Below are 55,121 nucleotides of genomic sequence, written 5' to 3'. Positions count from 1 at the left end.
GCAGGCGCCGGGTCTTCTCGAGTAGGTCCTGCGCTTCGGCCTCGGAGAAGGGGGCACTGGACCGGGTGAATCCCGAAATCGAGCGAGAGCCATTCTCCAGCACTGCGCAGGTCAGGCCATTGTAAAGTCCATGGGATTTCGCGCCTTTCAGGACGCCCTTGGGGTCGTCGAGATCTTCCCAGCGGACGATACCCTCATGCTGCATGCCCCAAAGGACGACCGGGTCATCCATCATCATGCCCTTTTCGCTATATTCATCGATCCACGGCTCGGGATATGTGCGATAAAGGATGTTCGGACGGGTGAAGCGGATATGCAGGGCAAACGCGAAACCTGTGTCGCAGGTTTGACCGAGTTGCTCGAGCAGGCTGGCGATTTCCTTGCGGTTTGCTGTTTCCATCACGGGAATTCGTCTTTAGGTTGTTGGTACAAGGCTGCAGCGTCGCGGGCGACGGTAGGCTGCGACCGCAGTGAGTGCAAGTGAATTGACCATCAGAATATGGAACTGAGGGATTGCGAAACGCGATTGAATGAAATCGCCCCGGCCGGGTTTTACCTCGCGCTCAGGGTTGGATATGCATTTCCCGAAGCCGAACTCAACCGTCTGAACAGCGACTGGGTCGACATGTACACCCAGCATGGACTGGTCGTGCAGGACCCTTCGATGCACTGGGTCTATCACAATGTCGGTTACGTGCGCTGGGTCGACCTGAAGGACGATCCCCGAGACGTCGTCGGCATGGCCCGCCGGATGGGGCTGACCTACGCCGCCACGATCTCTTACAACACGCCAAGCGATGCCGGGCGCCGCAGCCACGCGGTCCTGTTCCGGTCGGATCGCGATTTCACCGATGCCGAGCTTCATGAAGCTTTCGATATGCTCAAGGCCTTGCATGTCGACGCCTCGCAACGCTCGCTCACGGATGCCGAACTCGAGGCGATCCGCTTCCGCGCCGACGGGCTCTTGATCAAACAGATCGCCGCGGAACTCGCAATTTCCGAAAGCGGCGTTAAAGCGCGGCTGTCTTCTGCGAGCCGAAAACTGGGGGCGCGAAATGCGATTGAAATGCTCGCAATCGCGACTTCAAGGCGACTGATCTAGGTTTATACAACCTAAAAGAGTGAATTTTTCACAAATTCGTGGTTTCGATGGAGCTATCCAGAAGGAGGCTCCAATGCAAAACTGCACTTTCGAATTCTCGCAACTTCACCGCTTCGGCACCGCTTTTTACGACTTCCTGCGCCTGCGCAAGGAGGTCTTCGTCGACACGCTCGGTTGGGACGTGCCGCATAATGACGAAGTAGAAATGGATCAATACGATACGCCCTTGGCGCATTACTCGCTCGTGCTGAAGGACGGGCAGGTGGTGGGCGGGGCAAGGGTCATGTCGACCGTGGCGATCTGGGGCGGCAACACCTACATGCTGCGCGACGCGCATCTGGGGAAGCTGCCCCATATCCCGCCGGAAATCCTGCCGACCGAAATCGCGAGCGAGAGGGTCTGGGAATGCACGCGGCTGGTGATTTCCGACGCGCTCACCACGCAGGCGGAACGCTCGACCTGTCTGCGGCTCATCGTCGACGGGCTGGTGGAGCGCGCCAGGGAACGCGGTGCGGACGAGTTGATCTGCCTCTCCTCGCTCGCCCTGATGCGCGCGCTGCGCCAGCTTGGCTACGATGTGAGCCGGATGGGCCCGACCTATCGCAACGACGAGGATGGGCGCCAATACGCGGCGCTGCGGATGCCTGCGGAATACTCCACGCAGCGGCGTCGTGAAATGGCCGAAGCCTGTGTGATCGCAGCTCAGTCGGCCCCGCGCCAGTTGCACACCGCCGCCTGATCTAGGGCAGCCTGTTCCGGGGCCGCCTGATCCGGGCTCCGATAGAAAAAGGGCGCGCCCATCGTCCGGGCGCGCCCTTAGCTTTCGGCGTCGGTCGCGCGCTCAGCGCACGACAAAGACGCAGCAATTCGAGTGTCGCACGACCCGCGCGGCGTTCGGCCCGAGCAGGTAATCGCTGAGATCGGGGCGGTGCGCCCCGAGCACGATCATGTCCGCGCCGTCCTTTTCGGCCAGCGACAGGATCTCGTGATAGGCGGTGCCGACGCCCACGATGTGGCGCACCTTCGCGTTTACCTCCGGGCCGACCACCTCGGCGACGAAGTCATGCAGCAGCTCGCGCGCATGCTCCTTCGCCTTCGCGGTGTGATCGTCCGAGAAGAAGGCCCCGACCACCGCCGAGCCGTAATCGGGCACCACCGTGATCACGTCGAGCTGGGCGTCTTCCATCTTGGCCAGCCGCGCCGCCCATTCGAGCACTTTGCGCTCGGTCTTGGGGCGGTTCATGTCGATCGCGCAGAGAATGGTATTGGTCATGCCGGTTCTCCTTCAGCAAAGGCCGCGTCATCGTCTTCCTTGCGCCGATTTTGCAGGAAAGCGATGAGCGCGAGAAGGGCGAAGGCGGGGATGAACATCAGCTCTTTGGGAAGCTGATCGTTCGGCACCTTCACGTTGGACAGGGTGACGGGATTGTCGCCGTAGAAGTCGAAGCCCTGCAGTTTGGTCTGCAGCTCCGTGCCGAACATCGGCTCGTCCGCGACCATCTTGCCGTCCGTCTCGGTGAAGCTCAGGCCGAGCTTGTCGAGCCGGTCCTGACCCGTCGCGCCCTCGGGCACCTTGACCAGCACGGTCATATCCTTCGGATCGCCCGTTGTGTAATCGGGCCCCGAGAAGACCAGCCGCAATTCGCGACCGACCGGCGCCTTGTCGAGACGCTGCGTGATATTGGCAGGCGGCACCTCGTTATAGGGCGGCTCGATCATGTTCATGAAATAGCCGGGACGGAACAGGGTGAACGCGATCAGAAGCAGCGCCACCGTCTCCCAGATCTTCGAACGGGTGATGAACCAGCCCATCGTGCCTGCGGTGAAGACGAGGATACCGATCGTCGCCACGATGAAGACGAAGATCGCCTGATACCAGGTCACGTCGATCAGCAGCAGGTCCGTGTTGAAGATGAACACGAAGGGCAGGGCGACTGTGCGCAGCGAATAGAAGAAGGCGGTGAAGCCCGTCTTGATCGCATCGCCGCCAGAGACCGCCGCCGCCGCGAAACTCGCTAGCCCCACCGGTGGTGTCACATCTGCCATGATCCCGAAGTAGAACACGAACAGGTGCACCGCGATCAGCGGCACCACGAGGCCCGACTGCGCGCCCAGATGGACGACCACGCCCACCATCAGCGAGCTGACGACGATGTAGTTCGCCGTGGTCGGCAGGCCCATCCCGAGGATCAGCGACAGGATCGCCACGAAGATCAGCATCAGGATCAGGTTGCCGCCCGAGAGGAACTCGACGAAATCGGCCATCACCTGACCGATCCCGGTCAGCGAGACGGTGCCCACGATGATCCCGGCAGTGGCCGTGGCCAGACCGATCCCGATCATGTTGCGCGCGCCGTCGATCATGCCGCCGATCAGGTCGAGAACGCCTTCCCGGAAGCGGCTCATGGGCGCATTCTCGCCGCGGAACATCGCCTTGAGCGGTTTCTGCGTGAGCAGGATGAAGAACAGCAGGAACGAGGCCCAGAAGGCCGACAGGCCGGGCGATTTGCGCTCGATCATCAGGAAGTAGACCAGCACGACGATCGGCAGCAGGTAGTAGAGACCCGCCTTGTAGATGTCCTTGATCTCGGGAAGCTTCACGATCTCCGAATTCGGGTCGTCCGGCTCCAGATCGGGGGCTTTCGCGGCGACCCAGACGAGGCCGAGATAGACCACGACGACGAGCAGAGCGAGAACCCAGGCCGCGCCTTCGGGCACCATCGAGGTGATGAGGCGTACCGGGAATTGCGTTGCGTAGCACAGGGCCGCGAAGCCCGCGAAGAAGGCGAACATGCCAAAGGCCGTACGCCAGACCGAGACCACGCGGTCGCCGATCGTCGGCATCCGGTTTTTCACCGCCTCCAGATGCACGATGTAGAACAGTGCGATGTAGGAGATGATCGCCGGGATGAAGGCGTGTTTGATGACCTCCAGATAGGAGATGCCGACATATTCCACCATCAGGAAGGCGGCAGCGCCCATCACCGGGGGCATGATCTGGCCGTTGACCGAAGAGGCCACCTCGACCGAACCCGCCTTCTCAGCCGAGAAGCCCACGCGCTTCATCAGCGGAATGGTGAAGGTGCCGGTGGTGACCACGTTCGCGATCGACGAGCCCGAGATCAGGCCGGTCGCGGCAGAGCCCACGACGGCGGCTTTTGCCGGGCCACCGCGCAGGTGGCCGAGCGCGCCGAAGGCCATCTGGATGAAGTAGTTGCCCGCGCCGGCTTTCTCGAGAAGCGCGCCGAACAGCACGAAGAGGAAGACGAACTTGGTCGAGACGCCAAGCGCGATGCCGAACACCCCCTCGGAGGTGATCCACATATGCGACATGGCCTTGCGCAGGCTCGCGCCGGCCCAGCGGATCTGTTCGGGGAAGAACTCCGACGAGCCGAAGAAGACGTAGCACAGGAACACGATCGCCAGCAGGACCATGATCGGCCCGAGCGTGCGATAGGCTGCGATGAAGAGGAAGATGATGCCGAGGACGGAGATATAGGCGTCCTGCATATCGGCGAGCCCGCCATTGTCGACGATCTTCTGGTAGAAGAAATAGCCGTACATCGAGAGCAGCGCACCGCCGACCGCGAGGATCCAGTCATACCACGGCACATGGTCCTTGGGTGAGGATTTGAACAGCGGATACGCCATCGCCGAGAGGAAGATGGCATAGGCCAGATGGATCTGGCGGGCGTTGTTGATCAGGTCGCCCGGCAGCACATACGGCCCGATGGGCGAGGCCAGAAGCACCTGAAAGATCGACCAGCTCAGCGCCACCACGGCGACCATGAGCCCGACCCAACCCTTGGGGCTGCGCGCCCCGCTGTCAGAAGCCTGGACGAGCTCCTGTAATTCCTGTTCGTTCAAGGCGCGATTTTCCGCCATCGTTCCCCCTAGCGGCCCACAGGGCCGTCCGCCTGTTCCGGCATGATCTTAAAGCTGAAACTAAAAAAGGCGGGCACGCAAGCGCGCCCGCCCAGTTATACGCAGGGCTTATTTAATCCAGCCCTGCTCCTTATAGTACTTCAGAGCGCCCGGATGGATCGGAGCCGAGATGCCCTTGGTGACCATTTCTTCCGGCGTCAGATGCGCGAAAGCGGGGTGCAGCTTCTTGAACTCGTCGAAGTTGTCGAAGACCGACTTCACCAGAGCGTAGACGACATCATCGGGCTCATCGGCCGAGGTCACGAGGGTCGCGCGCACACCGAAGGTCTGGGTGTCGTCGGGGTTGCCGCGATACATGCCGCCCGGAATGGTGGCTTTCGCGTAGTAGGGGTTGTCGGCGACCAGCTTGTCGACCGCGTCACCCGTGACGTTCACGAGGGTCGCGTCGCACGAGGTGGTGGCTTCCTGGATCGAACCCGAGGGGTGACCCACGGTGTAGACCATCGCGTCGATCTGGTTGTCGCAGAGCGCTTTCGACTGCTCGGCGGCCTTCAGCTCGGTGGCGAGCGCGAAGTCCGAGGTTTTCCAGCCCATCGCGTCCATCAGCACTTCCATCGTGCCGCGCTGACCCGAACCGGGGTTGCCGATGTTCACGCGCTTGCCCTTGAGGTCGGCGAAGTTCTTGATGCCGCTATCGGCACGCGCAACGACGGTGAAGGGCTCGGGGTGGATCGAGAACACGGCGCGCAGCTTCTCGAACGGACCCTGATCGGAGAACTTCGAGTCGCCCTTGTAGGCGTGGTACTGCCAGTCCGACTGGGCGATGCCGAAGTCCAGCTCGCCCGAACGGATCGTGTTGATGTTGTAGACCGAACCGCCGGTGGATTCGACCGAGCAACGCACGCCGGTTTCCTTGTGGCTCTTGTTCATCAGGCGGCAGATTGCGCCACCGGTCGGGTAGTAAACGCCGGTCACACCGCCGGTCCCGATCGTGATGAAGGTCTCGTCGGCTGCGTTCGCCGCGGGCGCGAACAGCGCACCGGCGACGGCCGCGATGGCCCCGAGTTTGAAGAACTTTTTCATTGAGTAACTCCCGTTGGTCGTTTTTGGGTCTCGGTTCAAAGATACGGTCCGCGTCGGTCAGCGCGCATAGACTTCGTCGAGAAGCCTGTTGCGCCGTTCGACCTCGGCGATCCGTTCGGTTGCGCGGGGTCCCGCGCGCTTCGCCACCAGCGCCAGAATTGCTTCGAGCAAGAACAGCGTGGCAACGTAACTCGTGTAGAAATGCGGGCTGTCGGTGGGCACGATGAAGGTCTCATCGGCCGCGTGCAGCGCCGGACAGCTGCGGCTGTCGGTAATCAGCGCGACATAGGCGCCCTGTTCATGGGCATGGATCGCACTGCGGATGGTGGAGCGGGCGAAGGGCGGCTTGGTGATCACCAGAACCGCGTCGCGCTCATCGAGCCCCGCGAGCGTGGCGCCCAGCGACGAGCCCGCCCGTGCACCCAGCTCCCAGTTATCGCCGAGGAAATTGGCGATATAGGCGGTGTATTCCGCGATCCCCGTCGAACCGAGCGCGCCAAGCAGCACCACCCGGCGTGCAGCGGCGAGCTTGTCGGCCACGGCTTCGAGCCGTCCCGGCTCGATCGCGGCGGTCAGGGCTGCGATATTGTCCTGCGTGGCCGCAGCATAACGGTTGAGGAAGCTGTCCTGCGGATCGGCGGCATCTTTCTGCAGCCGATCGGCGCGGTCCGCGAAGGGGGACACACGGCGACCGATCTGGTCGCGCATGGTCTCGCGCAGCTCTTCGAAATTCTCGTATTCGAGCGCATGGGCGAGGCGGGTGAAGGTCGCGGGCGCAAGGTTCGATTCGCTCGCCAGCGTGCGCAGCGAACGGGTGGCGATGCTCACCGGGTTGTCTGCGATATAGTCTCCCGCCTCACGCAAGCGCGTGGAAAGGTTGCCATATTGCGCAGCCAATCGCTGTTCGAAACTGCCGGACAATGCTCCTCCCCAGGTTCCATCACCAGTTATCGCGTTGAGGTGACCGTTTCAATTGTTTCATATATTGTCAATGCGTAAAACATATGTTTCATGGGGTAATCAGCGATCCTCACGCATTCTTGTCCCGAAGGAGGGACCGATATGAGTCACGTATTCCCCCGCCACACGAAGTCCAATCCGCCCTTGGCGGTAAAGGGCGACGGTATCTACATCCTCGATGCCAACGGGAAGCGATATCTCGATGGGTCCGGGGGCGCGGCGGTGTCCTGCCTCGGTCACTCTGACGCAGACGTGACTGCCGCGATCAAGGCTCAGATCGACAATATCGCCTTCGCGCACACGAGTTTCTTCACCTCCGAACCCGCCGAACGGCTGGCCGATCGTCTCATCGCTCACGCGCCGGGGAGCTTGGATCGCGTCTATTTCACGTCCGGGGGATCGGAGGCGGTGGAGAGCGCGCTGAAGATGGCACGGCAGTATTTCGTCGAGAAGGGCGAGCCGAGCCGGTCGCATTTCATCGCGCGCCGCCAGTCCTATCACGGCAACACGCTGGGCGCGCTGGCGGCTGGTGGCAATGCGTGGCGCCGGGAGAAGTTCAACCCGCTGCTGATCGATGTGAGCCACATCGCACCCGTGCATGAATACCGCTGGCGCGAGGAAGGCGAGACCGCCGAGGAATACGGTCTGCGCGTCGCAAACGAGCTGGAGGCCGAGATTCAGCGCCTCGGGGCAGAGAACGTGATCGGCTTCATCGCCGAGCCGGTCGTCGGCGCCACGATGGGCGCGGTGCCGCCGGTGAAGGGCTATTTCAAGCGCATCCGCGAGATCTGCGACCAATACGGCATCCTGCTGATCCTCGACGAGGTGATGTGCGGGATGGGCCGGACCGGCACGCTTTTCGCCTGCGAGCAGGACGGGATCGCGCCCGATATCGTCACCATCGCGAAGGGGCTCGGTGCGGGCTACCAGCCCATCGGGGCGGCGCTCTGCACCTCCGAGATTTACGACGCCTTCGTCAACGGCTCGGGCTTCTTCCAGCACGGCCACACCTATATCGGCCACCCGACCGCGACCGCTGCGGGCGATGCGGTGGTCAAGAAGCTGACCGAGGGCGGACTGGTCGCGCGGGCGGCGCAGCAGGGCGAAGTGCTCGACGCGGCGCTGCGCGAGGCCTTCGGCCAGCATCCGCATATCGGCGATATTCGCGGGCGCGGCATGTTCCGCGGGCTGGAAATCGTGGCCGACCGTGCCACGAAAGAGCCGATGGACCCGGCCAAGGCAATCAACAAGAAGCTCAAGGCGGCGGCTTTCGAGGCCGGGCTCGTCTGCTATCCGATGGGGGGCACGATCGACGGCCAGCGCGGCGATCACATCCTGCTCGCGCCGCCCTTCATCATCACCGACGACCAGATCGGGGAATTGGTGGACAAGCTCGGCACCGCGATCCGCGAGGTTCTCGGGTGAGCCTGCCGCATATCATGGTCGCGCCGAACGGGGCGACCAAGACGAAGACCGATCACCCGGCGCTGCCGATCACCTTGGACGAGATTGCGCAGACCGCGCTGGCCTGCCGCGACGCCGGGGCAGGGGCGCTGCATCTGCATCTGCGCGACGACGCGGGCGGGCATCTGCTCGATAGTGGCGCCTATGCCGAGGCGCTGGCTCATCTGCGCCCGCTTCTGGGCCAGATGGCGATCCAGATCACCACCGAGGCCGCAGGGCGCTACGAACCGGGGCATCAGCGCTATGTCGCGTTGAACTCGGGCGCGCAGATGGTCTCGGTCTCGGCGCGCGAGATGCTGCGCGACCACGAATTGCAGGCAATACGGTTTTACGAAGAGGCAGCGGAACGTGGGATCGCGATCCAACATATCCTCTATTCCCGCGAGGATGCCGAGGCGCTGGTGCATGTACTGCCGGATCGCCTGCTGCGCGATCCCGGGCTGCAACTGATCTTCGTGATGGGTCGCTATGTTGCGGGGCAGGTCTCGACGCCCGCGATGCTCGATCCGTTCCTCGACTGGATGCAGGCCGAGGCGATCACCCCTGACTGGGCGATCTGCGCCTTCGGCTCGGGCGAGACCGACTGCCTGCGCAATGCGCTCGCCAAGGGCGGCAAGGCGCGGGTCGGGTTCGAGAACTCGCTGGTGATGGCGGACGGCACCACCGCGCACGACAACGCCGCGCGCGTGGCCGAGATCGCAGCCCTTTAGTCGAGTGCCGGATGCCCTTTCTCGGGGCAATCGGAGAGGTCCGACCGGTCTTCCTCGGGAAGCTGCTTGGAAATTTCGCGCAGCGCGCTCCGCAGGCCTTCCTCCATCACCGGGTGATAGAAGGGCATCGCCAGCATGTCGAAAACGCTCATGCCCGACTGGATCGCGAGGCCGAAGAGATGCGCGAAATGCTCGCCCTCGGGCAGCGCCATCTCGCAGCCCAGCAGCTTGCCGCTCTCGGGCTCGGCATAGACGCGGAGCATGCCATACGCCTCTTCGGCCAGCCGGGCACGCGATTGCGTCGCGAAATCCGCGCTGCCGATCAGGATGTTCTGCCCCTCGAGGTCCTTGAAGCTTTGCCCCACGCGCACCGCATTGGGCGCGCTGAAGGCGATGGCCATCGACGTCCGGCGGCTATAGCAGCGCGGGGCATCGGCTACGGCGTTGCGCCCCGCGATATGCCCCTCGTCCGAGGCCTCGTGCAAAATCGGACGAATGGCATTCGCGTCGCCTGTCAGAAAGACCGACAGACCGCCGATCCGGGTCGTGGTGGCGTCGACCTCCGGCATCCCGTGATCGTCGAGCGGCACGCCCAGCGTCTCCAGCCCGAGCCCCGCGATATTGGGGCGGCGGCCCATCGCGGCGAGCACGGCGTCGGCCTCGAATTCCGCGCCGCCTGCGCCTTTCACGATCAGGCTGCCCGCATTGCCTTCGGAAATCTCCGCTGGGGCGCCCAGATGCAGCGGCAGCTCCGCCGCGATGGCGTCGCGCAAGACCGCTGCGACCTCCGGGTCGGTCATGCCGGCAACGCTTTCCAGCGCGTCGAAACCCGCGACCTCGATCCCCATCCGGGCCATCGCCTGTGCCAGCTCCACGCCGATCGCGCCCATGCCGATCACCGCGATCCGCTTCGGCAGATCGTCGAGGGTGAACAGCGTGTCGGTGGTCAGGATACGCTCGCCGAAGGTCTTCCAAGGCCCCGGCAGCACCGGCGACGAACCCGTCGCGAGGATAATCGCATCGGCGGTCACTTCGCCATGGCCCTCGATCTCGATCCGGTTCGGGCCGAGGAGCGTCGCACGGCCCGAAATCGCTTTGTCGCCAAGGGCTTTGGGAACCTTGCGCGGGGATTTCGTGAACCCGTCGCGCATCCGTTTCATCCGCGCCATCACCGCGGGCACATCGATGCGCAGCGCCTCGGTACCGGAAATCCCGAAGGCCTCGAAGTCGTGGCGGCGGTGGAAGGCGTTGGCGGCTTCGATCAGCGCCTTGGAGGGCATGCAGCCGCTTTCGGCACAGGTCGTGCCCCAATGGCCGTCATTGACGATCAGGAAGTCATCGGTCGCATGGCGCACTTCGCGCAGGGCAGACAGTCCGGCCGAGCCAGAGCCGATGATAACGACGCGCGCGTGTTGTGACATGAAACCTCCGCTGATCTGTCGTGAACCGAACCGTTCAGCGAGGTATACGTTCCAACCACTTGCGCGGTAAAGCCTGCGCCTCGCCGCGAACCCGCAGGCTGCGCATCGCCACAATCTGGCCGAGCGCGCGATGCGGCGCGATGGTGCGGAAGATATCGCGGATCATGCGTGCGTCGGCGGCGACGCCCGCGCGCCAGTTGCCGAGCTTCGCGGATTTCATCGGACTGTCGACGCCGGGCCAGGAGACGACGGCGATCCGGGCGCGCTCTGCGATCCACAGCCGGTTCATGAAGACTTCCAGCCCGAAGCGGGGCAGGGCGTTGAGCGCGTCCAGCCGTTCGCCCAGCATCTCGCGCGGGATCACCCGCTCGCCCGAGATGTAATCGAGCCCGATCACCCGCCAGATGCGCGGCGCATTGCGGCGCAGGCTGATCGTGACATCGGCCTCCCCGCTCGCCACCGGCGCGATCAGCGCGCCCAGATCGGCATGGGTCAGCCCCAGCAGATCGCTGTCGAGCAGCAGCAGGTGGCTGCCTGCGGCCTCCGCGATCCCGGCAGCCACGGCGGCCGTCTTGCCGCCGTTCTGCGTCTGGCGCAGCACGCGCAGATGCGGATGGGCGTCGCGATAGCCTTCGGCGATCTCGGCGGTGCCATCGCTCGAGCCATCGTCGATCACGATCACCTCGGCGATCTGGCGATGGTCCAGCACACGCTCCAGCACCGCGCCGATCCGCGGGGCCTCGTTATAGGCGGGCAGAATGCAGGTGATCGTCGTCATGTGTGCGACCTCTTGCGGCGAAAGAACCAGATCGTGCCACCAAGAATGATCACGACCAGCAGGATCAGCGAGCCTTTCGACAGCCAGCTGTCGATCTTCCCGATATGCGAACCGAGCCAATAGCCGAGCGCCACGAAGGCCAGCGATTTCGGGATCGTGGCGATCAGGTTCGTGAGCAGGAAGACCCAGACATTCATCCGCGCGACCCCGGCTGCGACCAGCACCGGCGCGCCTGCCGAATGGGTCAGCTTGCCGAAGACCAGCGTCTTGATCCCCTTGTTCTGGAAGTGCCGCGCCGCACTCACGAGCCGCGCGCGGCTGAGGCCCAGCTTGTCGCGCCACTTCTTGGGCATCCGGTTCAGCCCCCAGCGACCGAGCGCATAGAGCCCCAGATCGCCGACGAGATCGGCAAGGATCACGATGATCGCCACCGACCAGACCGAGAACATGTTCTGGCTAGCGAGCCACGCCGCGATCACCGTCACGATCGGACCTTCGAGCACCGCAATCGGCGCCAGCACGGCGAGGCCGTGTTTCGCCATCAATACGGAGATCGTCTCAAGGCCGATCATCAGGTTACTCCGTGACGGGGGCATCGCTGCGGGCGACGTCCCGGTGGGTCATGTCATTGCCGCGCCAGGTGAAATCGCGCCCGAACCATGTCATCAGCCACAGCGCGGGCAGCATCGCGTCGCGGATCGCAAAACCCGCAATGTCGCGCGCCGAGGCGGGCCAGCCCGCGATCCGGGCGAGCAGCACCTCGGCACCGTACCACAGCGCCACCAGAAGCGGCAGGGCGATCCAAGGCATCGCGCCCAACGCGGCTAGGGCAAGCGCTGCGAGGAAGGGCAGGAACGGGCCCTGCGCGATTTCGGCGGCGAAAATCATCACGAACCCGTCGCGGCGTACCTTGGACCAGCGCAGCTGGCGGTCCCAGACCTCCCGGGCCGCGCGCGTCCCGATCGGTTGCGCGAAAAGGTGCCGCGTCAGCCGCACCTTCAGGCCCTGACGGCGCACCAATTTGGTCGAGGCCACGTCCTCGGCCATGTTGCGCCCAAGGGCTGCGAAACCGCCGCCCGCCATCAGGATGTCGCGCCGCCAGAACAGCGATTTGCCCTGCGCGAACCCCATCCCGATCATGTCGGCCGCCACCTGCCAGCGCGCCTGATTGGTGTTGAGGAAAGCGGCCTCCACCGCGCCCCAGAGATTGCCCGGGCGCTCGGCCACCGGCGGGGCGGAGACGAGCCCGGTGCCGGGCCGCCATTCCGCCACCAGCCGTTGCAGGTAGTCGCGCGGCAAGAGCAGATTGCTGTCGGCCATCGCGAACCACTCCGCCTCGGTCGCGGATAGACCCTTGTGCAGATTGTTCAGCTTCGGATTGCCCGACACTGCGTCGAGCCCGGTCAGAAGCCGGGCGCGCACCTGCGGGTTCTCTTCGATCAGGCGACGCACCAGCGCGCAGGCCGGATCGCGCTCGGAGGGTGCGCAGAAGATCACCTCGTAATTCGGATAGTCGAGGTTGAAGGAGGAGCCCAGCGTCTCCGCGTCGAACGGATCGACCCCGCAGACCGGGCGCATCAGCGCGATGAAGGGCAACTCGTCGGGCACCGGCTTCGGCGGGCGGGATTCGCGCCACGCGGTCATCGCAGCGCTGAGAAGATGCGCCGTGAGGGTGAGGCCCAGAAGGGCGGCAAGGGACAGCAGAACGATCGTCATGCGCGAACCTTTGCGACGGCGGGGCGGGTGCCGGTCTCCGGGACCGCTGCGGGCTCCGCGCCCCATTGAAGAAGTTGCAATGCGCCGGAACTATCCTCGGCCAAGGCGGTCAGGCTGTCCACCCAGTCGCCGCAATTGGCGTAGGTCATCCCGTCGACATCGCGCAACGCGGGCTTGTGCGAGTGGCCGCAGATGATCCCGTCAACCCCGGCCTCGGAGGCCATCGCTATCAGACGATGCTCGTACCCCGAGCCGCGCGCGATCAGGTGATTGATCCCTTCGATCGCGAGCTGGATCAAGGTGCGCTCGGTCTCGGAGACGTCGCGGCGGCGGCGCAGCCAGGCATCGATGCCGCGAAACAGCGCGTCCATCCGGCTTCCGAAACGGGTCATCGCGTGCCAGCGCAGGATGCGCGCATCGCATTGATCGCCATGCACGATGAGGTAGCGTTGCCCGTCCGCGCCGACATGCAGCGCGGTCTCGGTAAGCTCGAAGCTCAGGAAATTCATCCCCGGCGAGCGCAAAGCCGCGTCATGGTTGCCGGGCAGATAGACGATGCGCGTCCCGGCCTCGGCATGGGCTTCGAGGGTCTCGATGATCTCGGCATGGATGTCGCCCCATTGCACGGGCCCGCCATGCCAGAGATCGAGTATGTCGCCGACGAGGTAGATCGCGTCGGCCTGCACGCTTTGCAGGAAGTCGAGGATCGGGCCGGGGCTGCACCCCCGCGATCCGAGGTGGAAATCCGACAAGAAAAGGCTGCGGTAGCGTTGTTTGTTGTGATGGCGCGATCGGCTCATGTCACATCTCCGGTGGATCTGCAGGGAGGGGCAGGCACCCGGCGCCTGCGCGGAGAAGCGGAGCGGAAACAGTCGGGAAAATCACAGGCTGTATGTTGTTGCCCATAGGGTCCTTCCGCTCGTTGCTGCGCTGCCCATCGCCTTTCGACGTGACATGGATGTGACGGCTACGTGAACCTGTAATGTCACCTAGAGGCAGCTGTGCGGTGATCAACCATAAGCATGTGAAATGCTAAGCAACTTCCGGTGAGCGCACGATATCTTGCGGTTTGTTTCACCCGAAAGCATAGTGATCGCGGTCTCGACGATTGGCGAAGGAGAACGCGATGGCAGGATATCTGACCACCCATGTGCTCGACACGGCACGGGGATGCCCGGCGGAAGGGCTCAAGATCACGCTCTTCGCGCTCAACGGGGGCGACCGTGAGGTGCTGGCCGAAATGGTGACGAATGCCGATGGGCGCACCGACTCGCCGATCCTGCCGGTGGAGCGGTTTCGCACCGGCCAGTTCGAGCTGGTCTTCTCCGCAGGCGACTATCTGCGGGCGAGCGGGCAGGGGGCGCCAGAGCCGCTGTTCCTCGATGATATCCCGATCCGCTTCGGCATGAATGACGCCGGGGCGCATTACCACGTGCCGCTTCTGCTCTCGCCTTACGGTTATTCGACCTATCGCGGCAGCTGACCGCAGGCCCTCCATCTGCTTGCGATTTGAGCATCCGGACAAAAATCGGGCGGTTCCGCCGCGCCATCGCTTGCGCTCGGGCGTGGCTTGGGAAACTCTGAGCGCAAAACGAGGGATGACGGATGGATTACACGTTTTTTCTGGAATGGGTGCAGTTCGCGGTGCGCTGGCTGCATGTGATCACCGCGATCGCGTGGATCGGGTCGTCCTTCTATTTCATCGCGCTTGATCTGGGGCTGGTGCCCGAGCCCGGTTCCCCCAAGGGGGTGCATGGCGCGGCGTGGCAGGTCCATGGCGGCGGCTTTTACCATATTCAGAAATACCTCGTCGCACCCGCGCAGATGCCCGACCGGCTGACATGGTTCAAATGGGAAAGCTACATGACGTGGCTTTCGGGCTTTGCGATGATGGTGGTTCTGTATTGGACACAGGCGCAGTTCTACCTGATCGATCCGCGAGTGATGGAGCTGCCGGTCTGGGGGGCGATCCTGATCTCGATCGGCTCGCTTGCGCTGGGTTGGCTCCTCTACGATTTGATCTGCAAATCGAGCTTTGGCGAGAACAACACGCGGCTGATGCTCGGGCTCTACGTCATTCTCGTCGCGATGGCCTGGGGCTACACACAGGTCTTCTCGGGCCGCGCGGCGCTGCTGCATCTGGGCGCCTTCACCGCAACGATCATGACCGCGAATGTGTTCCTGATCATTATTCCGAACCAGAAGATCGTGGTCGCCGATCTCATGGCGGGGCGCACGCCCGATCCGAAATACGGCAAGATCGCCAAGCAGCGCTCGACGCATAACAACTACCTGACGCTGCCGGTCATCTTCCTGATGCTGTCGAACCATTATCCGCTGGCCTTTGCCAGCGCGTATAACTGGCTGATCGCCTCTCTGGTGTTCCTGATGGGCGTGACGATCCGGCATTTCTTCAACACCCATCACGCCCATAAGGGCAAGCCGTGGTGGACCTGGGGCGCGACCGCGGCGCTGTTCGTCGCGATCGTTTGGCTATCCTCGATTCCGAAAGCGGATGCCGGCGAGGATATGGAGGACAGCGCGATGCTTACTCCCTTCGAACAACGCTTCGCTGCGGCGCCTGGCTTCGACGAGGTGAGCGGGATCGTCATGGGGCGCTGTTCGATGTGCCATGCGAATGAGCCCGGCTATGAAGGGATCGGTCACGCGCCGAAGGGCATCAAGCTGGAGACGCCGCGCGAAATCGCCGCCGCCGCACGGCAGATCTATGTGCAAGCCGGGCTGACCGATGCGATGCCCCCCGCGAATTTGAGCTACATGGAGCCGCAGGAGCGCGCCGCCATCCGGGCTTGGTTCCGTGCGGGCGAGGCCGGGACGCAAGGAGCAAGCGAGACGGATCGGGCGGAGGCCGCGATTGCGGTGCCCCATCCCAACGCGTCCTGATTGGCGTCCCGCGTCAATGCGTTCTGCAAGTTCCTTCGTCGGTTAAAAATCCTCCCAATCGTCATCTGTGGGCGGAGGTGGCACCGCCAACGCGGTGTTGCCCGACACGCTGACCTGCTGAGGCGATTTGGGTCGGGCTGATTGCTGCGGCGCGGATGCTGTGGGCCCGGATGTTTCGGGGGAGGTTTCTGCCGCAGCCACTTTTTCTGCTGGCGACGTGCTATCGGCCCCCTCATCCGGAGCGGCCTCGCCAAGTTTGAATTGCCCCATTGCCGCGCCGAGTTCCATCGCTTCGCGTTCGAGAACCTGGCTCGCGGCGAGCGCTTCTTCGAACATGGCGGCGTTGTGCTGGGTGACCTGATCGAGCTGGGTCACGGCGGAGTTGATTTCGGTCAGGCCCGCGCTTTGCTCCTGCGTCGCATTTGCACTGTCCGCGACATAGGCGAGCAGATCGGAGACGGAGGACTGGATGCCACCAAGTGCATCTCCCGCTTGTCCGACGAGGCCGACGCCGCGCTTCACCTGCGCCGAGGAGTTCGCGATCAGTTCGGCGATTTCGCGTGCGGCATCCGAGGAGCGTTGCGCGAGTGCGCGCACTTCCGAGGCGACGACGGCGAAGCCGCGCCCGGCCTCGCCAGCGCGAGCGGCTTCCACCCCGGCATTCAGGGCGAGCAGGTTCGTCTGGAAGGCGATCTCGTCGATGACGCTGGTGATCCGGCTGATCTGCTCCGAGCTTTGCTCGATTTCCGACATGGCTTGCACGGCCTCTGACACGACATGGCCGCTTTGTTCGGCGCTGCGCCGGGCGGTCTCGACGAGGTCGTTGGCGCGACCGGCGGCGTGGGCGGCGGCCTCCACCGAGGCGGTGATCTCGTTGAGCGCAGCAGCTGTCTCTTCCAGCGTGGCGGCCTGCCGTTCGGTGCGTCGCGCCATATCGTCGGAGCTCGACGAGATCTGCCGCGCCTCGGTGCGGATCGATCCTGCATTGTCGAGCACTTTGCGCATCGCGCCCCGCAAATCACCGATCGCGCTGTTGAAATCGCTACGCAATGTCTTGTAATCGCCTTCGAATTCGGTGGTGATCTCGGCCATGAGATCCCCGGCAGAGAGCCCGGCCAAGGCCGATTTAAGCGTCTCCACGATGTTCTGTTGGGCGGCCATCATCGCGCTGCGCTCGGCCCGCCGGGCTTCGGCTTCCAGATGTTGTTGCGTTCGGTCGCTCGCAAGAACGCTGAACATGACCATCTTGCCGTCCGTGTCGAGGATCGGATTGACCGAGCCTTCGAGCCAGGCCTGACGGCCATCGGCGCAGCGCAGCACGAGCATGCCCGCAAAGGGCTGGGGGTCGCGCTGGAGGATTTCGCAGACTGGCTGCCCTTCGAAGGTGATCTGACCGGCGACGGACATTCCCTCCATCTTTGCGCGGGGCGCGCCAAAGACCTCGGCAAATGCGTCGTTGACCGTGTCGATCGTCACGTCAGGGCGCAGGTCGACCCGCAGCAGGTTGGCGCCGATCGCGGAAATCAGAGAGGCGTTTCGCTGTTCTTCGGTGATATTGCGCCATTGCGAGACATGGCCGATCTTCTCCCCCGCCTCGTCGATGACGGGGCTGACGAGGGCGAGAATCGCCCCGGTACGCATCCGTCCTTCGAGCGTGAGTGTGTCGCGCGCGCCATCGTCGAGGGCGGCGGCGGTCGTCGTGCCGGCCGGCAAGATGCGATCCGCGCGCGTCCCCAAGAGCTTGTCGGGATCGAAATCCGGGTTGTGGGAGCGGATTTCCGCGGCGAAGGGGCGCAGCAATTCCGCGGCCGCCTCATTGGCGAAGGTGATGACGTGGTCGTTGTTGGTAAGAATGATCGCGACCGTGGCGCTTTCGAGCGCGGCGCTATGCATCCGTGCGGCACGGTTATGCGATTCGGCGGTCGCGAGTTCGGACTGGAAGGTCCCCAGAGTGCGGGCGATCGCACCGATTTCGTCGCGGCGACCGATAGCCGGGATGTCCGTATCGAGTTGCCCCCGGGCCACGGAGCGCATCGCCTGCGTCACGCGGGTGAGGGGGCGGGTGATCAGCCAGCGCGCGCCCAGCATCACACCGCCGAGAATGCCCGCGAAAATCAAAGCGGTGAAAGCGAGGTTGCGGACCATGTCTTTGGCCGCTCGAGCGATGGCGGGGGCCGGACTCCAGCGCAGGGCGATCGCGGCGATCGGCGGATCCTCCGGAGAGATGCGCAGTGGAATTGCCTCGCTCAGCCCATCTGCCGAGATCGCCCTGTCGTTGGCCTCAAGCGCGCTTTGCGCCAGAGTGATAAGCGCGGGATCGGGCGCGCCCGCCTCGGTCATAACGGTGCCGCGTCTGTTGAGCGCGATTGCGGATTGGCCTGCACCGTCCGAGCCCGCGAGCACGTTTTCTAACTCATGCGTCGCATCCGCGATCCGCCCCGTGATCAGCGCATCCGTCACCGAATCGCCGAGCATCGGCAGGATCTGGTCGAGATGTGCCCGCGCCGCCTCATTGGCGCGACGATGGTTCGAATTGATCGTGAGCAGCGTCATCAGCGTCGCGAACACGAACCCCGCGATTGCGATCAGGATCAGCAATTTGAGCATCACGGTGTGCCAGGCGCTTGCACCAGCCTCGGATTTGGACATGTCCGCCTCATTTTTCCACACGGGCGCATTCCCGCAAAATCGCCGACACGCTACGTCCAGACCCTTTCCGTGCGATTAACACGCACCCGCCGAGGGCCAATATTTGCGCCGCGGCAGCACTTCGCGCAGGGTCAGCGCCCTTGAAGGTCCCCGATGCGGTCACTAAGACTTCTGTAAAGATCACACGCTATGAACAGCGTCGAACGACCAGGAAGGGCCGAGATGAAAGATCCCCACGAGTTTTACATGAACACGCTGGTGCCGATGGTGGTCGAGCAGACCTCGCGCGGCGAGCGTGCCTACGACATCTACTCGCGCCTGCTGAAAGAGCGCATCATCTTCCTGTCGGGGCCAGTCCATGACGGCATGTCGACCCTGATCTGCGCGCAGCTTCTCTTCCTCGAGGCCGAGAACCCGAAGAAAGAGATCGCGATGTATATCAACTCGCCGGGCGGCGTGGTGACGAGCGGTCTCTCGATCTACGACACGATGCAATACATCAAGCCGAAGGTCTCGACCCTGGTGATTGGGCAGGCGGCGTCGATGGGCTCGCTGCTGCTGACCGCGGGCGAAAAGGGAATGCGCTTCTCGCTGCCGAACTCCCGCGTCATGGTGCACCAGCCCTCGGGCGGTTATCAGGGGCAGGCGACCGATATCATGATCCACGCCCGCGAGACCGAGAAACTCAAGCGTCGCTTGAACGAAATCTACGTCAAGCACACCGGCAACGACTACGACACGATCGAGGCCGGTCTCGAGCGCGACAACTTCATGTCCGCTGAAGAAGCGAAGTCCTGGGGTCTGATCGACGAGATCCTCGAGAGCCGCGTCAGCGACGACGGAGAAAAGTGATCCTCCCGCTTAACTTCGGGGCGATTTTGACATTGAGGTGACGGTTGGCCTGTCCTAGTCTTGATGGGACAGGCCAATTCACGAAGCCCGGGGGCAGCCCGGGCAGCAGAGGTAAGAGATGGCGAACTCGAACGGCTCCGACAGCAAGAACACGCTCTACTGCTCGTTCTGCGGCAAAAGCCAGCATGAGGTCCGCAAGCTGATCGCGGGCCCGACCGTGTTCATCTGTGACGAATGCGTCGAGCTGTGCATGGACATCATCCGCGAGGAGACGAAATCGGCCGGGCTGAAATCCACCGATGGCGTGCCGACCCCGCGCGATATCTGCCAGGTGCTCGACGATTACGTGATCGGTCAGGAACATGCCAAGCGCGTGCTCTCGGTTGCGGTGCACAACCACTACAAGCGCCTCAATCACGGCACGAAGACCGACATCGAACTGGCGAAGTCGAACATCCTGCTGATCGGTCCGACGGGCTGCGGCAAGACGCTTCTCGCCCAGACGCTGGCGCGCATCCTCGATGTGCCCTTCACGATGGCGGATGCGACCACGCTGACCGAAGCCGGTTACGTGGGCGAGGATGTCGAGAATATCATCCTCAAGCTGCTTCAGGCCTCGGAATACAACGTCGAGCGGGCGCAGCGCGGCATCGTTTATATCGACGAGGTCGACAAGATCACCCGTAAGTCGGACAACCCGTCTATCACGCGCGACGTGTCGGGCGAGGGTGTGCAGCAGGCGCTGCTGAAGATCATGGAGGGCACCGTGGCCTCCGTGCCGCCGCAGGGCGGGCGCAAGCATCCGCAGCAGGAATTCCTGCAGGTCGACACGACGAATATCCTGTTCATCTGTGGCGGCGCCTTTGCCGGCCTCGACCGGATCATCGCGCAGCGCGGCAAGGGCTCGGCGATGGGCTTCGGCGCGGATGTTAAGGATAGCGAAGAGCGTAATATCGGCGAGCTGTTCAAGGAGCTCGAGCCCGAAGATCTGCTGAAATTCGGCCTGATCCCGGAATTCGTCGGTCGTCTGCCCGTCATCGCGACCCTCACCGATCTCGACGCCGAGGCGCTGGTGACCATCCTGACCGAGCCGAAGAACGCGCTGGTGAAACAGTATCAGCGTCTCTTCGAGATCGAGGGCGTGTCGCTGACCTTCACCGACGATGCGCTGACCGCGATCGCCAAGAAGGCGATCGAGCGGAAGACCGGTGCACGTGGCCTGCGTTCGATCATGGAAGACATCCTGCTCGACACGATGTTCGAACTGCCGGGCATGGAAGAGGTCGAAGAGGTCGTGGTCAACGAAGAGGCCGTGACCCAGAGCGACGCCAAGCCGCTGCTGATCTATGCTGAAGCCAAGAAAGAAGGCAAATCGGCGAGCTGATCGCGGTGCTGCCAAGGATTAGACAAGGGGCGAGCTTCGGCTCGCCCTTTTGTTTTTGTCATGTGCCTCACGTAGGCCGTGTTGCTGCGAAGAGACTTCGCTAAACCTCCCCTAGACAGGCGTGCGGGGGGCGAATGGCTCGTTGCGGACGGCCGCTCGACGATACGATTTCTGCACCGTGCTGTGCTGGAGGTACCAAATTCCGCCTCGTAGGCGCCCTGATCCCCGCACGGGCACTGGACCTCGACGCCCCAACGGATATAACAGGCGAGACGCATTGCGGAGGTTGCCCCATGAAGTTTCTGCTTCGAATTCTCACCTGGTGGAACGGCTCGACCGTCGGCACGCAACTTTTCACCGCGCGCAAGGGCGTGAAAGTTGGCGAGGACGAGCAAGGCAACATCTATTACCGCACCAAGGACGCCAAGCGCCGCTGGGTGATCTATAACGGTGAAAGCGAAGCGAGCCGCATCCCGCCGGACTGGCATGGCTGGATGCACTTCACCTATGACGAGCCGCCGACCGACAAGCCGCTGGCCCATAAGCCTTGGGAAAAGCCGCATGAGGCAAACCACACCGGCACCGAAGCGGCCTATGTGCCGCCGGGGTCGATTCGCCTCGCGCATCCGATCGAGCGCCGCGATTACGAGGCTTGGCAGCCCGAGTAAGGCCACCCCGCTATGAGCGAAAACCGCACCGAGATCATCACCGGCGCGATCGTGCTGGTCGTGGCCCTGGGCTTTCTGGTCTGGGCAGGGCGCGGCATGGGCATTGGCGCCGATGGCGGCTCTTACCCGCTGCACGCGTCGTTCCGGTCGATCGGGGGCGTCGTGCCCGGCACGGACGTGCGGCTTGCGGGCGTGAAGGTCGGGACGGTGACGAACGTCGCGCTCAACCCGAAGACTTTCTTCGCCGATACCACGATTTCGGTGAAAAACGGCGTCGCGCTGCCCGAGGATACGGTTATCGCGGTGACGCAAGACGGGCTCCTGGGCTCGAATTATATCGACTTGATCCCGGGCGGGGCGATCGACGACCTCAAGCCCGGCGATGAAATTCTCGACACGCAAAGCGCGGTCTCGATGCTGAACCTGATGCTGAAATTCGCAGGTGGCGGCAGTGGCGACGGCGCAGGGGAGGGGGCGCAATGATCCGCGCTTTGGTTTTGATCGCGGCGCTCGTTCCCGGGCTCGCTGCGGCGCAGGACTTCACGCAAACGACGCCGGATGACCAGATCCCGCAGGACGAGCCTGCGAAAGGGCTGGCCGACGGTACGGGCGCGATGCTCCGCGGGCTCGACAAGGTGTCGGGCATCGCCTCGGACATCAATCTGAATGTCGGTCAGAGCGTGAAATACGGGTTCATCAAGGTGACGCTGCGCGAATGCCGTTACCCGGCCGACGATCCGTCCTCGGATGCCTATGCCTATGTGACGGTGACCGAAGAGGACAAGCCGCAGCCTGATTTCTCAGGTTGGATGATCGCGTCCAGCCCCGCGCTCTCGGCGCTCGATCACCCGCGTTACGACGTCTGGGTCATCCGCTGTAAAAGCGACTGAGGCGCGGGGATCGCGCCTTTCGTGAAATCGCATTCCCGCGTCAGCGCCTGAGCCAGACGCGCGCGATATTCGATCCGGGTCACTTCGATCGCGCCCATCGAGGCCAGATGCGGCGTGATGTATTGCGTGTCGAGCAAGGTGAACCCCGTCTGGCGCAGCCGGTCCACCAGATAGGTCAGCGCCACTTTCGAGGCATTGGGCCGCCGCGAGAACATGCTCTCGCCGAAGAACGCGCCGCCCAATGTGATCCCGAAAATGCCGCCCGCGAGCTCGCCATCTTGCCAGACCTCCAGACTATGCGCGAAGCCCGCCGCATGGAGCTGATCGTAGAGCGTAAACAGCGGGCCGTTGATCCATGTCTCGTCCCGATCCGCGCAGCCTTCGACCACGCCCCGAAATGCGGCATTTGTTGAAATGCTGTAATCCCCGCGTCGGATCACCTTCGCCAGAGAGCGCGAAATGTGGAATTTGTCCAAGGGCACGATCCCGCGCAGAGCCGGGTCGAACCAATGCAATTGCGGATTGTCGCGGCTTTCGGCCATCGGAAAGATGCCCTGCGCATAGCCCGCCAAAAGTAGTTCCGCGCTCAACCTGTCCGTCATTATCTTGCCCGGTTTTCCCGTTACGCCTAGGCTCGCCAACAAGATGAACCAGAGCGGGGCCGAGCGCAAATATGGGTTTCTACGATTTCCTCCCCGAGATCGACCGATACGCCGAAGATCCCGGCACGGTGGAGCGGATGAACCTGCGCCACAAGATGATCATCAAGCCGCTGGAACAGGAGATCGCGGGCAAGCGCGTGCTCGATCTGGCGGCGCATGATGGCCGCTGGGCCTATGCTTTCGCGGCGGCAGGCGCCTCGGAAGTGGTGGGAATCGAAGGGCGGCAGGAGCTGATCGACCGCTTCGACCAATTTCCCCGCGCGCATCTGCGCGAGAAGGTGAAGCTGATCTGCGACGACATCTTCGACGGGATGCAGAAACTGATCGACGCGGGCGAGCGTTTCGACGTCGTGGGCGTCCTCGGTATTCTCTACCACGTCATGGACCATTTCCGGCTGTTCCAGCTGGTGCGCCAGCTCGGGCCGGAACTGGTGATCGTGGACAGCGAATTCGCGCAGCGCCCCGGCCCGGTGATCCTGTTGATGCGCGAGCGCACCGACAACGAACTGAACTCGATTCCGCAGATCGAGGGCCAGGAAAAGGCGTTGATCGGAATCCCGTCTTTCCCGGCGATGAGTGCGATGGCCGACGTGCTCGATTACGACTGCCACTGGCTGGACTGGGACCAGATCGGGCAGGGGCAACGCAGCCATATTGGCGACTACTATCGCCCTAAAGACAAAGAGAAAAAGCGCGGCACCTGCCTGCTGACCCCGAAATGAAAAACGCCCCCGAAACCGGGGGCGTTTTCGTAGATCTCGAACCGATCAGAGGTTCTTTTCGAGCCACCGTTCGAGCCAGTGGATCGAGTAGTTGCCGCTCTGGATGTCGGGCTCTTGCAGGAGCGCGTTGAACAGCGGCACGGTGGTGTCCACCCCGTCCACGATCAGCTCGCCAAGCGCGCGATGCAGACGCTGCAACGCCTCGTGGCGGTCGCGACCATGCACGATCAGCTTGCCGATCAGGCTGTCGTAATAGGGCGGGATCGAATAGCCGTCATAGAGCGCGCTATCCATCCGCACGCCAAGCCCGCCGGGTGCGTGGTAATGGGTGATCCGACCGGGGCAGGGCGCGAAGTTCGGCAGTTTCTCGGCATTGATCCGCACCTCGATCGCGTGGCCGCGGATCGAGAGCTTGTCCTGCTCGAATTCCATCGGCTCGCCGGCGGCGACCTTGATCTGCTGACGCACAAGATCGACGCCGAAGATCGCTTCGGTCACCGGATGTTCGACCTGAAGACGGGTGTTCATCTCGATGAAATAGAACTCGCCATCCTCGTAGAGGAACTCGATCGTGCCCGCACCGGAATAGCCCATCTCACCGATCGCGTCGGCGCAGATGCCGCCGATGCGCGCGCGCTCTTCGGGCGTGATCGAGGGGCCGGGGGCCTCTTCGAGCACCTTCTGGTGGCGGCGCTGGAGCGAGCAGTCGCGCTCGCCCAAATGGACGCCGCGGCCCTTGCCGTCGCCGAAGACCTGCACCTCGATATGGCGCGGCTTCTGCAGGTATTTCTCGATATAGACTTCGTCATTGCCGAAGGCGGCTTTTGCCTCGGAGCGCGCGGTGCGGAACGCGACCTCGAGCTCTTCTTCGGATTTCGCGACCTTCATCCCGCGGCCGCCGCCGCCGGCGGTGGCCTTGATGATGACGGGGTAGCCCATGTCACCGGCGATCTGCTTCGCGGCCTCGGTATCGGGCACGCCACCCGCAGAGCCCGGAACGACCGGAATGCCGAGGTTCTTCGCGGTTTCCTTCGCGGTGATCTTGTCGCCCATGATGCGGATATGGGCGGCCGACGGGCCGATGAAGGTGATGCCGTGATCCTCGAGCACCTGCACGAAGGCGGCATTCTCGGACAGGAACCCGTAGCCCGGGTGAATCGCCTGCGCGCCCGTGATCTCGCAGGCCGCGACGATGGCGGGCACCGAGAGATAGGATTGCGTCGAGGAATTCGGGCCGATGCAGACCGATTCATCAGCCATGCGCACATGCATCGCGTCCGAATCCGCCGTCGAATGGACCGCGACCGAGGCGATCCCCATCTCGCGGCAGGCACGGATCACGCGCAGCGCGATCTCGCCCCGGTTGGCGATCAGGATCTTGTCGAACATACCGGCCCCCTTATTCGACGATCATCAGGGTCGAACCGTATTCGACCGGCTGACCGTCATCGACGAGGATGCGCTTCACGGTGCCCGATTTCGGGGCGGGGATGTGGTTCATGGTTTTCATCGCTTCGACGATCATCAGCGTCTGGCCTTCCTTGACCTGATCGCCGACCTTCACGAAGGCCGATGCGCCCGGCTCGGGCGAGAGATAGGCGGTGCCCACCATGGGCGAGGCCACGGCGCCGGGATGATCGGCGGGGTCTTCGACGGGTGCAGCTTGCTCGGAGGCTGCGGATTGTGCCGCCGGGGCCGCTGCGGGCGCCGGAGCAGGGGCCGCTGCGGGCGCAGGCGCTGCAGCCTGTACGATGTTGGTCTGTTTCGACACCCGCACTTTCAGGCTGTCATCTTGCGCGTAATCGCGCGTCACGGCGATTTCCGTCAGCTCGTTCGAATTGAGCAGTTCGGCAAGGGCCTGAATGAAGGCCACGTCGTTGTCACGGGTATTTTTGGTCATGCGGTCCTCGAAGGGTGCTTTGAAATGGAGCCCATTCTGCGGGGCTCTTTGGTGCTGGAGGCGGTTATACGCGAGGTAACGCGCGGTGAAAAGCCGCATCGGCCGTCCTCGTGTCAGGGTTTCGCGATCTCGTGATTGCCCGATAATTGAGCACGGGTGGGGTAGAGGGCGCTGAACTACCGGGCAATCGGGCGGGAATTGGCGACCCGCCGCGCTGCGGCATATTTTACCACTTGATAAAATTCAATCCTGTGCGAGCGTAGGGAACAAGAAAAACTGACAGGGAGCCCGCAAGTGTCCAATAGCCAGCTCACCGAAGGGATCGCGCCAGCACGGCTCGACCCGGAAAGCTACTGCACCAATTTCGCCGATCACGCGCCGCCGCTGGGGACGCAAGAAGCCCGTATCGCGGCCGATCGCTGCTATTTCTGCTATGATGCGCCATGCATGGAGGCATGTCCGACCGCGATCGACATTCCGCTTTTCATCCGGCAAATCTCGACCGGAACGCCGGAAGCCGCGGCGAAGACGATCTTCGATCAGAACATCATGGGCGGCATGTGCGCCCGCGTCTGTCCGACCGAGAACCTCTGTGAAGGCTCCTGTGTCCGCATGGATTCGGAAGGCGAGCCGGTCGAGATTGGCGCGCTGCAGCGTTTCGCGACCGATACGTTGATGGCCAAGCAAAGCCACCCCTACACCCGCGCCGAGCGCACCGGAAAATCGGTGGCGGTCGTGGGCGCCGGGCCTGCGGGTCTCGCCTGTGCGCACCGTCTCGCGATGAAGGGCCACGAGGTCACCGTTTACGATGCGCGCTCGAAGCCGGGCGGGCTCAACGAATACGGCATCGCCAGCTACAAAACGCCGGGCGGATTCGCGCAGGCGGAAGTCGACTGGCTGATGCAGATCGGCGGCATCACCATCGTCGAGAACTGGCAGCTGGGCCGCGTCGGGGATGGCGATCTGGCCGAGCTGCTGGGCGATTACGATGCGGTCTTCCTCGGGATGGGGCTGTCGGGCGTGAACGCACTGCGCCTCGAGGGTGAGGACAAGGACGGCATCCGCCCCGCGACCGAGTTCATCGCGGAGCTGCGTCAGGCCTCCGATCTGGCCGAGCTGCCGATCGGGCGCGACGTGGTCGTGATCGGCGGCGGTATGACGGCGGTCGACGCGGCCGTGCAGTCGAAGCTGCTGGGCGCGCTCAACGTGACCCTCGTCTACCGTCGTTCGCGCGCCGAGATGCCCGCCAGCACGGTCGAGCAGGAGCACGCGCTCACCCATGGCGTGAACATCATCGAGAACGCCGCCCCCATCGCCATCCATGGCAACGGCGCGGTGCGTCAGGTCGAATTCGCCTACACGAAGAAAGGCGAGGGCGGTCTGGAGATGACCGAGGCGACCTTCAAGCTGTCCGCCGATCAGGTCTTCAAGGCGATCGGTCAGACGCTGGGCGACATGCCTCCGAAGGTCGAAGTCGCGGGCGGCAAGATCAAGGTCGACGGCGCTGGCCGCACCTCGGTCGAACGGGTCTGGGCGGGGGGCGATTGCACCCATGCCGGCGAAGACCTGACCGTGACCGCGGTCGCGCAGGGGCGCGATGCGGCTGAAGAAATCCACCAATTCCTGATGGAGGGCTAAGAGATGGCCGATCTGACTTCTGAATTCATCGGTATCAAATCCCCCAACCCGTTCTGGCTCGCCTCCGCGCCGCCGACGGACAAGGAATACAATGTCCGCCGCGCTTTTGAAGCCGGTTGGGGTGGGGTCGTGTGGAAGACGCTGGGCTCGGAAGGCCCGCCCGTCGTCAACGTCAATGGCCCGCGGTATGGCGCGATCTATGGCGCGGATCGCCGTCTGCTCGGCCTCAACAATATCGAGCTGATCACCGACCGTCCGCTGCAGACCAACCTGCGCGAGATCAAGGCGGTCAAGCAGGACTACCCGGACCGCGCGATCATCGTCTCGCTGATGGTGCCTTGTGACGAGGAGAGCTGGAAGGCGATCCTGCCGCTGGTCGAGGAAACCGGTGCCGACGGGATCGAGCTGAACTTCGGCTGCCCGCATGGCATGGCCGAGCGCGGCATGGGCTCTGCGGTGGGGCAGGTGCCTGAATATATCGAGATGGTCACCCGCTGGTGTAAGCAATATTGCAGCCTGCCGGTGATCGTGAAACTCACGCCCAACATCACCGATATCCGCCGCCCGGCGGAGGCCGCCAAGCGCGGCGGTGCGGATGCGGTTTCGCTGATCAACACGATCAACTCGATCACCTCGGTCGATCTGGACGATTTCGCGCCGGAGCCGACGATCGACGGCAAGGGCACCCATGGCGGCTATTGCGGTCCGGCGGTGAAGCCGATCGCGCTGAACATGGTGGCCGAGATCGCCCGCGATCCCGAAACGGCCGGTCTGCCGATCTCGGGTATCGGCGGTGTGACGACCTGGCGCGATGCGGCAGAGTTCATGGCGCTCGGGGCTGGCAATGTGCAGGTCTGCACCGCGGCGATGACCTATGGCTTCAAGGTCGTGCAGGAAATGATCTCGGGCCTGAGCGATTACATGGATCGCAAGGGCTTCACCTCGACCTCCGAACTGGTGGGTCGCGCGGTGCCGAACGTGACCGATTGGCAGTATCTGAACCTCAACTACGTCACCAAGGCCGAGATCAATCAGGACGATTGCATCAAATGCGGTCGCTGCTATGCCGCCTGCGAGGACACCTCGCACCAGGCGATCGCGGTGACCGAAGATCGAGTCTACTCGGTCAAGGACGAGGAATGCGTGGCGTGTAACCTCTGCGTTGAAGTCTGCCCGGTCGAGTGCATCACGATGCGCAAGATGGACAAGGGCGAGGTGGATCCGCGCACCGGCGAGACGGTCGGCGACTACGCCAACTGGACGAGTCATCCCAACAACCCCTCGGCTGCGACGGCAGCCGAGTAAGGGCAGGGGTCTAGCGGGTCACGTCGAGGTTCGGCGCGATCTGCGGGGCCACCTGAGACCATCCCTCCTGCGACGCGCCGCTCCGATGATCGGAGGGCGCGTCGTTTTTATCTTCCGCCTGCGGCGCATGCTCGGCGCGCGCCTCCTTGGCGGTGTCGGGCGCTTTGGCCTCCGAACGCTCCTTCGTCAATGTGTCGGCAGTTTGGATTGTGTCGGTGGGCTGCACGGGCTCCGGGGCCGGGGTGTCCGAGGTGTGCACGAGGTCCGGCGCAGCCCAGAGCGCGGCGGCCTGTGCCTCGAGCGGGGTGACCTCGAATGTCGGGATCGGGCCGGTCAAGGCATCGGGATCGGGACGTGCGTCCCCATCGCGTCTGCCAAGTGTACGGGACGGTTGGCTTGCATCCTTCGTGCCCCGATCCTGCCCTTCCTCCTTCAACGCGCTGGCGCCGCGTGCCGCGCGCGCTTCCAGGGCGCGCACCTGCTGCGCGCGATCCTGCGACGTTTGGGTGTCTACATTCGCGCCGAGGCCGCCATTGGTATTGGCCGCATTCGCCGCCGCCTCCACCGTGCTGGCAGGCGCTGTCTTCGGGGCCGCCACCGTCAACAGAGGCGACCACCCGACCTGAGGCATCAACCCCGAAATCCGGTCCATCCCGAGCTCCATATTCCTGCGCCCCCACGCATCCTCAGACTGCGCCGGGGGCGTTACCGGACCGTTAAGATCAGGCAGAAACTTCGGGGATAGTTACGGAAGGCTTAACCGCTCACGGCGCGAGCAGCCGCGCGAATAGCATATCGAGGAACGGCGCGGCCCCTTCGATCGGGTCCTTGCCCGGGCCGAGCACCGCACGCACCTGCGTATCGAAATCGGCGTAATGCTGCGTGAGCGCCCAGATCGAGAAGATCAGATGATGCGGATCGACCGGCGCAAGACGCCCCTCGGCGATCCAGCCCTCGATCACCTTGGCCTTCTCGTCCACCAAGGTCTTGAGATCAGTGGACAATCCCGCGCCCATCCGGGGCGCGCCCTGCAAGACCTCGTTGGCAAACAGGCGGCTTTCGCGCGGCATCTCGCGGCTCATCTCGAGCTTGCGGCGCATGTAGCGCATGATTTCCTCGCGCGGCTCGCCCGCAGGGTCAATCGCGCGCAGCGGCGCGAGCCAGATATCGAGAAGGCCTTCCAGCAGCGCCGCGTGGATCGCCTCTTTCGAGGGGAAGTAATAGAGAACGTTCGGCTTGCTCAACCCAGCTTCCGCCGCGATCTGGTCGAGCGTCGCGCCGCGGAACCCATGCGCGGAGAACACGTCCAGCGCCGCCTCGAGAATCTTGCCGCGATTGACCTTTTGTATCCGGGTCAGCGGGCGCTTGCCGTCGTCGTCGCTGGTGAAGTCGCGCGGGTCGAGGTCGTCTGCCAAATATTCGTCTCCCAGTTCGTGTTTTATGTTAACCGAAGCGTTGCTGCGGGATCAATCGCTACGGGGCAGCAGAGTGCGCTTTTAGAGCGCATTGAAGGCCGCTTGACTGGTTCCTAAGCTGTGCTAGCGTGAGTCTGACCGTTCGGTCAAACTAGACAATCCGGCCGCGTCTCGACCCGGCCGCCCGACCGGAGTTTTTCCATGGCGCTCGACCGCAAGTCCCCCAACGATCTCAACGCTTTCTGGATGCCTTTCACGGCGAACCGCCAGTTCAAGAAGAACCCGCGCATGTTCGTGGGCGCGAAGGATATGCATTACACCACCTCGGATGGGCGTCAGGTGCTCGACGGCACGGCCGGTCTGTGGTGCTGCAACGCGGGCCATTGCCGCCCGAAGATCACCGAGGCGATCCAGAAACAGGCCGCCGAGCTTGATTACGCGCCCGCCTTCCAGATGGGCCACCCGATCGCGTTCGAGCTGGCCAACCGTATCCTCGACATCGCGCCCGACGAGATGGCACATGTCTTCTACACCAATTCCGGCTCGGAATCGGTCGAGACCGCGCTGAAGCTCGCCATCGGCTATCACCGTGCGCGCGGCGACGGCGCTCGCACCCGTTTGATCGGTCGCGAGCGCGGCTATCATGGCGTGAACTTCGGCGGTATTTCGGTGGGCGGTATCGTCACCAACCGCAAGACCTTCGGTCCGCTCGTGCCGGGCGTCGATCACCTGCCGCACACCCATCTGCCCGAGGAGAACCGCTGGTCGAAAGGCTGCCCCGAGCATGGCGCGCATCTGGCCGACGACCTCGAGCGCATCATCGCGCTGCATGGCGCCGAGACCATCGCCGCCGTCATCGTGGAGCCGGTCGCGGGGTCGACCGGCGTGCTGTTGCCGCCGAAAGGCTACCTGCAGAAGCTGCGCGACATCACCAAGAAGCACGGCATCCTGCTGATCTTCGACGAGGTGATCACCGGTTTCGGGCGCACGGGCGCGGCCTTCGCCGCCGAGAAATACGGTGTCGTGCCGGATATGATGACCACCGCGAAGGGCCTCACCAACGGGGTGATCCCGATGGGCGCAGTGCTGGCGACGGCTGAGGTTCACGACGCCTTCATGAACGGCCCCGAGCACATGATCGAGCTGTTCCACGGCTACACCTATTCGGGCAACCCGATCGCCGCCGCCGCCGGGATCGCGACGATCGAGACCTATCGCGAAGAGGGCCTGTTCGAGCGGGCCGCCGAGCTTGCCCCCTATTGGGAAGAGGCACTGCATTCGCTCAAGGGCGTGCGCAACGTGATCGACATCCGCAACGAGGGTCTGATCGGTGCGGTCGAGCTGGAGCCGATCGCGGGCGAACCCACGAAGCGGGCCTTCTCGGCCTTCCTGAAGGCCTACGACAAAGGCATCCTGATCCGGACCACCGGCGACATCATCGCGATGAGCCCGCCGCTGATCATCTCGAAAGAGCAGATCGACGAGCTGGTCGGTACGCTCAAAGAGGTGCTCGAAGAGGTCGAGTGAACGGGCCTCGGGCTGAGATGACAAGACGGTCGCGCAGGGATTGCGCGGCCGTTTTTTGCTGAGTGGTGCTTGAGGGCGCGGGGCGACCAGCCCCGGGCCGCGCCCGACCTCCCCCCGGGAGGGCGAATTGGCGATGTCGTCGCGGGCATATCTGTCTTGCGGGCTTGCGAGATTAAGTGCCTGGCCACAGGTGACGCGACGCGCCCACCCGAGGTCGGGCGCCGCACTTGCCGCTCCTCCTCAATACGGGTTCTTCGCCCCGCGATCCTCGGACAGCGATTGCTGCGAGCGCTCCACGATCATCTCGATCGCATCGGCCAGATGCTCCTCACCGATCGCCTTGTCGCCGCGCGCGACCCGGATGCGATGCGCCTCGATCATCACCTCGGCATGGGACGATCCGCGCGGCGGCTCGAACTTGTAGGTCGCCAGTTCGATCAGCAGCCCCAGCGGATCCTTGAAATAGATCGAATCCATGAAGCCGCGATCCTTCACGCCGGAATGCGCGATCCCACGTGCATCGAGCCGCGCCACGACCTGCCGATGCGTCGCCATCGAGACATTGAAGGCGAGGTGGTGCACGCAGCCCGGATCGGTGGGCGTGCGGTCATGGACGGGCTTGCGGCTCTCATTGGTGAAAACGGTGATCAGCCGCCCGTCGCCCGGGTCGAAATAGAGATGCCCCTCATCGGCATTGTCCAGATTGGGTTGGTCGAAGATGAACGGCATCCCGAGCAGCCCTTCCCAGAAATCGATCGAGCTCTGCCGGTCCGCCCCGGTCAGCGTGATGTGATGGACGCCCTGCACCTGCATCTTGCGCATGTCTTTCTCCCTATCTCTCTTGCGACCAAGTTAACTCATGCTGTGCGCAGGTCTAGAAACAGGATCTGTGCAGTGCCGCGCGAAACCCCGCCGAGCACCGTTTCGCCAAATTGTGCGACCTTGTGGCGGCGGGGGCGGGGACTATGTTGCACAATGATGCTTGGAGACCCGCGATGCTGCGCCTGACCTTTGTCCTTGCCCTGATCTGCCCGCTGCCCGCCATGGCAGAACTGGTGCCCTGCGAGACCTCCATTCGCGGCAAGACCTATTCCTACGTCTATGACGCGGAGAACGCGGCGCTGAAGGAAAGCCGGTCGCTGCGCGAGAAGCTGTTTGGCGAGAAAGGGGAGGTGACCTGCCCGGCGCTGGTCACTCTGCGCGCCCTGACACCCGAGATGGATGACGAAAGCCGCGCCCCGTTCTGTCTGCAATGGGACAAGGAGGCCAAGACCTATCTGGGCTACGACCGGGGCGAGCGCGACGCCTACGGGCTCTGCCGCAAACCGTCGAAGAGCATCTGCGAGCGCATCAAGGGCACCGCGAAGGCCGCTGGCGATCTGCGCGATGAGGCCGAAAGCGCCGTGGGCGATGCGGCGAGCAAGGTTCTGGGCAAGAAAATCGGCGGCATGATCGTCTCCGATCAGGCCGGAAACCTGCAAAAGAAGCTGCGCGATGCCGGGCTTGGCGTGCTGGCGGGGGCCTCGACCCCTGCGCTCGCGGCCACGGCGGTGGTCGTGGGCGGTGCGATTTACGTGTGTTCGGATACCGGCGCGGAGGCGGTGGGCCTGGAGGCCGATCCGGTCGAGCCGATCTCGGACGGAAAGGAGCTTCTGGGCGCGAAACTGCCCGACACGCATCTGCCCGCGGGCGTGGCCGGGGCACCGATGCGCCCGGTCGAGACCGAGACGCTGCCGGAAGAGTCGGAGGCATCGGAGGCGGCTTCGCAAGCCCCGGCGGCGGATGCAAAATCGGATGTCGCCCCCGTCGGCGCGCCGAATATCACCGCCGACCCAGCGGCGAATTGAGCAATCAGCTCACGCCGATGCCGCGCAGCACGATGCTTTTCACGCAGGTCTTCGCCTCTTCCCACTGAGCGTCGCTCAGCGGCGCGCCGCCGTTCAGCGTCTCGATCTGATGCGAGAAATCGGCGTAGTGCTGGGTGGTGGCCCAGAGCATGTAGAGCAGGTGATGCGGGTCGACCTCGGCCATTTTGCCTTCCGCGATCCAGCGCCTGATGATCACCGCGCGGCCCTCGGTCCAGTCGCGCAGCGTCGTCTCCAGATAATCCTGAATCACCGGCGCGCCATGCATCACCTCTGACGCCCAGACCTTCGAGCCGTTCGGGTGATTGCGCGAAATCTCCATTTTGGCGTCGATATAGGCACCTATGCCCTCGGCCGGTCCGCTGGCCTCGTCGAACACATCCGCCGCTTCCAGCCAGATGTTGAAGATACGCTCCACGACCCGGCGATAGAGCGACTCTTTCGTCTCGAAATAGTAATGGAGATTGGCTTTCGGGAGCCCGGCCACATCCGCGATCAGCTGCATCGTGGCACCGCCGAATCCGGCCTCCGCGAAGACCCTCTCGGCGGCTTTCAGGATCGATTCCTCGGTGGCGCGCCGCGCCTCGGCACGGCTTCCCCGGCTGGCTTGCCCATTTTTTGTGCGCTTGCCGCTCTCATTATCTTTCATTCAAAATACGTCCTGATTTTTGTTGACCGAATGGTCAGACCGTGGCCCACTCAACCTGACCATACGGTCAGAAAAAGATTCGTCGCAAGAGGGGATAACCCCCACGCAGCCGACAGGGAGTTATGAAATGTCAGCACCCGGAGAAAACCTCCGCATCAATCCCGATCGCCTTTGGGACAGTCTCATGGAGATGGCCAAGATCGGTCCCGGCGTCGCCGGGGGCAATAATCGCCAGACCCTCACCGATGCGGATGCCGAAGGCCGCGCGCTGTTCCAGAAATGGTGCGAAGACGCCGGCATGACGATGGGCGTCGACACGATGGGCAACATGTTCGCGACCCGCGCGGGCGAAGACCCCGATGCGCTGCCGGTCTATATGGGCAGCCACCTCGACACGCAGCCCACGGGCGGCAAATACGACGGTGTCCTCGGTGTGCTCGGCGCGCTGGAGGCGGTGCGCTCGATGAACGATCTCGGCATCAAGACCAAGCACCCGATCGTCGTGACCAATTGGACCAACGAAGAGGGCACGCGCTTCGCCCCGGCGATGCTGGCCTCGGGTGTGTTCGCGGGTATCCACACGCAGGACTGGGCCTACGATCGCGAAGATGCGGAAGGCAAGAAGTTCGGCGACGAGCTGAAGCGTGTCGGCTGGGTCGGCGACGAAGAGGTCGGTGCGCGCAAGATGCATGCGATGTTCGAGTTGCATATCGAGCAGGGCCCGATCCTCGAAGCCGAAGGCAAGGATATCGGCGTCGTCACCCACGGGCAGGGCCTCAGCTGGACCCAGGTGACGATCACCGGCAAGGATGCGCATACCGGCTCCACCCCGATGCCGATGCGCAAGAATGCGGGTCTCGGCATGGCGCGCGTGCTGGAACTGGTCGACGAGATCGCCTGGTCGCACAAGCCCCATGCGGTGGGCGCGGCTGGCCATATCGACATCTACCCGAATTCGCGTAACGTGATCCCCGGCAAAGCCGTGTTCACCGTCGATTTCCGCTCGCCCGATCTGAGCGTGATCGAGGATATGGAAAAACGACTGCGCGAGGGAGCGAAGAAGATCTGCGACGAGATGGGCCTTGAGGTGGAGTTCGAGAAGACTGGCGGCTTCGACCCGGTCACCTTCGATCCGACCTGCGTGAGCGCCGTGCGCAGCGCCGCCGAGCGTCTGGGCTATTCGCATCGCGACATCATCTCGGGCGCGGGCCACGATGCCTGCTGGATCAACGCGGTTGCGCCGACGGCGATGGTGATGTGCCCCTGCGTCGACGGGCTGAGCCATAACGAGGCCGAGGATATTTCCAAGGACTGGGCAGGCGCGGGCGCCGATGTGCTGTTCCACGCCGTGCTGGAAACCGCGGAAATCGTAAGCTGATACGGGCGGAGGAGGGGGCGCTGCCCCCTCGGCGCTAAGCGCCTCACCCCCGGGATATTTGAACCAAATCGAAGGCGGAAGACCTTCGTGGGAGGTAAACAATGACCAAAGTCATCAAGAACGGAACCATCGTCACCGCGGATCTGACCTACAAGGCGGATGTGCTGATCGACAGCGGGAAGATCATCGAGATCGGCCCGAACCTGAAAGGCGATGAAGAGATCGACGCGACCGGCTGCTACGTGATGCCGGGCGGGATCGATCCGCATACCCACCTGGAGATGCCCTTCATGGGCACCTATTCCAGCGACGATTTCGAATCCGGCACCCGTGCCGCGCTGGCCGGCGGCACCACGATGGTCGTCGATTTCGCGCTGCCTGCGCCGGGCGAGGGCCTGCTGGAAGCGCTCAAGCGCTGGGACAACAAATCGACCCGCGCGCATTGCGACTATTCTTTCCACATGGCGATCACCTGGTGGAGCGAGCAGGTCTTCAACGAGATGAAGCAAGTGACCGAGCGAGGCATCAACACCTTTAAGCACTTCATGGCCTATAAGGGCGCGCTGATGGTGAACGATGACGAGCTCTATTCGAGCTTCAAGCGCTGCGCCGAGCTGGGCGCGATCCCGCTGGTCCATGCCGAGAATGGCGATGTCGTCGCGGAGCTGTCGGCGAAGCTGCTGGCCGATGGCAATAATGGCCCCGAGGGACACGCTTATTCGCGCCCGCCGCAGGTCGAGGGCGAGGCTACCAACCGCGCGATCATGATCGCCGATATGGCGGGCGTGCCGCTTTATGTCGTGCACACCTCCTGCGAGGAAAGCCACGAAGCGATCCGCCGCGCCAAGATGCAGGGCAAGCGCGTCTGGGGCGAGCCGCTGATCCAGCACCTCACGCTCGATGAGTCCGAGTATTTCGACAAGGATTGGGACCACGCCGCACGTCGCGTGATGTCGCCGCCCTTCCGCAACAAGCAGCATCAGGACAGCCTCTGGGCCGGTCTCGCCTCGGGCTCTCTCTCGGTCGTCGCGACCGATCACTGCGCCTTCTCGACCGAACAGAAGCGCTATGGCGTGGGCGATTTCACCAAGATCCCGAACGGCACCGGCGGTCTGGAAGACCGGATGCCGATGCTCTGGACCTATGGGGTCGAGACCGGCCGGATCACGATGAACGAATTTGTGGCGGTGACCTCGACCAACATCGCGAAGATCCTCAACGTCTATCCGAAGAAGGGCGCGGTTCTGGTCGGTGCGGATGCCGATCTCGTGGTCTGGGACCCGGAAGCGACCAAGACGATCTCGGCCAAGACCCAGCAATCTGCCATCGATTACAACGTGTTCGAGGGCAAAGAGGTCAAGGGCCTGCCGCGCTACACTCTCAGCCGCGGTGTCGTTGCCTGGGCCGATGGCAAGATCCAGACGCCCGAGGGCCACGGCGAATTCGTCGCCCGCGATCCGGGCATGCCGGTGACCAAGGCTCTGTCCACCTGGAAAGAGCTCACCGCGCCGCGTCCGGTCGAACGCAGCGGTATCCCGGCGACCGGGGTATAAAGCGCAATGGCGGCCCCGGTCAGTTCCGGCGTTTTGGAGGCTGCGGTCTATGTCGAGGATCTCGACGCGACCGAAGCCTTCTACGGCGGGCTGCTGGGGCTCGAGCGGCTAACCCGTCGCGACGGGCGGCATGTCTTTTTCCGCTGTGGCGACAGCGTGATCCTGACCTTCATCGCTCAGGCCACGCAGCAGCCACCCGATCCGGAGGCGGCGCTGCCGGTTCCACCGCATGGCGCGGTCGGACCGGGGCATGTATGCCTCGCGGCGGACGCGGAACAACTCAACGAATGGGAACGACATTTGAGGGACAACAACGTGGAGATTGAGGCCGACTTCTATTGGCCGAACGGGGCGCGGTCGATCTACCTGCGCGACCCGGCGGGCAACAGCGTCGAGATTGCGGATAAAACCCTGTGGAGGCGCGGATGACGGCAGCACCGGTAATTCAGGCCCGCGGGCTCAATCTGACTTTCCAGACGGGGGACGGTTCGGTTCACGCGCTGAAAGATATCGATCTCGATATCGAGAAGGGCGAATTCGTGAGCTTCATCGGCCCGTCGGGCTGCGGCAAGACGACCTTCCTGCGCTGCATCGCGGCACTGGAGACGCCCACGGGCGGCTCGCTGACCGTGAACGGCATCTCGCCGGAAGAAGCCCGCAAGGCGCGCAGCTACGGCTATGTGTTTCAGGCGGCTGGTCTTTACCCTTGGCGCACGATTGCGGGAAATGTGAAACTTCCGCTGGAAATCATGGGCTATTCCAAGGCGCAGCAGGAAGAGCGTGTTGAAAAAGTGCTCTCGCTGGTCGACCTCGAAGGCTTCGGGAAGAAGTTTCCGTGGCAGCTTTCAGGCGGCATGCAGCAGCGCGCCTCGATCGCGCGGGCGCTGGCTTTCGACGCCGAGATCCTGCTGATGGACGAGCCCTTCGGCGCGCTCGACGAGATCGTGCGCGACAAGCTCAACGAAGAGCTTCTCAAGCTCTGGTCGGCCACCAACAAGACGATCGGCTTCGTGACCCACTCGATCCCGGAAGCGGTCTATCTGTCGACCAAGATCGTGGTGATGTCGCCCCGGCCGGGTCGCATCCACGAGGTTATCGAGAGCACGTTGCCGAAAGGGCCGCGCCCGCTCGACATCCGCGACAGCGAGGAATTCCTGCAGATCGCGCATCGGGTGCGCGAGGGGCTTCGGGCGGGGCATGCCTATGATGAATGACCGCATGACCGAAACCCGGACCGGGCGGGCCTGCGCGCCGCTCTGGGCCTCGCCAAAAGCGCGTTCGGCCAAGCCGAAGGGGAGGGCGGTCTGATGAAAATGATCGCTCCCGTTCTGACGGTTCTGGCCGCGATCCTGCTGCTTTGGTACGCAGCCACCGTCTGGATGAACTCGCAATGGACCTACGATCAGGCCGCACGCGCCGGTGAAGAGGTCACGTTCTCCGAGCTTGTCACCGACACGCTGACCCAGAAACGCCCAGTCCTGCCCGCGCCGCATCAGGTGGCTGTCGGGCTTTGGGAAGGTGTGGCCGGGCAGAAGGTCACCTCCAAGCGCAGCCTTGTCTTCCACGGCTGGATCACGCTGTCTGCGACGCTTGCGGGCTTCGCGCTGGGCACCGGTCTGGGCATTCTGCTGGCGGTGGGGATCACCCATAGCCGGGCGATGGACCTGAGCGTGATGCCCTGGGCGATCGCGAGCCAGACGATCCCGATCCTCGCCATCGCACCGATGGTGATCGTGGTGCTGGCGAGCCTCGGGATCACCGGGCTGCTGCCCAAGGCGATCATCGCGGCATACCTGAGCTTCTTCCCCGTGCTCGTCGGGATGGTGAAGGGGCTGCGCGCGCCCGATCACATGCAGCTCGATCTGCTGAAGACCTATAATGCGAGCCAGGGCGCGACCTTCTGGAAGCTGCGGCTGCCGTCGTCGATGCCGTATCTCTTCGCCTCGCTGAAAGTGGGGGTGGCGGCTAGCCTCGTCGGTACCATTGTGGCCGAACTGCCGGCGGGCGCGACCCGCGGGCTTGGCGCGCGGCTTCTGTCGGGCAGCTATTACGGGCAGACGGTGCAGATCTGGTCCGCTCTGTTCGCAGCGGCGGCGCTCGCGGCGATCCTCGTGGTGGTGGTCGGCATCATCGAACAAATCACGCTCAAGCGGATGGGGATGGTGCAATGAGCTGGCTTATTTTCGCAATCGTCTTCTGGCTGGCGGCCTGGGCCCTCAATACCTGGCTTGCGCGGCATCACGGCTCGGAGCGTTGGGCGCGTTTCCTGATCCCGGCCTTGTTCGGCATCACCCTCCTGCTTCTGTGGGAAGGTCTGGTGCGCGGGCTGAATATCAGCCCGGTGATCCTGCCCGCGCCGAGCCAGATCGCGGCGAGCCTGATGGCCTCGACCGATGTGCTGCGCGAGGATTTCGTGCAGACGATCCTGAAAGGCGCGCTTTCGGGCTATATCATCGGTTGCGGCGCGGCGGTGGTGGTGGCGATCCTGATCGACCGCTCGCCCTTCCTGCAACGCGGACTGCTGCCGATCGGGAACTTCGTCGCGGCCCTGCCGATCGTCGGGATCGCGCCGATCCTCGTGATGTGGTTCGGCTTCGACTGGCAGTCGAAAGCGGCGGTCGTCGTGGTCATGGTCTTCTTCCCCGTTCTCGTGAACATGGTGGCGGGTCTGGCGGCCACGAATGCGCTTCAGCGCGACCTGATGGCGACCTATTCCGCAAGCTATTGGCAGGGGCTTTTCAAGATGCGCCTGCCAGCGGCGATGCCGTTTCTCTTCAATGGGTTGAAGATCGCGACGACACTGGCTTTGATCGGTGCGATCGTTGCCGAATTTTTCGGCAGCCCGACGAAAGGAATGGGCTTTCGCATCTCGACCGCGGTGGGGCAGCTTGATCTGCCGCTCGTGTGGTCGGAAATTACCGTTGCGGCCCTCGCGGGCTCGGGCTTCTATGGGCTTGTCGCCCTGATCGAGAAGCTGGTGACTTTCTGGCACCCGTCGCAACGGGCCCGGACGTAAGGGCAAGGAAGAGCCTGAGAAAAACCTAAAATCCCGGGCGTAAAGATCCGGGGCCAACAGTGGAGTGAAAGATGAAGAAACTGATCGCAGGGGTGGCCGCAAGCCTCACCATGGCGGGGGCCGCTTGGGCCAACGAGGACGTGACGCTGCAGCTGAAATGGGTCACGCAGGCCCAGTTCGCGGGCTATTATGTCGCGCTCGACAAAGGCTTCTACGAGGATGCGGGCCTCGACGTGACCATCAAGCCGGGCGGCCCCGATATCGGGCCCGAACAGGTGATCGCAGGCGGTGGCGCCGATGTCATCGTCGACTGGATGCCGGCGGCGCTGGCGGCCCGCGAGAAAGGGCTGCCGCTCGTGAACATCGCCCAGCCCTTCAAGAAGTCGGGCATGATGCTGACCTGCCTCAAGGAAAGCGGCATCAAGACCCCCGAGGACTTCCCCGGCCATACGTTGGGCGTGTGGTTCTTCGGCAATGAATACCCGTTCCTGAGCTGGATGAACCATCTCGGCATCTCGACCGAAGGCGGCGACGATGGCGTGACCGTGCTCAAGCAGGGCTTCAACGTCGATCCGCTGCTGCAAAAGCAGGCGGCCTGTATCTCGACCATGACCTATAACGAGTATCTGCAGGTGCTCGAAGCGGGCATTCAGCCCGACCAGCTGGTGACCTTCAAGTATGAAGACGAAGGCGTCGCGACGCTCGAAGACGGTCTTTACGTGCTCGAAGAGAACCTCAAGGACCCGGCCTTCGTCGACAAGATGGCGAAGTTCGTGAAAGCCTCGATGGAAGGCTGGAAATACGCCGAGGAGCATCCCGACGAGGCCGCACAGATCATTCTCGACAATGACGAGACCGGTGCGCAGACGATGGAGCACCAAGTCGGCATGATGAAAGAAGTCTCCAAGCTGACCGCTGGCTCGAACGGCACGCTCGACCCCGCCGATTACGAGCGCACGGTCGACGTTCTGATGTCGGGCGGTTCGGACCCGGTCATCACCAAGAAGCCGGAAGGCGCCTGGACCCATGATGTGACCGACAAGGCTGGCCTCGAATAAGAGAGACGCTCTCGCGAAACACGAAGCCCTCCGGTGCGCCGGGGGGCTTTTTCATATTCGGGGTTTCTTAAGGGGAATCGGCTTTGCTGAGCGGCAGGAGGCACTCGCATGGCCGATCGATCAATGACCGCGCAGCGTGCGCGCGCCCGCGCACGGGCTCGCAGGCGTCAGCAGCGCACGCACCCGGCCCTGACCGCGTTCTACGCGGTCGTCGTGATCAGCGTCGCGGGCGGGCTGTTCTACCTCGCATGGAAAAGCCAGTTCGCGGCTCCGCCGAGCTATCTCTTCGACACGCCCACCCAACCGATCGAGGCGGCCTATTGTCTCGCGGTCGTGCGCGTGCTCTCGGGCGGCGGAAGCGGGGGATATATCGGGCAGGCGCAGGATTTCTGGCTGAAGCGCCTGCTGACATTCAGCGGCGATGTTGCGGGCAATATCGCGAAGGGCGAAGATGCGCTCGGGCACCATCTGATCGGCAGACCTGTGCCCGATCGCCAATGGCTCGTGGATGCGATGGATAAGTGCTCCAACCGCGCGGTGAATTACGGGGCGCATTTCGGGGCCTTCGATTAGCGGCGAACCGCGGCGGCCTGTTGGAGTGTGCCTGCAACGAGCCCTTAGCGGGAGGGCGCGTCAGTTGACGAAGCTTCGCCAGAGGGTGTGCCGAGGAATGCAGACTCCGCTGGCGACAGATCGGCCCGCGTGCGGGGCAATGCGTGGGGCATTTCGGCCTGAATCCACGCCACCAGCTCCTCGCGAATATGGCAGCGCAGATCGTAGGTGCGCGGACCGTTGCGCGCGGAGGCGAGGATACGCACCTCCATCACCCGCTCGCGAAAATCGGTCACCTGCAACGCGAAGACCTTACCGTCCCAGAGCGGATCGGCGCGGGTGATCTCTTCGGCCTTCGCGCGGATCGCGGCGACGTCGGCCGTGTGGTCGAGATAGATCATGACGGTGCCGATCAGATCGGCGCTTTCGCGGGTCCAGTTCTGGAAAGGCTGCTCGATGAAATAGCTCAAGGGCACAACCAGCCGCCGCCAGTCCCAGATGCGGATCACTACATAAGTGGATGTAATCTCCTCGACATTGCCCCATTCGCCCTCGACGATCAGTGCGTCGTCGATGCGGATCGGTTGGGTCAGGGCAAGCTGGATGCCCGCGAAGAGGTTCTTGAGCACCGGCTGCAGGGCGAGGCCCACGACGATGCCGGCGGCCCCGCCCGCCGCCAGAAGCGACACGCCATATTGGCGCACCGCGGGAAATGTCATAAGGGCGGCTGCGACCGCGATGATCACGATCATCACTTTGGCCACACGCATCAGGATGCGGGTCTGGGTGACGTGTTTGCGCGCCAGCAGGTTGTCTTCCGCGTCGAGCTTGAAGCGCCGCAGGTGGATCGTCGTCCAGATGTAAAGCGCGGTATAGGCGATCCAGGCGAGGCAGAGGATCAGCGCGACGAGCAGAATGTGGGTGATTGCTGTGGTCGCAGCCGGGCTTGTCGGGGCGAGCCCGTTCGCAAAGCCGAGTGCGGCGATCAGAAGGATCAACCGCATCGGTTGCGCCCCGCGGGCGACCAGCGACCGCCAGAACAGATCGCGATCGGCCACCGCGCGGTTGAGCGCCGTGAACAACAACCTAAACAGCAGCAGCGCGATCAACGCCGCGATCACATAGGCGATCAGCGCCACCGCCCAGTCCGGCAGGAATTTCTGCGCCTTATCGATGGCACTTGCCAGTTCGGTCTCGATCGTCTGGGGCTCCATCCGGGTCTCCGCGAATTTCTGCGTGCTATGCTGCGCTGCCGCATTGATGATGGCGCATTGGGCGGAGCTGTCAAATCGGTCCGGGAATTGACGTCGATCATGGAGCGCGCAGGTCGGGAATGTAGAATGACATATGGGAAAATTGTCCCATGCCCGAAACTGGAGGGAGCCATGAGAAACCGCTTTTTGTCAGCCGTCGCGCAGCTTGGCGTGCTATTCGCGCTGGTCGCGTTTGCAAGCTGTACGCAGCTTGAACGCGATATCGGGGAATGCGAGCCGGGTGTCGGGGGCATATCGGGCATGGCCACGGTCGCGCCCTCAGGTACGGGATCCTGCTGAGGTCCTGTAAACCGCTGTAAAACTATTTTCTTCTTCTGCACTTGTTTGTAAAAACGGGTGCAGGAGGAGTTTACATGGCCCGTTCCCCGCTGACCGGCACCCGCATCCGCGAGCGGCGCAATGCGCTTGGCTTGAAGCAGGCTGAACTGGCGCGGGCCTCCGGGATTTCGGCAGCCTATCTCAACCTGATCGAACACAACCGCCGCCGGGTCAGCGATGCGCTGATCGAGCGGATCGCGGGCGCGATGGGCGTCGATCCGGTCACGCTGGGCGAGGGGGCAGAGGGCGCGCTGTTCGCAGGGCTGCGCGAAGCGGTCGCGTCGCTGGAACTGGCCGAGACAGGCGGCGGCAATGGCGCAGGTGGTACCAGCCAAGCCGCGCCCGATCTCGACCGGATCGAGGAATTCGTCGGTCGCTTTCCCGCATGGGCCGCGCTTCTGGTGAACCGTCAGGCGCGGCTGGCCGAGTTGGAGCGCGTGGTCGAAACCTATGCCGAGCGGATGGCGCAGGACCCGTTCCTGCTGACTTCGCTGCATGAGGTGCTCTCTGCCGTGACCTCGCTGCGCTCCACCGCCGCGATCCTTGTCGAGACCGAGGATATCGAGCCGGAATGGCGCGCGCGGTTTCTTAACACGATCCAGGAGGAAAGCCTGCGCCTGTCGGGAACGGCCGAGGCGCTGGTCGGCTATCTCGACGAGATGGAAACTGCGGAGACCGGCCTGTCCTCGCCGCAGGAGCAGTTGGAGGCGTGGCTCGAGGCGCGCGGCTGGCATTTCCCGGAACTGGAGGGAGGCGGGACCGAGCCGGCCGAGCTGATCGCGGGTGCGCCGGAATTGGCGTCCTCGGCGGCCCGGGAACTCGCGCGCGGCCATTTGCAGCGGCAGGCGGAGGATGCGCGGGCCTTGCCGCTGGACCCGGTGCTGGCGGCGCTGGCCGAGCTCGGCCCCGATCCGGGTGCGCTGGCGGTGCGCTTTGCCGTGCCGCTCGCGCAGGTCTTGCGGCGGCTCGCGGCGTTGCCAGAGGGCGCGCCGGGGCTTGGCCAACCGGGGTTGGTGGTCTGCGACGGCTCGGGCACCCTGACCTTCCGCCGCGCAGCCCCCGGTTTCCTGCTGCCGCGCTTCGCCGCGGCCTGTCCGCTCTGGCCGCTTTATGAGGCGCTTGCACGGCCGATGCAGCCGATCCGGGCGCTGGTCGATATGGCGGGGCGCTTGCCGCAACGCTTCCTGACCTATGCCGTCTCCGAGCCGCGCCCGACGGGGTTCGACGGTCCCGTGCTGATGCGCGCCACCATGCTGATCCTGCCAGCCCCCGCACAGAGCGCTGATGCACCGGCGCGTCCGATCGGCGCGTCGTGCCGGATCTGCCCGCGTGGCGAGTGTCCGGGGCGGCGCGAGCCCTCGATCGTCGCGGATGCGTCGGCGGGGAGGGCGTGAGGGTTTGACAGGGCGCGACACGGTGGCGATAGTCGGGTGAGGGGGATGGCTATGGCGCAAAGACAGGTGCTGTTGATCGAGGACGAGCCGCATATCGCGGAAGCGATCCGGTTCATCCTGACGCGTGCGGGCTGGACGGTGTCGGTGCTCGAAGACGGCGCGCGGGCAATGGCGCGCATCATCGGCGATCCGCCCGATGCAATCATCCTAGATCTGATGCTGCCGGGGCGCTCCGGTCTCGAAATCCTTGCCGATATGCGCGCGGATGCCGCGCTGCGTGATTTGCCCGTTCTGATGCTCAGCGCACGGGGGCAGGGGCGCGACCGCGATGCGGCGACCCGCGCCGGTGCGACGGCCTTCCTCGCCAAGCCATTTGCCAATGGCGATGTGCTCGACCAGCTCGAAGCGATCACTGGCGGGGGCGCAGCGCGCCGGGAGCCCGCCTGATGCCGCAGACGGGCCAGCCGCTCTTTCTTGCCCGCCGTTCCTATCGCCGCCGCCGCCTGATGGATGCGGCGCGGCTTTTGCCGATTGTCGGGCTGGTGCTGATCATGATGCCGGGTCTGTGGCACCCGGCGCAGACCCCTGTGCCCGACACCGGGCGCGGCGGGCTCTACCTTTTCGCGGTCTGGATCGTGCTGATCGTAGCGGCTTTCGCAATTGCCCGCGGGCTTGGTCCGGTGCTCAACGCAGAGGACGTGCCCGAAGGCAATGGCGAGGGCGAGGCCCCGACCGACGTCGCACCCACTGACCGCGCGTCGGACGCGCCGCCGCCGGAGGGCTGAGATGCCCTTCAACAATCTCGTCGCGGTCTGCCTGACCTATGTGATCGTGCTTTTCTCGGTAGCGTTCGTAGCCGAACGTCGGGCGCAGCGCCGCCGCCTGCGCTTCCTGCGCTCGCCGGTGATCTACACGCTCTCGCTGTCGATCTACTGCACCGCCTGGACCTTCTACGGCGCGGTCGGTTATGCGGCGCGCTCGGGGCTGGAATTCCTGACGATCTACCTTGGCCCGACGCTGGTCTTCGTCGGCTGGTGGTGGGTGCTGCGCAAGCTGGTGCGGATCGGGCGCACCCATCGCGTGACCTCGATCGCGGACCTGATTTCCAGCCGCTACGGCAAGTCGAACACGCTGGGCGTCATCGTCACGCTGATGTCGGTCGCCGCCGCCACGCCCTACATCGCGCTGCAACTGCAATCGGTGACGCTGAGCTTCGGCGTCTTCGCGGCTGGCACGCCCGAGGGCTGGGCGCTGCCCGACCAAGGGGCGACGGCGCTGTGGATCGCGGGCGGGCTTGCGATCTTCACCATCCTCTTCGGCACCCGAAACCTCGATGCGAACGAGCGGCACCATGGCGTCGTCACCGCCATCGCGCTTGAGGCCGTGGTGAAACTGGTCGCGCTGGTCGCGGTGGGGGTCTTCGTCGTCTGGGGGCTGGGCGGCGGGCCAATGGATATGCTCTCGCGGATCGACGCCTCGAAGATCGCGGAATGGGATCTCAATCCGGGACGCTTCGCGGGGCTGACCTTTGTCTCCGCGGCCGCGATCCTGACCTTGCCGCGCATGTTTCAGGTGCTGGTCGTGGAGAATGTCGACGAGCGGCACCTCGCGACCGCAAGCTGGGCCTTTCCGGCCTATCTGATGCTGATGAGCCTCTTCGTCGTGCCGATCGCGGTTATGGGGCTGGAGCGGATGCCCGAGGGCGCGAACCCCGATCTGTTCGTGCTGACGCTGCCGCTGTCCGAGGGGCAGGGGAAGCTGGCGCTGCTGGCCTTCCTCGGCGGATTTTCCTCGGCGACGTCGATGGTGATCGTCGCTGCCATTGCGCTCGCGACGATGGTCTCGAACCATATCGTGACGCCGCTGTGGCTGGCGCTGCGCCGCGAAGGCCCGCGCGCCCAGGGCGATGTGCGCGGGCTGGTTCTGGCCTCGCGCCGGGTCTCGATCATCGCGGTACTGGCGATGGGCTATGCCTATTACCGGATGTCTGGCGGCTCCGAGGCGCTGGCGGCGATCGGCCTGATCGCATTCGTGGGCGCGGCGCAGGTTCTGCCCGCGCTGATCGGCGGCATCTTCTGGCGCGGCGCGACCCATGTGGGGGCGGCGGCGGGGCTGGTGATCGGCTTCGCGCTCTGGGCCTATACGCTCTTTCTGCCCTCGGTGGGCGATGCCGGGCTGATACCGCAGATCGTGCTGGATCACGGGCTGTTCGGGTTCGAATGGCTACGCCCGCACGCGCTGTTCGGGATCGCAGGGCTCGACCCGCTGCTGCACGCCCTGTTCTGGTCGCTGCTGTTCAACACGCTCGCCTTTCTGGTCTTCTCGATGCTGTCCTTCCCCGGCCCGATGGAGCGGCTGCAGGGCGTGGCCTTCGTCAATATCTACGATCAAAGCCCCGCCGCGCGTTCCTGGGTGCAAGGCGGCGCCGAGGCCGAGGACCTGTTGTCGATGTCGCAGCGCATCCTCGGGGCCGAGCCTGCGCAGCACTTCTTCCAGGCGCAGGCGGCGGGGCAGGGCAAGGCCGGGTTCCTGCCCGACACCACGCCCGATTTCCTCGCGCGGCTGGAGCGGAAACTGGCGGGCTCGGTCGGGGCCTCGACGGCGCATGCGATGATCGCGCAGCTCACCGGGGGCACCTCGGTGTCGATGCAGGACCTGATCGCCGTGGCGGGCGAGACGGCGGAGGCCAAGGAATACACCGCGCGGCTCGAGGCGAAATCCGAGGAGCTCGCGCGGGTGGCGCGGGCGCTGCGCGAGGCCAATGACAAGCTGCAGGATCTATCGGTGCAGAAGGACAGCTTCCTCAGCCAGATCAGCCACGAGCTGCGCACGCCCATGACCTCGATCCGCGCCTTCTCGGAAATCCTGATGGAGCCCGATCTGCCGGATTCGATGCGCGCGCAATATGCCGAGATCATCCATGAGGAAGCGCGCCGTCTGACGCGTCTGCTCGACGATCTGCTCGACCTTTCCGTGCTGGAGAACCGCCGCGCACAGCTCAATGTCTCGGTCGCCAATCTGCACGACCTGATCAACCGCGCGGTGCAATCGGCCTCCTCGACCCAGCCCGAGCGCGCCTTCCGCATCGAGCGCGATTTCCCGACCGAGCACATGCCGATCTTCACCGATGCCGACCGGCTGGTGCAGGTCATGATCAACCTGATCTCGAACGCGCGGAAGTATTGCGATGCCGAGAAGGCGGTGCTGCGGATCGAGGTGAAGCGCCGGGGCAAGCGGGTGCAGATCGACTTCATCGACAACGGCGCGGGCATTCCGAAGAAGAGCCAGAAGCTGATCTTCGAGAAATTCGCCCGCCTGACCGATCAAAGCCGCGCCGGCAGCGCGGGCCTCGGCCTCGCGATCTGCCGCGAGATCATGACCAATCTGGGCGGCACGATCGACTACGTGCCGGGGCAGGGCGGGGCCGCATTCCGTATCAGTCTGCCGCTGAGGCGCAGGGATCAGCGCGCGCCCTCCGATCAGCCGCCCGAGAGCGCAGCCCTTTCGCGCTAAGCCTCGAAACTCTTGGTATTTTCAACGTTTTGTAAACCTCGATCGGGCAAAGCTGAGCCATGAGACCCCGAAGGCGGGTGGATGGAGGCCATGGTTCACGAGCGCGAGACATCGGTGCTGCGGCGCAAGACCGAGGCGGCGAAGGCGGGTGCGGGCACGGCCCCGATCACGCCTGCGCGCGCGATCACGCTCGCGCTGTCCAAGGTCGCGCAGGACATGCTCGAGCTGCCGCTGCAGGTCGCTTCGATCGAGGAGGCGACGCGGTCACTCGCCGATCTGCCCGAGATGCTCGAAGATCTGTCGCTGCTCGCGGTTATCGAAGGGCCGGGGGAGGCGCTTGGCGTGCTCGCATTGCCGCCCGCCACCTTGGCCACGCTGATCGAGATGCAGACGATGGGACGGTTCGGCAAGACCATGCCTGCCCCCCGCAAACCCACCCGGATCGATGCCGCCATCGCCGCCGATTTCGTCGATGCGGTGCTGGCCGAGATCGAGGAGGGCTTGATCAGCGACCCGGCGATTTCCTGGGCTGGGGGCTTCCGCTTCGCCTCGCATCTCGACGATCCCCGGCCGCTTGGCCTGCTGCTGGAAGATGTCAGCTACCGGGTCTGGACGGGGCAGCTTGGCTTCGGCACCGGGGGCGAACGCAGCGGCGGCTTCCTCTGGGCGGTTCCGCGCGAAGGGCGGGGCGGGGCGATGCGCTGCGCGGCCCCGGCGGCGGGCGAAAATCCGGAGGGCGGTGCGGGGCCCAAGGCGGAAAGCTTCACGCTCGAAGATCCCGCGCGCGACTGGTCCGACACGTTCGAACGCTCCATTCTGGCGGCCTCCGCGCAGCTCGAAGCGGTCCTGCACCGCGTCACGCTGCCACTGTCTACCGTGCTGACACTGCGCCCCGGCACAGAGATCCCGATCCCGGAGGACGCGTTGGAGAAGATCACGCTCGAGGCGCAGGGACGGCGCAAGCTCTCGCTCGCCCGTCTCGGCCAAAGCCACGGGCTACGTGCGCTGCGCCTGCGCGATGAAGACGAGTCGGCGAATGGCGTTGGCCGGGGGGCTGAGACGTTCGATGCCGGGGCGTCGCCCTATGCGCAGGCTCCGACGCTCGACGAGGTGCCGGGCCTGTCCAGCCTCGGCGACCCGCTCGATCCGGCATATGACCCTGAGTGTGGCGTCGATGCCGCCCACGCGCCCGAGCCGCGCGGGTTTGACGGGCTTGAACCCGACATGGATTTTGGAGAGCCACTCGATCTTGATGCGCTCTCCTCGACAGAAGACGACGACGCGCTGCCGCCGCTCAAGATTCAATCGGGCATGTGATCGCATCCCCGCGATGGGGGCGCGAATGCAGGCTGCGGCGACTTACGCGCCGCGCGTCGCGGAGGTCGCGGACGCCTCTTTGGTCCCGTTCTCGCAGGGCGGCACTTCCAGCGTGCTGCGATCCAGAACGCTCAGCCACGCTTTCGCCCGCGGTGCGAGCGCCATCCCGACCCCCATCGCGATCAGGAACAGCCAGCCTTCCCAGCCATTGAAGGACAGCGAGCCCATCGCGGGGCCGGGGCAGAGCCCCGCAAGGCCCCAACCCGCGCCGAACAGGAGCGAGCCGAGCACGAGATTGCGATCCACGAGCCGCGGAAACGGCCCCGGCATCGGCGAGCCCAGCATCGAGGTTTCGCGGCGCTTCGCGAAGATCCAGACGAAGAACATCACGCTCACCGCGCCGCCCATCACGAAGGCCAGCGTCGGGTCCCAATCGCCGAAAACGTCGAGCCAGCCCTGCACCTTTTTCGTGTCGACCATGCCCGCCACGAGAAGCCCCGCGCCGAACAGCCCTCCCGAGAGGAATGCGAAGAAATTGCGCATCAGATCACTCCCAGAAAATGCCGGAAGATCACGAGGACCAGCGCACCGCCGAGCAGGTAGAAGGCGGTGGCGACGATCCCGCGCAGCGAAAATCGCGAGATGCCGCAGACGCCGTGGCCCGAGGTGCAGCCATTCGCGATCCGCGTGCCCAGGCCCACCATCAGGCCTGCGGCTACGATCACCCAGACGGAACTGGTCATATGGGTGTCGACTGTTGTGTAAAGCGGCACGAGAAGCGGTGGCACCGCGATCAGCCCGCCGAGGAAGGCCACGCGCTCGGACACAGTCTCGCGGCCCGAGCCGTCGACCAAGCCGCCGATAATGCCGCTTGCGCCCATGATCCGGCCGTTGACCAGCAGAAACAGGCCAGCGCCCGCGCCAATCATCAGGCCTCCGACGAGGCCCCAAATCCAATCTTGATGCATGAGCTCTCCCTGTGCTCAATTGCGGATCGAACGGGCTCTCCCGGACCCGTCAGAGTTGTAATGCTAGACCTCACGCCCGTGACGGTGCAAGCAATTTGATATCTGCATATGTGCGTGAGTGCGACCGGTTGATTTGCGTCAAGGCGGATAAATGCTTGCCTGTTTAGGTGGTTGTATCGATCAAGGAGGACAGGATGAAGTCGATTGAAACGCGCAAGAGCGAACTCGAAACCCGCCGGGCGCAACTCTCGGAACGGATGGCGCAGGTCGAATCCGAGCTTGAGAGCCACGAAGAAAAAGATTGGGACGACGCCGCGATCGAGCATGAGAGCGACGAGGTTCTCGAAGACCTCGGCCAGTCGGCGCAGTCCGAGATCCGCGCGATCGACGCCGCCCTGGCCCGGATCGAGGCGGGCGAATACGGCTATTGCGTCACCTGCGGCGAGCGCATCGACGAGGCACGGCTCGATCTGCTGCCCGCAACACCGTTTTGCCGGGCGCATGCACCGGGCGCGAAGGCGACCCGCCAGTAACCTCTGGCCTACCGTTTCAAAGGGGCAAGGGCAGTCAATTGCCCCTGCGCGCCTCCCCCGGGGATGCGCGATTTCCCTTTTGTTTTGAACCTGCTTCGCTTTAAACTTCGCGCGGCGGTGGATCGCACGGAATGCCCCGCCACAAGTGGGGGACGATGGCGAACCGGGTGAAATTTCGCACACAGGACGGGCTGGCTTGGCTGACGCTCGCAGCGCTTGACGATCAGGGCGCGCGGGCCGGTATCACGGCCCAGATGCGCCGCGCGATCGGCGGCGTGCTCGACCGGGTCGAAGGCGACAAGAGCCTGCGCGGTCTGGTCCTGCAGGGCGGGGCTTCGGGCTGGCCCTGCGCACCCGATCCGCTGGAAGATTTCGACGCGATCACGCCGCGCCCGGCGAAGGGCGAAGAGGTGCCGAGCCTGTCGGAGCTTTGCCGACGACTCGGGGCGCTCGACCTGCCGGTGCTTGCGCGGCTCTCCGGGCGGATCGCGGGCGGCTCGATGGCGCTGGCGCAGGCCGCCGATCTGCGCATCGCCGATCCTGATACCTGTTTTGCGGCACCGGAATTCGCGCTTGGCGGCTTCGTCGGTGCAGGCGGCCTCGTGCGGCTCGCGCGGCGGATCGGCGGTGCGCGGGCGCTTGCGATCGTGGCCGCCGGTGAGGAGGTCGAGGCCGAGCCCGCCCGGGCGCAGGGCCAATGCGATCTTGTGCTGGGCGCGACCGATCGCAGCCAGATTGCCGCCGCTCTCGATATGCTGATCGCCGAGGGTGTACCGCGCACCGATACCGCGCTCGACGATCCCGCAACCTATCTCAACGATCTCGCGCCGCTGCGGGCACAGCTGGGAAAGGGCGCGCTTGCGCCGGTCGGCGCGCGCCTGTTCGAAGTGGTCGAAGGCGCGCTGTTGCTGCCGCTCGACGAGGCGCTCGATGTCGAGGCGGTCGCCTTGCAGGAATTGCTCGAGGCGCCGCTGTCACAGGCGTTGCGCCACGCCGCACGGGCCACGCGCCGCGCCGCGCATCTGCCCGGCGAGGGCACGCCTACCGCGCCCGCGCCGCTGCGCATCGGCCTTTGGGATCAGCCCGCCGCGATGGCCGGAGGCTTGCTTGCCGCCGGGCACGAAGTCGTGTTCGGCGCAAGCGACCCCGCCGCGATCGAGACGGCATTTGCCGATATCGCGCGCAAGCAGGAGATCGCGGTGCAGTCCGGCGCTCTGTCACCCGACATTCGCGAGGCCGATTGGGCGCGGCTTGGCGCGGCGATGACCCGCGAGGGGCTGTCGGGCTCGGATGCGCTGATCGCCTCGGGCAAAGGAAATTTCCCGCCCGCGCCGCTGAGCGCGCGCAACGCCGATGATCTGGCTGACGGCGCGGAGGACTTCGGGCTGCGCTGCACCGGCGATCTGTGTGAGCTCGTGCCGCCCGAGGGCGCGCTGCCTGCCGATCTCTACGCGATGGCGGGGCTGCTGCGGCAGGGCGGGGCGCAGGTTCTACGCGGCGGTCCCGGCGCGGGCGGCATCGCCGATCATCTGCGCGTCGCCTATATCGCCGCGGCAGAGCGCGCGGTGCTGGCCGGGGCTTCGGTCGCGCAGGTCGATGCGGCGATCCGCGAGGCAGGCGGCACACGCCCGCCCCTGGAGCTGGCCGACCGGCTGGGCGTCGACGCCGTGCTGGAGGATTTCGTGCGGCTGCATCGCCCGTTCGGCCCGCTTCTCAGCCTGCTCGCGCTCGATGCCGCTGCGACCGGCGCGCGGCGACAGGGCTTTTACGATTGGTCCGAGGGCACGCCGCGCCCGGTGCCCGATCAGGCCGAGGCGCTCACGGCTTTGCGCGACGAGGCCGGAATCGTGCCGCGCCGTCTGTCCAATGCGCGCATCCGCGCCCGGATTCTGGCCGAGCTTGCCAATTGCGGCGCGGGGCTCTTGCAGCACGCGCAGGCGCATCGGGCGGGCGATATCGACGTCGCGGCACGACATGTGCTGGGCTTCGCGCCGCAGATGGGTGGCGTGATGTTCGCCGCCGACCGCGCGGGCCTTCTTGGGACGCGCAAGCTGCTGCGCGAGCTGGCCGAAGAGGGCGCGCCCGAGCCGGTCACGCTATGGGATGTGCTGATCCGCAACGGCAAATGCTTCGCCGATCTCGACGACGCGTGAGGGGGCGTGCCTGAAGGGGCAGGGCCGCCTCAGCCGAGGAAGATGCCCAGCACCACCATCATCAGCCCGATCACCGACACGAAAAGCGCGCCCATATTGATCGCGATGATCTTTTGCAGCCGTGCGCGCAGCTCTTCGTCGGGCAGGCCGGCGCGTTTGGCGCTGGCCACTTTGACGATGCAATAGAGGATGCCGAACAGCCCGATCACCGAGACGACGGCCCCTGCCCAGATCAGATTTTCCATTGCGGCCTCCGAAAGTTGCGCGCGCCTGCCTAGCCCGTCGCCGGGTGTATGGCAAGAAAAACGCGGGCGCCCGTAATCTTGCGGGAAGAAGCGGGAGGGGCGGGCGTCCTCCCATAACCCGCCGATCCGCGCGCGCCGCCTCTTGATGCGCGCAGACGCTCGGGCTAGTCAGAGCGCCGACCCCCGTTCGCAAGCAGGAGAGGCCCATGCCCAACGATGCCGCCTACAATGTCACCGCCGATGAGCTGCGTCAGTTTGTCGAGCAGTTCGAGAGCCTCGAAGCCGAGAAGAAAGACATCGCCGAGCAGCAGAAGGACATCATGTCCGAGGCCAAGGCCCGCGGCTATGACACCAAGGTGCTCAAGAAGATCGTCGCCCTGCGCAAACGCGACAAGGATGACGTGGCCGAGGAAGAGGCGATTCTCGACCTCTACAAATCCGCGCTGGGGATGGGCTGAGCGCCATTGCGCGCCGGGCGATGATCCGGCGCGAACCGCGCCCTTTGCTTAGGGGGCGATGAATTCCACACCGGGCATCCGCGCGATCGCAGCGACGTCGGCATCGTATTGTGCGGTGATCTCGTCGACCAGCTCATCGGTCCAGCCCGGCAGCGGTGCCTCGATCTCGAGCGCCTCGGGCTGGGCGTATTTGTCGAGGAAGGCCGCCACGATCTTGCGCCGGTGCAGCACCGATTTCGGCGGGTTCGCGGCGAAATAGCTGCGCAGCCGTTCGATCCCCTCCTCGGGCATGATCTGACGCAGCACCATCATGTCGCCCTTGAGCGCCTGATCCTCGGGCAATCCGCCGACCGAACGCAGCACTTCGGGCCAGATCAGCGGCAAATCCTCGTTGCACCAGATCACGAAGCGCCGCCCGCCCGCGGCTTCCACCATCTGACGGATCAGCGGTTCCCAGCGCAGCTCGCGCGGGTCGTGCCCTTCCATGATCTGCTCGTAGCTGCGTTTGGGCAGCCGGGCGACCAACTGCGGGATCAGGCTCGCGGGGTTGATCAGCGCGAGATGGAACTCGGTCTCCGCATCGGGAAAGAGGTTCGCGAGCGGTGCGAGCTTGCCCGGCGCCATCGCGTAGAAGCCGCGCTTGGTGATCACCCGCTCGGGGATGCACAGGAAAAACGCGTGGCTGAACACCAGCCGATCCAGCACCGGCGCCTCGGTGCTCGCCTCGATGATTGCGTCCTGCACATCCTGCGGCGCAGGGCCGCCTTTCAGCGAGACCAAAGCATCGCGCAGCACCATCCGATAGCTGCGGGGGGCGGGCACGGCGATGCGGTGAGACTCGAGGAGCCGGTCATTGCTCGAAAGCGCGCCCACGATGCGATCTTCATCGGTCGAATGCGCTCCGAGATGGAAAACGACTTTCATTCTGCGCGCCTCAATATCGTCTGGCCGGTCAAGCCTTTATTGTTGGCGCTCACTCTAGCCGCTCCGTTCTGGACAGGCAAATGTGTTTCGGGGTAGGAGGGGCGAGACAATTCCGACAAAACTGATCGGGAAAGCCCGTGCCCAAATCCATCCAATCCCTCTCTATCCCCCCTGCGCCTGCCCTGCGCGGACGCTTGCGTGCGGCGGGTGGGCTGTGGTCGCTCGGGGCCGTGGTGATCGCGGTGCTGGTGTTGGCGCCGATCCTGGCTGTCGGGTGGATGGCGCTCGATCCGCGCGACAATGTCTGGCCGCATCTGA

The 55,121-nt window shown here is 64.4% G+C and carries 56 protein-coding genes (2 of these 56 running past the window's edge); 33 read left to right on the top strand and 23 right to left on the bottom strand.

Going from position 1 to position 55,121, the window contains the following annotated elements:
• Window positions 1-400, bottom strand: partial view of an autoinducer binding domain-containing protein gene (locus BMI91_RS02760; RefSeq protein WP_078603880.1) — the 5' portion only. Its footprint begins 32 nt before the window's first position; 400 of the gene's 432 nt are visible here — the first part of the coding sequence; it begins with the start codon at window positions 398-400; the stop codon falls past the left edge of the window.
• Window positions 401-526: 126 nt separating this feature from the next.
• On the opposite strand from BMI91_RS02760, the gene BMI91_RS02755 reads away from it, so the two are divergent.
• Complete coding sequence (locus BMI91_RS02755; protein ID WP_158522070.1) at window positions 527-1,102, top strand: response regulator transcription factor; 576 nt, start codon at window positions 527-529, stop codon at window positions 1,100-1,102.
• A 73-nt stretch (window positions 1,103-1,175) separates the two neighbouring features.
• On the top strand, window positions 1,176-1,841 hold the full coding sequence (locus BMI91_RS02750) for an acyl-homoserine-lactone synthase (protein ID WP_078603878.1): 666 nt from the start codon (window positions 1,176-1,178) through the stop codon (window positions 1,839-1,841).
• Between the two features lie 102 nt (window positions 1,842-1,943).
• Here BMI91_RS02750 and BMI91_RS02745 read toward each other — a convergent pair whose 3' ends face one another.
• The 4 genes from BMI91_RS02745 to BMI91_RS02730 form a co-directional block, all read right to left on the bottom strand.
• Window positions 1,944-2,375, bottom strand: coding sequence for a universal stress protein (locus tag BMI91_RS02745; protein ID WP_075776036.1), 432 nt, complete (start codon window positions 2,373-2,375; stop codon window positions 1,944-1,946).
• Entirely contained in the window at window positions 2,372-4,987 is a 2,616-nt protein-coding gene (locus BMI91_RS02740) for a TRAP transporter permease (protein ID WP_244176538.1), read from the bottom strand. Before BMI91_RS02740 ends, BMI91_RS02745 begins: the two co-directional genes overlap by 4 nt.
• 108 nt (window positions 4,988-5,095) lie before the next feature.
• Window positions 5,096-6,070 carry a TAXI family TRAP transporter solute-binding subunit gene (locus BMI91_RS02735; RefSeq protein WP_078519556.1) on the bottom strand — a complete coding sequence of 325 codons (975 nt, stop codon included), beginning with the start codon at window positions 6,068-6,070 and terminating at the stop codon, window positions 5,096-5,098.
• A 57-nt stretch (window positions 6,071-6,127) separates the two neighbouring features.
• Entirely contained in the window at window positions 6,128-6,991 is an 864-nt protein-coding gene (locus BMI91_RS02730; protein WP_244176537.1) for a MurR/RpiR family transcriptional regulator, read from the bottom strand.
• A 141-nt stretch (window positions 6,992-7,132) separates the two neighbouring features.
• Between BMI91_RS02730 and BMI91_RS02725 the strand changes: the two genes are divergently transcribed.
• Window positions 7,133-8,455, top strand: a complete 1,323-nt coding sequence (locus tag BMI91_RS02725; RefSeq protein ID WP_078603876.1) for an aspartate aminotransferase family protein — start codon at window positions 7,133-7,135, stop codon at window positions 8,453-8,455.
• Window positions 8,452-9,204, top strand: a complete 753-nt coding sequence (locus BMI91_RS02720) for a beta-keto acid cleavage family enzyme (protein ID WP_078599393.1) — start codon at window positions 8,452-8,454, stop codon at window positions 9,202-9,204. Before BMI91_RS02725 ends, BMI91_RS02720 begins: the two co-directional genes overlap by 4 nt.
• Here the strand turns inward: BMI91_RS02720 and BMI91_RS02715 are convergent.
• From BMI91_RS02715 to BMI91_RS02695, 5 genes are read right to left on the bottom strand one after another with little or no spacing between them, the layout of a single operon-like run.
• A complete protein-coding gene (locus BMI91_RS02715) occupies window positions 9,201-10,625 on the bottom strand; it encodes a dihydrolipoyl dehydrogenase (RefSeq protein ID WP_078603875.1) in 1,425 nt (474 codons plus the stop codon). The genes BMI91_RS02720 and BMI91_RS02715 overlap by 4 nt on opposite strands.
• Before the next feature lie 34 nt (window positions 10,626-10,659).
• On the bottom strand, window positions 10,660-11,403 hold the full coding sequence (locus tag BMI91_RS02710) for a glycosyltransferase (protein ID WP_078603874.1): 744 nt from the start codon (window positions 11,401-11,403) through the stop codon (window positions 10,660-10,662).
• Window positions 11,400-11,975 (bottom strand): DedA family protein, encoded by a 576-nt coding sequence (locus BMI91_RS02705; RefSeq protein ID WP_078603873.1) that lies wholly within the window; start codon window positions 11,973-11,975, stop codon window positions 11,400-11,402. The genes BMI91_RS02710 and BMI91_RS02705 overlap by 4 nt, the downstream gene beginning before the upstream one ends.
• A gap of 4 nt (window positions 11,976-11,979) precedes the next feature.
• Window positions 11,980-13,119: a ceramide glucosyltransferase gene (locus tag BMI91_RS02700; RefSeq protein ID WP_093476855.1), complete on the bottom strand. Its 1,140-nt coding sequence runs from the start codon at window positions 13,117-13,119 to the stop codon at window positions 11,980-11,982.
• Window positions 13,116-13,919 (bottom strand): UDP-2,3-diacylglucosamine diphosphatase, encoded by an 804-nt coding sequence (locus BMI91_RS02695; RefSeq protein WP_078546429.1) that lies wholly within the window; start codon window positions 13,917-13,919, stop codon window positions 13,116-13,118. The genes BMI91_RS02700 and BMI91_RS02695 overlap by 4 nt, the downstream gene beginning before the upstream one ends.
• 326 nt (window positions 13,920-14,245) lie before the next feature.
• Between BMI91_RS02695 and uraH the strand changes: the two genes are divergently transcribed.
• Together uraH and BMI91_RS02685 are read left to right on the top strand one after the other, a co-directional pair.
• The gene (gene uraH, locus BMI91_RS02690) at window positions 14,246-14,602 is read left to right on the top strand and encodes a hydroxyisourate hydrolase (protein WP_078603872.1); all 357 of its coding nucleotides are present in this window, start codon (window positions 14,246-14,248) and stop codon (window positions 14,600-14,602) included.
• 122 nt (window positions 14,603-14,724) lie between these two features.
• On the top strand, window positions 14,725-16,023 hold the full coding sequence (locus BMI91_RS02685; protein WP_078599387.1) for a urate hydroxylase PuuD: 1,299 nt from the start codon (window positions 14,725-14,727) through the stop codon (window positions 16,021-16,023).
• Window positions 16,024-16,065: 42 nt separating this feature from the next.
• Here BMI91_RS02685 and BMI91_RS02680 read toward each other — a convergent pair whose 3' ends face one another.
• Entirely contained in the window at window positions 16,066-18,672 is a 2,607-nt protein-coding gene (locus BMI91_RS02680; RefSeq protein ID WP_078603871.1) for a methyl-accepting chemotaxis protein, read from the bottom strand.
• Window positions 18,673-18,894: 222 nt separating this feature from the next.
• Here BMI91_RS02680 and BMI91_RS02675 point away from each other — a divergent pair, with 222 nt between their 5' ends.
• From BMI91_RS02675 to BMI91_RS02655, 5 genes are all read left to right on the top strand, one after another.
• Window positions 18,895-19,524 (top strand): ATP-dependent Clp protease proteolytic subunit, encoded by a 630-nt coding sequence (locus BMI91_RS02675; protein WP_078519545.1) that lies wholly within the window; start codon window positions 18,895-18,897, stop codon window positions 19,522-19,524.
• Between the two features lie 118 nt (window positions 19,525-19,642).
• The gene (gene clpX / locus BMI91_RS02670) at window positions 19,643-20,908 is read left to right on the top strand and encodes an ATP-dependent Clp protease ATP-binding subunit ClpX (protein ID WP_078519544.1); all 1,266 of its coding nucleotides are present in this window, start codon (window positions 19,643-19,645) and stop codon (window positions 20,906-20,908) included.
• A gap of 293 nt (window positions 20,909-21,201) precedes the next feature.
• Window positions 21,202-21,576, top strand: coding sequence for an NADH:ubiquinone oxidoreductase subunit NDUFA12 (locus BMI91_RS02665; protein WP_078603870.1), 375 nt, complete (start codon window positions 21,202-21,204; stop codon window positions 21,574-21,576).
• A gap of 12 nt (window positions 21,577-21,588) precedes the next feature.
• Window positions 21,589-22,059: an outer membrane lipid asymmetry maintenance protein MlaD gene (gene mlaD, locus BMI91_RS02660; RefSeq protein WP_078519541.1), complete on the top strand. Its 471-nt coding sequence runs from the start codon at window positions 21,589-21,591 to the stop codon at window positions 22,057-22,059.
• Window positions 22,056-22,466: a DUF2155 domain-containing protein gene (locus BMI91_RS02655; RefSeq protein ID WP_078519540.1), complete on the top strand. Its 411-nt coding sequence runs from the start codon at window positions 22,056-22,058 to the stop codon at window positions 22,464-22,466. Before mlaD ends, BMI91_RS02655 begins: the two co-directional genes overlap by 4 nt.
• Here the strand turns inward: BMI91_RS02655 and aat are convergent.
• Complete coding sequence (gene aat / locus BMI91_RS02650; RefSeq protein ID WP_078603869.1) at window positions 22,430-23,068, bottom strand: leucyl/phenylalanyl-tRNA--protein transferase; 639 nt, start codon at window positions 23,066-23,068, stop codon at window positions 22,430-22,432. The two genes, BMI91_RS02655 and aat, sit on opposite strands and share 37 nt — an antisense overlap.
• A gap of 71 nt (window positions 23,069-23,139) precedes the next feature.
• Between aat and BMI91_RS02645 the strand changes: the two genes are divergently transcribed.
• Window positions 23,140-23,850 (top strand): DUF1698 domain-containing protein, encoded by a 711-nt coding sequence (locus BMI91_RS02645; RefSeq protein ID WP_078569370.1) that lies wholly within the window; start codon window positions 23,140-23,142, stop codon window positions 23,848-23,850.
• Window positions 23,851-23,895: 45 nt separating this feature from the next.
• On the opposite strand, the gene accC is transcribed toward BMI91_RS02645, so the two are convergent.
• Both accC and accB read right to left on the bottom strand, forming a co-directional pair.
• Entirely contained in the window at window positions 23,896-25,239 is a 1,344-nt protein-coding gene (accC, locus tag BMI91_RS02640; RefSeq protein ID WP_078603868.1) for an acetyl-CoA carboxylase biotin carboxylase subunit, read from the bottom strand.
• A 10-nt stretch (window positions 25,240-25,249) separates the two neighbouring features.
• On the bottom strand, window positions 25,250-25,750 hold the full coding sequence (gene accB, locus BMI91_RS02635) for an acetyl-CoA carboxylase biotin carboxyl carrier protein (RefSeq protein ID WP_078540411.1): 501 nt from the start codon (window positions 25,748-25,750) through the stop codon (window positions 25,250-25,252).
• 294 nt (window positions 25,751-26,044) lie between these two features.
• On the opposite strand from accB, the gene BMI91_RS02630 reads away from it, so the two are divergent.
• Window positions 26,045-27,388: an NAD(P)-dependent oxidoreductase gene (locus BMI91_RS02630; RefSeq protein WP_078603867.1), complete on the top strand. Its 1,344-nt coding sequence runs from the start codon at window positions 26,045-26,047 to the stop codon at window positions 27,386-27,388.
• A gap of 3 nt (window positions 27,389-27,391) precedes the next feature.
• A complete protein-coding gene (gene preA, locus BMI91_RS02625; RefSeq protein ID WP_078519535.1) occupies window positions 27,392-28,693 on the top strand; it encodes an NAD-dependent dihydropyrimidine dehydrogenase subunit PreA in 1,302 nt (433 codons plus the stop codon).
• Window positions 28,694-28,703: 10 nt separating this feature from the next.
• Here the strand turns inward: preA and BMI91_RS02620 are convergent, their stop codons facing one another.
• Together BMI91_RS02620 and BMI91_RS02615 are read right to left on the bottom strand one after the other, a co-directional pair.
• The gene (locus BMI91_RS02620; protein ID WP_078603866.1) at window positions 28,704-29,345 is read right to left on the bottom strand and encodes a hypothetical protein; all 642 of its coding nucleotides are present in this window, start codon (window positions 29,343-29,345) and stop codon (window positions 28,704-28,706) included.
• Window positions 29,346-29,457: 112 nt separating this feature from the next.
• A complete protein-coding gene (locus BMI91_RS02615) occupies window positions 29,458-30,108 on the bottom strand; it encodes a TetR family transcriptional regulator C-terminal domain-containing protein (RefSeq protein ID WP_176535974.1) in 651 nt (216 codons plus the stop codon).
• Between the two features lie 201 nt (window positions 30,109-30,309).
• Between BMI91_RS02615 and aptA the strand changes: the two genes are divergently transcribed.
• Window positions 30,310-31,635: an omega-aminotransferase AptA gene (gene aptA / locus BMI91_RS02610; RefSeq protein WP_078599381.1), complete on the top strand. Its 1,326-nt coding sequence runs from the start codon at window positions 30,310-30,312 to the stop codon at window positions 31,633-31,635.
• A 240-nt stretch (window positions 31,636-31,875) separates the two neighbouring features.
• Here aptA and BMI91_RS02605 read toward each other — a convergent pair whose 3' ends face one another.
• Window positions 31,876-32,457: a VOC family protein gene (locus BMI91_RS02605; RefSeq protein WP_078519532.1), complete on the bottom strand. Its 582-nt coding sequence runs from the start codon at window positions 32,455-32,457 to the stop codon at window positions 31,876-31,878.
• 173 nt (window positions 32,458-32,630) lie between these two features.
• Between BMI91_RS02605 and BMI91_RS02600 the strand changes: the two genes are divergently transcribed.
• Window positions 32,631-33,482: a hypothetical protein gene (locus BMI91_RS02600; protein WP_078603865.1), complete on the top strand. Its 852-nt coding sequence runs from the start codon at window positions 32,631-32,633 to the stop codon at window positions 33,480-33,482.
• 4 nt (window positions 33,483-33,486) lie between these two features.
• On the opposite strand, the gene BMI91_RS02595 is transcribed toward BMI91_RS02600, so the two are convergent.
• Complete coding sequence (locus BMI91_RS02595) at window positions 33,487-34,149, bottom strand: TetR/AcrR family transcriptional regulator (RefSeq protein ID WP_078546449.1); 663 nt, start codon at window positions 34,147-34,149, stop codon at window positions 33,487-33,489.
• Between the two features lie 127 nt (window positions 34,150-34,276).
• On the opposite strand from BMI91_RS02595, the gene BMI91_RS02590 reads away from it, so the two are divergent.
• The 8 genes from BMI91_RS02590 to BMI91_RS02555 all read left to right on the top strand — a co-directional run bounded on the left by BMI91_RS02590 (window position 34,277) and on the right by BMI91_RS02555 (window position 41,727).
• A complete protein-coding gene (locus BMI91_RS02590; RefSeq protein WP_078603864.1) occupies window positions 34,277-35,527 on the top strand; it encodes a Zn-dependent hydrolase in 1,251 nt (416 codons plus the stop codon).
• Window positions 35,528-35,628: 101 nt separating this feature from the next.
• Entirely contained in the window at window positions 35,629-37,080 is a 1,452-nt protein-coding gene (gene hydA, locus BMI91_RS02585) for a dihydropyrimidinase (RefSeq protein WP_078539617.1), read from the top strand.
• Between the two features lie 6 nt (window positions 37,081-37,086).
• Window positions 37,087-37,509, top strand: a complete 423-nt coding sequence (locus BMI91_RS02580) for a VOC family protein (RefSeq protein ID WP_078599377.1) — start codon at window positions 37,087-37,089, stop codon at window positions 37,507-37,509.
• Complete coding sequence (locus tag BMI91_RS02575; protein ID WP_078603863.1) at window positions 37,506-38,294, top strand: ABC transporter ATP-binding protein; 789 nt, start codon at window positions 37,506-37,508, stop codon at window positions 38,292-38,294. Before BMI91_RS02580 ends, BMI91_RS02575 begins: the two co-directional genes overlap by 4 nt.
• A gap of 93 nt (window positions 38,295-38,387) precedes the next feature.
• Complete coding sequence (locus tag BMI91_RS02570) at window positions 38,388-39,251, top strand: ABC transporter permease (RefSeq protein ID WP_078603862.1); 864 nt, start codon at window positions 38,388-38,390, stop codon at window positions 39,249-39,251.
• Window positions 39,248-40,096, top strand: coding sequence for an ABC transporter permease (locus BMI91_RS02565; protein ID WP_078519524.1), 849 nt, complete (start codon window positions 39,248-39,250; stop codon window positions 40,094-40,096). The genes BMI91_RS02570 and BMI91_RS02565 overlap by 4 nt, the downstream gene beginning before the upstream one ends.
• A gap of 71 nt (window positions 40,097-40,167) precedes the next feature.
• The gene (locus BMI91_RS02560) at window positions 40,168-41,154 is read left to right on the top strand and encodes an ABC transporter substrate-binding protein (RefSeq protein WP_078519523.1); all 987 of its coding nucleotides are present in this window, start codon (window positions 40,168-40,170) and stop codon (window positions 41,152-41,154) included.
• A gap of 108 nt (window positions 41,155-41,262) precedes the next feature.
• The gene (locus BMI91_RS02555) at window positions 41,263-41,727 is read left to right on the top strand and encodes a hypothetical protein (protein WP_146683992.1); all 465 of its coding nucleotides are present in this window, start codon (window positions 41,263-41,265) and stop codon (window positions 41,725-41,727) included.
• Between the two features lie 44 nt (window positions 41,728-41,771).
• Here BMI91_RS02555 and BMI91_RS02550 read toward each other — a convergent pair whose 3' ends face one another.
• Window positions 41,772-42,920, bottom strand: coding sequence for a mechanosensitive ion channel family protein (locus tag BMI91_RS02550; protein ID WP_078603860.1), 1,149 nt, complete (start codon window positions 42,918-42,920; stop codon window positions 41,772-41,774).
• A 413-nt stretch (window positions 42,921-43,333) separates the two neighbouring features.
• Between BMI91_RS02550 and BMI91_RS02545 the strand changes: the two genes are divergently transcribed.
• The 5 genes from BMI91_RS02545 (at window position 43,334) to BMI91_RS02525 (ending at window position 49,522) form a co-directional block, all read left to right on the top strand.
• Window positions 43,334-44,692, top strand: coding sequence for a helix-turn-helix transcriptional regulator (locus BMI91_RS02545; protein ID WP_078603859.1), 1,359 nt, complete (start codon window positions 43,334-43,336; stop codon window positions 44,690-44,692).
• 51 nt (window positions 44,693-44,743) lie between these two features.
• Window positions 44,744-45,139 carry a response regulator transcription factor gene (locus BMI91_RS02540; RefSeq protein ID WP_078539609.1) on the top strand — a complete coding sequence of 132 codons (396 nt, stop codon included), beginning with the start codon at window positions 44,744-44,746 and terminating at the stop codon, window positions 45,137-45,139.
• On the top strand, window positions 45,139-45,477 hold the full coding sequence (locus tag BMI91_RS02535; protein ID WP_078603858.1) for a hypothetical protein: 339 nt from the start codon (window positions 45,139-45,141) through the stop codon (window positions 45,475-45,477). The genes BMI91_RS02540 and BMI91_RS02535 overlap by 1 nt, the downstream gene beginning before the upstream one ends.
• 1 nt (window position 45,478) lies before the next feature.
• On the top strand, window positions 45,479-48,205 hold the full coding sequence (locus BMI91_RS02530) for an ATP-binding protein (protein ID WP_078603857.1): 2,727 nt from the start codon (window positions 45,479-45,481) through the stop codon (window positions 48,203-48,205).
• Between the two features lie 81 nt (window positions 48,206-48,286).
• Complete coding sequence (locus BMI91_RS02525; protein ID WP_078603856.1) at window positions 48,287-49,522, top strand: FliM/FliN family flagellar motor switch protein; 1,236 nt, start codon at window positions 48,287-48,289, stop codon at window positions 49,520-49,522.
• 42 nt (window positions 49,523-49,564) lie between these two features.
• On the opposite strand, the gene BMI91_RS02520 is transcribed toward BMI91_RS02525, so the two are convergent.
• Entirely contained in the window at window positions 49,565-50,065 is a 501-nt protein-coding gene (locus BMI91_RS02520; RefSeq protein WP_078569353.1) for a DUF6691 family protein, read from the bottom strand.
• Window positions 50,065-50,490 (bottom strand): YeeE/YedE family protein, encoded by a 426-nt coding sequence (locus tag BMI91_RS02515; RefSeq protein WP_078519514.1) that lies wholly within the window; start codon window positions 50,488-50,490, stop codon window positions 50,065-50,067. Before BMI91_RS02515 ends, BMI91_RS02520 begins: the two co-directional genes overlap by 1 nt.
• A gap of 194 nt (window positions 50,491-50,684) precedes the next feature.
• On the opposite strand from BMI91_RS02515, the gene BMI91_RS02510 reads away from it, so the two are divergent.
• The gene (locus BMI91_RS02510; RefSeq protein ID WP_078539605.1) at window positions 50,685-51,023 is read left to right on the top strand and encodes a TraR/DksA family transcriptional regulator; all 339 of its coding nucleotides are present in this window, start codon (window positions 50,685-50,687) and stop codon (window positions 51,021-51,023) included.
• Window positions 51,024-51,154: 131 nt separating this feature from the next.
• The gene (locus BMI91_RS02505) at window positions 51,155-53,176 is read left to right on the top strand and encodes an enoyl-CoA hydratase-related protein (protein WP_078603855.1); all 2,022 of its coding nucleotides are present in this window, start codon (window positions 51,155-51,157) and stop codon (window positions 53,174-53,176) included.
• Between the two features lie 29 nt (window positions 53,177-53,205).
• On the opposite strand, the gene BMI91_RS02500 is transcribed toward BMI91_RS02505, so the two are convergent.
• Window positions 53,206-53,421 carry a hypothetical protein gene (locus BMI91_RS02500; protein WP_075774390.1) on the bottom strand — a complete coding sequence of 72 codons (216 nt, stop codon included), beginning with the start codon at window positions 53,419-53,421 and terminating at the stop codon, window positions 53,206-53,208.
• A gap of 206 nt (window positions 53,422-53,627) precedes the next feature.
• Here BMI91_RS02500 and BMI91_RS02495 point away from each other — a divergent pair, with 206 nt between their 5' ends.
• Entirely contained in the window at window positions 53,628-53,879 is a 252-nt protein-coding gene (locus BMI91_RS02495; RefSeq protein ID WP_078539603.1) for a DUF2312 domain-containing protein, read from the top strand.
• 48 nt (window positions 53,880-53,927) lie between these two features.
• Here BMI91_RS02495 and BMI91_RS02490 read toward each other — a convergent pair whose 3' ends face one another.
• Window positions 53,928-54,803 carry a hypothetical protein gene (locus BMI91_RS02490; protein ID WP_078569351.1) on the bottom strand — a complete coding sequence of 292 codons (876 nt, stop codon included), beginning with the start codon at window positions 54,801-54,803 and terminating at the stop codon, window positions 53,928-53,930.
• 278 nt (window positions 54,804-55,081) lie between these two features.
• On the opposite strand from BMI91_RS02490, the gene BMI91_RS02485 reads away from it, so the two are divergent.
• Window positions 55,082-55,121: the 5' portion of an ABC transporter permease gene (locus BMI91_RS02485; RefSeq protein ID WP_078604450.1), read on the top strand. The gene runs 1,523 nt beyond the window's last position; only the first 40 of its 1,563 coding nucleotides appear in the window; the start codon lies at window positions 55,082-55,084; its stop codon lies beyond the right edge, outside the window.

This window comes from Thioclava sediminum (assembly GCF_002020355.1).
Taxonomy (GTDB): domain Bacteria; phylum Pseudomonadota; class Alphaproteobacteria; order Rhodobacterales; family Rhodobacteraceae; genus Thioclava; species Thioclava sediminum.
Note: the sequence above shows the minus strand (reverse complement) of the source record. Positions and strands in the feature narration are given on the sequence as shown.

What these genes read in the sequence shown, in the direction of transcription:
- BMI91_RS02750 (WP_078603878.1), top strand. Translation starts at nt 1,176, where the DNA reads ATGCAAAACTGCACTTTCGAATTCTCGCAACTTCACCGCTTCGGCACC.
- BMI91_RS02745 (WP_075776036.1), bottom strand. Translation starts at nt 2,375, where the DNA reads ATGACCAATACCATTCTCTGCGCGATCGACATGAACCGCCCCAAGACC.
- BMI91_RS02740 (WP_244176538.1), bottom strand. Translation starts at nt 4,987, where the DNA reads ATGGCGGAAAATCGCGCCTTGAACGAACAGGAATTACAGGAGCTCGTC.
- BMI91_RS02735 (WP_078519556.1), bottom strand. Translation starts at nt 6,070, where the DNA reads ATGAAAAAGTTCTTCAAACTCGGGGCCATCGCGGCCGTCGCCGGTGCG.
- BMI91_RS02725 (WP_078603876.1), top strand. Translation starts at nt 7,133, where the DNA reads ATGAGTCACGTATTCCCCCGCCACACGAAGTCCAATCCGCCCTTGGCG.
- BMI91_RS02715 (WP_078603875.1), bottom strand. Translation starts at nt 10,625, where the DNA reads ATGTCACAACACGCGCGCGTCGTTATCATCGGCTCTGGCTCGGCCGGA.
- BMI91_RS02710 (WP_078603874.1), bottom strand. Translation starts at nt 11,403, where the DNA reads ATGACGACGATCACCTGCATTCTGCCCGCCTATAACGAGGCCCCGCGG.
- BMI91_RS02705 (WP_078603873.1), bottom strand. Translation starts at nt 11,975, where the DNA reads ATGATCGGCCTTGAGACGATCTCCGTATTGATGGCGAAACACGGCCTC.
- BMI91_RS02700 (WP_093476855.1), bottom strand. Translation starts at nt 13,119, where the DNA reads ATGACGATCGTTCTGCTGTCCCTTGCCGCCCTTCTGGGCCTCACCCTC.
- BMI91_RS02695 (WP_078546429.1), bottom strand. Translation starts at nt 13,919, where the DNA reads ATGAGCCGATCGCGCCATCACAACAAACAACGCTACCGCAGCCTTTTC.
- uraH (WP_078603872.1), top strand. Translation starts at nt 14,246, where the DNA reads ATGGCAGGATATCTGACCACCCATGTGCTCGACACGGCACGGGGATGC.
- BMI91_RS02685 (WP_078599387.1), top strand. Translation starts at nt 14,725, where the DNA reads ATGGATTACACGTTTTTTCTGGAATGGGTGCAGTTCGCGGTGCGCTGG.
- BMI91_RS02680 (WP_078603871.1), bottom strand. Translation starts at nt 18,672, where the DNA reads ATGTCCAAATCCGAGGCTGGTGCAAGCGCCTGGCACACCGTGATGCTC.
- BMI91_RS02675 (WP_078519545.1), top strand. Translation starts at nt 18,895, where the DNA reads ATGAAAGATCCCCACGAGTTTTACATGAACACGCTGGTGCCGATGGTG.
- clpX (WP_078519544.1), top strand. Translation starts at nt 19,643, where the DNA reads ATGGCGAACTCGAACGGCTCCGACAGCAAGAACACGCTCTACTGCTCG.
- BMI91_RS02665 (WP_078603870.1), top strand. Translation starts at nt 21,202, where the DNA reads ATGAAGTTTCTGCTTCGAATTCTCACCTGGTGGAACGGCTCGACCGTC.
- mlaD (WP_078519541.1), top strand. Translation starts at nt 21,589, where the DNA reads ATGAGCGAAAACCGCACCGAGATCATCACCGGCGCGATCGTGCTGGTC.
- BMI91_RS02655 (WP_078519540.1), top strand. Translation starts at nt 22,056, where the DNA reads ATGATCCGCGCTTTGGTTTTGATCGCGGCGCTCGTTCCCGGGCTCGCT.
- aat (WP_078603869.1), bottom strand. Translation starts at nt 23,068, where the DNA reads ATGACGGACAGGTTGAGCGCGGAACTACTTTTGGCGGGCTATGCGCAG.
- BMI91_RS02645 (WP_078569370.1), top strand. Translation starts at nt 23,140, where the DNA reads ATGGGTTTCTACGATTTCCTCCCCGAGATCGACCGATACGCCGAAGAT.
- accC (WP_078603868.1), bottom strand. Translation starts at nt 25,239, where the DNA reads ATGTTCGACAAGATCCTGATCGCCAACCGGGGCGAGATCGCGCTGCGC.
- accB (WP_078540411.1), bottom strand. Translation starts at nt 25,750, where the DNA reads ATGACCAAAAATACCCGTGACAACGACGTGGCCTTCATTCAGGCCCTT.
- preA (WP_078519535.1), top strand. Translation starts at nt 27,392, where the DNA reads ATGGCCGATCTGACTTCTGAATTCATCGGTATCAAATCCCCCAACCCG.
- BMI91_RS02620 (WP_078603866.1), bottom strand. Translation starts at nt 29,345, where the DNA reads ATGGACCGGATTTCGGGGTTGATGCCTCAGGTCGGGTGGTCGCCTCTG.
- aptA (WP_078599381.1), top strand. Translation starts at nt 30,310, where the DNA reads ATGGCGCTCGACCGCAAGTCCCCCAACGATCTCAACGCTTTCTGGATG.
- BMI91_RS02605 (WP_078519532.1), bottom strand. Translation starts at nt 32,457, where the DNA reads ATGCGCAAGATGCAGGTGCAGGGCGTCCATCACATCACGCTGACCGGG.
- BMI91_RS02600 (WP_078603865.1), top strand. Translation starts at nt 32,631, where the DNA reads ATGCTGCGCCTGACCTTTGTCCTTGCCCTGATCTGCCCGCTGCCCGCC.
- BMI91_RS02595 (WP_078546449.1), bottom strand. Translation starts at nt 34,149, where the DNA reads ATGAAAGATAATGAGAGCGGCAAGCGCACAAAAAATGGGCAAGCCAGC.
- BMI91_RS02590 (WP_078603864.1), top strand. Translation starts at nt 34,277, where the DNA reads ATGTCAGCACCCGGAGAAAACCTCCGCATCAATCCCGATCGCCTTTGG.
- hydA (WP_078539617.1), top strand. Translation starts at nt 35,629, where the DNA reads ATGACCAAAGTCATCAAGAACGGAACCATCGTCACCGCGGATCTGACC.
- BMI91_RS02580 (WP_078599377.1), top strand. Translation starts at nt 37,087, where the DNA reads ATGGCGGCCCCGGTCAGTTCCGGCGTTTTGGAGGCTGCGGTCTATGTC.
- BMI91_RS02575 (WP_078603863.1), top strand. Translation starts at nt 37,506, where the DNA reads ATGACGGCAGCACCGGTAATTCAGGCCCGCGGGCTCAATCTGACTTTC.
- BMI91_RS02570 (WP_078603862.1), top strand. Translation starts at nt 38,388, where the DNA reads ATGAAAATGATCGCTCCCGTTCTGACGGTTCTGGCCGCGATCCTGCTG.
- BMI91_RS02565 (WP_078519524.1), top strand. Translation starts at nt 39,248, where the DNA reads ATGAGCTGGCTTATTTTCGCAATCGTCTTCTGGCTGGCGGCCTGGGCC.
- BMI91_RS02560 (WP_078519523.1), top strand. Translation starts at nt 40,168, where the DNA reads ATGAAGAAACTGATCGCAGGGGTGGCCGCAAGCCTCACCATGGCGGGG.
- BMI91_RS02555 (WP_146683992.1), top strand. Translation starts at nt 41,263, where the DNA reads ATGGCCGATCGATCAATGACCGCGCAGCGTGCGCGCGCCCGCGCACGG.
- BMI91_RS02550 (WP_078603860.1), bottom strand. Translation starts at nt 42,920, where the DNA reads ATGGAGCCCCAGACGATCGAGACCGAACTGGCAAGTGCCATCGATAAG.
- BMI91_RS02545 (WP_078603859.1), top strand. Translation starts at nt 43,334, where the DNA reads ATGGCCCGTTCCCCGCTGACCGGCACCCGCATCCGCGAGCGGCGCAAT.
- BMI91_RS02540 (WP_078539609.1), top strand. Translation starts at nt 44,744, where the DNA reads ATGGCGCAAAGACAGGTGCTGTTGATCGAGGACGAGCCGCATATCGCG.
- BMI91_RS02535 (WP_078603858.1), top strand. Translation starts at nt 45,139, where the DNA reads ATGCCGCAGACGGGCCAGCCGCTCTTTCTTGCCCGCCGTTCCTATCGC.
- BMI91_RS02530 (WP_078603857.1), top strand. Translation starts at nt 45,479, where the DNA reads ATGCCCTTCAACAATCTCGTCGCGGTCTGCCTGACCTATGTGATCGTG.
- BMI91_RS02525 (WP_078603856.1), top strand. Translation starts at nt 48,287, where the DNA reads ATGGAGGCCATGGTTCACGAGCGCGAGACATCGGTGCTGCGGCGCAAG.
- BMI91_RS02520 (WP_078569353.1), bottom strand. Translation starts at nt 50,065, where the DNA reads ATGCGCAATTTCTTCGCATTCCTCTCGGGAGGGCTGTTCGGCGCGGGG.
- BMI91_RS02515 (WP_078519514.1), bottom strand. Translation starts at nt 50,490, where the DNA reads ATGCATCAAGATTGGATTTGGGGCCTCGTCGGAGGCCTGATGATTGGC.
- BMI91_RS02510 (WP_078539605.1), top strand. Translation starts at nt 50,685, where the DNA reads ATGAAGTCGATTGAAACGCGCAAGAGCGAACTCGAAACCCGCCGGGCG.
- BMI91_RS02505 (WP_078603855.1), top strand. Translation starts at nt 51,155, where the DNA reads ATGCCCCGCCACAAGTGGGGGACGATGGCGAACCGGGTGAAATTTCGC.
- BMI91_RS02500 (WP_075774390.1), bottom strand. Translation starts at nt 53,421, where the DNA reads ATGGAAAATCTGATCTGGGCAGGGGCCGTCGTCTCGGTGATCGGGCTG.
- BMI91_RS02495 (WP_078539603.1), top strand. Translation starts at nt 53,628, where the DNA reads ATGCCCAACGATGCCGCCTACAATGTCACCGCCGATGAGCTGCGTCAG.
- BMI91_RS02490 (WP_078569351.1), bottom strand. Translation starts at nt 54,803, where the DNA reads ATGAAAGTCGTTTTCCATCTCGGAGCGCATTCGACCGATGAAGATCGC.